The organism is Pseudomonas sp. G(2018) (assembly GCF_005502415.1).
GTDB lineage: Bacteria > Pseudomonadota > Gammaproteobacteria > Pseudomonadales > Pseudomonadaceae > Aquipseudomonas.
In genome coordinates, this window is sequence record NZ_SCOO01000011.1 from 1 (window position 1) to 54,335 (window position 54,335).

At 59.8% G+C, this 54,335-nt stretch carries 61 protein-coding genes and 1 pseudogene (1 of these 62 running past the window's edge); 37 read left to right on the forward strand and 25 right to left on the reverse strand.

The genetic code is table 11. The features are described 5' to 3' along the window. Positions 1-1,346, forward strand: a 1,346-nt coding sequence (locus FFS64_RS13340) for a phosphomannomutase/phosphoglucomutase (RefSeq protein ID WP_137805780.1), incomplete at its 5' end; no start/stop codon positions are given. Between the two features lie 17 nt (positions 1,347-1,363). Further along, a complete protein-coding gene (gene argB / locus FFS64_RS13345) occupies positions 1,364-2,269 on the forward strand; it encodes an acetylglutamate kinase (protein ID WP_095194424.1) in 906 nt (301 codons plus the stop codon). Positions 2,270-2,440: 171 nt separating this feature from the next. Here argB and pyrE read toward each other — a convergent pair whose 3' ends face one another. Next, the gene (pyrE, locus tag FFS64_RS13355) at positions 2,441-3,085 is read right to left on the reverse strand and encodes an orotate phosphoribosyltransferase (protein WP_137805781.1); all 645 of its coding nucleotides are present in this window, start codon (positions 3,083-3,085) and stop codon (positions 2,441-2,443) included. 82 nt (positions 3,086-3,167) lie between these two features. Here pyrE and FFS64_RS13360 point away from each other — a divergent pair, with 82 nt between their 5' ends. Next, complete coding sequence (locus tag FFS64_RS13360) at positions 3,168-3,947, forward strand: exodeoxyribonuclease III (RefSeq protein ID WP_053163881.1); 780 nt, start codon at positions 3,168-3,170, stop codon at positions 3,945-3,947. 110 nt (positions 3,948-4,057) lie between these two features. On the opposite strand, the gene FFS64_RS13365 is transcribed toward FFS64_RS13360, so the two are convergent. Further along, entirely contained in the window at positions 4,058-4,426 is a 369-nt protein-coding gene (locus tag FFS64_RS13365; RefSeq protein WP_137805782.1) for a DUF4870 domain-containing protein, read from the reverse strand. A gap of 28 nt (positions 4,427-4,454) precedes the next feature. Further along, complete coding sequence (gene rph / locus FFS64_RS13370) at positions 4,455-5,177, reverse strand: ribonuclease PH (protein WP_047535109.1); 723 nt, start codon at positions 5,175-5,177, stop codon at positions 4,455-4,457. A 267-nt stretch (positions 5,178-5,444) separates the two neighbouring features. Between rph and FFS64_RS13375 the strand changes: the two genes are divergently transcribed. From FFS64_RS13375 to FFS64_RS13400, 6 genes are all read left to right on the forward strand, one after another. Further along, a complete protein-coding gene (locus FFS64_RS13375; protein ID WP_137805783.1) occupies positions 5,445-6,308 on the forward strand; it encodes a YicC/YloC family endoribonuclease in 864 nt (287 codons plus the stop codon). A gap of 12 nt (positions 6,309-6,320) precedes the next feature. Then, the gene (gene gmk, locus FFS64_RS13380) at positions 6,321-6,941 is read left to right on the forward strand and encodes a guanylate kinase (RefSeq protein ID WP_095194427.1); all 621 of its coding nucleotides are present in this window, start codon (positions 6,321-6,323) and stop codon (positions 6,939-6,941) included. 167 nt (positions 6,942-7,108) lie between these two features. Continuing rightward, positions 7,109-7,372, forward strand: a complete 264-nt coding sequence (gene rpoZ, locus FFS64_RS13385; protein WP_007921129.1) for a DNA-directed RNA polymerase subunit omega — start codon at positions 7,109-7,111, stop codon at positions 7,370-7,372. A 57-nt stretch (positions 7,373-7,429) separates the two neighbouring features. Further along, the gene (gene spoT / locus FFS64_RS13390; protein WP_095194428.1) at positions 7,430-9,535 is read left to right on the forward strand and encodes a bifunctional GTP diphosphokinase/guanosine-3',5'-bis pyrophosphate 3'-pyrophosphohydrolase; all 2,106 of its coding nucleotides are present in this window, start codon (positions 7,430-7,432) and stop codon (positions 9,533-9,535) included. A 27-nt stretch (positions 9,536-9,562) separates the two neighbouring features. Next, the gene (locus FFS64_RS13395) at positions 9,563-9,943 is read left to right on the forward strand and encodes a RidA family protein (protein WP_003229509.1); all 381 of its coding nucleotides are present in this window, start codon (positions 9,563-9,565) and stop codon (positions 9,941-9,943) included. A gap of 67 nt (positions 9,944-10,010) precedes the next feature. Next, entirely contained in the window at positions 10,011-10,751 is a 741-nt protein-coding gene (locus FFS64_RS13400) for a hypothetical protein (RefSeq protein WP_137805784.1), read from the forward strand. A 140-nt stretch (positions 10,752-10,891) separates the two neighbouring features. Here the strand turns inward: FFS64_RS13400 and FFS64_RS13405 are convergent, their stop codons facing one another. Beyond that, positions 10,892-11,749, reverse strand: coding sequence for an SDR family oxidoreductase (locus FFS64_RS13405; protein ID WP_137805785.1), 858 nt, complete (start codon positions 11,747-11,749; stop codon positions 10,892-10,894). Positions 11,750-11,937: 188 nt separating this feature from the next. Here FFS64_RS13405 and exbB point away from each other — a divergent pair, with 188 nt between their 5' ends. The 6 genes from exbB (at position 11,938) to FFS64_RS13435 (ending at position 18,835) form a co-directional block, all read left to right on the forward strand. Next, entirely contained in the window at positions 11,938-12,894 is a 957-nt protein-coding gene (exbB, locus tag FFS64_RS13410; protein ID WP_137805786.1) for a tonB-system energizer ExbB, read from the forward strand. Between the two features lie 6 nt (positions 12,895-12,900). Continuing rightward, positions 12,901-13,329, forward strand: a complete 429-nt coding sequence (gene exbD, locus FFS64_RS13415) for a TonB system transport protein ExbD (RefSeq protein ID WP_102673741.1) — start codon at positions 12,901-12,903, stop codon at positions 13,327-13,329. Continuing rightward, entirely contained in the window at positions 13,326-14,075 is a 750-nt protein-coding gene (locus FFS64_RS13420) for an energy transducer TonB (RefSeq protein WP_095194433.1), read from the forward strand. The genes exbD and FFS64_RS13420 overlap by 4 nt, the downstream gene beginning before the upstream one ends. 266 nt (positions 14,076-14,341) lie before the next feature. Further along, a complete protein-coding gene (locus FFS64_RS13425) occupies positions 14,342-15,271 on the forward strand; it encodes a hydrogen peroxide-inducible genes activator (RefSeq protein ID WP_095194434.1) in 930 nt (309 codons plus the stop codon). A 9-nt stretch (positions 15,272-15,280) separates the two neighbouring features. Then, positions 15,281-17,356 carry an ATP-dependent DNA helicase RecG gene (recG, locus tag FFS64_RS13430; RefSeq protein ID WP_095194435.1) on the forward strand — a complete coding sequence of 692 codons (2,076 nt, stop codon included), beginning with the start codon at positions 15,281-15,283 and terminating at the stop codon, positions 17,354-17,356. A 78-nt stretch (positions 17,357-17,434) separates the two neighbouring features. After that, positions 17,435-18,835, forward strand: coding sequence for an aminoacyl-tRNA deacylase and HDOD domain-containing protein (locus FFS64_RS13435; RefSeq protein ID WP_137805787.1), 1,401 nt, complete (start codon positions 17,435-17,437; stop codon positions 18,833-18,835). Positions 18,836-18,932: 97 nt separating this feature from the next. Here FFS64_RS13435 and FFS64_RS13440 read toward each other — a convergent pair whose 3' ends face one another. From FFS64_RS13440 to trpB, 4 genes are all read right to left on the reverse strand, one after another. After that, positions 18,933-19,316, reverse strand: a complete 384-nt coding sequence (locus FFS64_RS13440; RefSeq protein ID WP_137805788.1) for a helicase — start codon at positions 19,314-19,316, stop codon at positions 18,933-18,935. Positions 19,317-19,508: 192 nt separating this feature from the next. Then, on the reverse strand, positions 19,509-19,955 hold the full coding sequence (locus tag FFS64_RS13445; protein ID WP_137805789.1) for an anti-virulence regulator CigR family protein: 447 nt from the start codon (positions 19,953-19,955) through the stop codon (positions 19,509-19,511). 121 nt (positions 19,956-20,076) lie between these two features. After that, the gene (gene trpA / locus FFS64_RS13450; RefSeq protein ID WP_137805790.1) at positions 20,077-20,889 is read right to left on the reverse strand and encodes a tryptophan synthase subunit alpha; all 813 of its coding nucleotides are present in this window, start codon (positions 20,887-20,889) and stop codon (positions 20,077-20,079) included. After that, on the reverse strand, positions 20,889-22,109 hold the full coding sequence (trpB, locus tag FFS64_RS13455; RefSeq protein ID WP_137805791.1) for a tryptophan synthase subunit beta: 1,221 nt from the start codon (positions 22,107-22,109) through the stop codon (positions 20,889-20,891). Before trpB ends, trpA begins: the two co-directional genes overlap by 1 nt. 112 nt (positions 22,110-22,221) lie before the next feature. Here trpB and FFS64_RS13460 point away from each other — a divergent pair, with 112 nt between their 5' ends. Next, the gene (locus FFS64_RS13460) at positions 22,222-23,115 is read left to right on the forward strand and encodes a LysR family transcriptional regulator (RefSeq protein ID WP_137805792.1); all 894 of its coding nucleotides are present in this window, start codon (positions 22,222-22,224) and stop codon (positions 23,113-23,115) included. On the opposite strand, the gene FFS64_RS13465 is transcribed toward FFS64_RS13460, so the two are convergent. Further along, positions 23,112-23,438, reverse strand: a complete 327-nt coding sequence (locus FFS64_RS13465) for a YqjD family protein (protein ID WP_095194441.1) — start codon at positions 23,436-23,438, stop codon at positions 23,112-23,114. The two genes, FFS64_RS13460 and FFS64_RS13465, sit on opposite strands and share 4 nt — an antisense overlap. Positions 23,439-23,595: 157 nt before the next feature. On the opposite strand from FFS64_RS13465, the gene FFS64_RS13470 reads away from it, so the two are divergent. Further along, entirely contained in the window at positions 23,596-23,811 is a 216-nt protein-coding gene (locus tag FFS64_RS13470; protein ID WP_008027736.1) for a dodecin, read from the forward strand. Positions 23,812-23,934: 123 nt separating this feature from the next. Beyond that, positions 23,935-24,156, forward strand: a complete 222-nt coding sequence (locus FFS64_RS13475; RefSeq protein ID WP_137805793.1) for a DUF1161 domain-containing protein — start codon at positions 23,935-23,937, stop codon at positions 24,154-24,156. A 130-nt stretch (positions 24,157-24,286) separates the two neighbouring features. On the opposite strand, the gene FFS64_RS13480 is transcribed toward FFS64_RS13475, so the two are convergent. After that, the gene (locus tag FFS64_RS13480; RefSeq protein WP_137805794.1) at positions 24,287-25,288 is read right to left on the reverse strand and encodes an LLM class flavin-dependent oxidoreductase; all 1,002 of its coding nucleotides are present in this window, start codon (positions 25,286-25,288) and stop codon (positions 24,287-24,289) included. Positions 25,289-25,526: 238 nt separating this feature from the next. Here FFS64_RS13480 and FFS64_RS13485 point away from each other — a divergent pair, with 238 nt between their 5' ends. Beyond that, complete coding sequence (locus tag FFS64_RS13485; protein ID WP_137805795.1) at positions 25,527-25,958, forward strand: OsmC family protein; 432 nt, start codon at positions 25,527-25,529, stop codon at positions 25,956-25,958. A 184-nt stretch (positions 25,959-26,142) separates the two neighbouring features. Next, positions 26,143-26,376, forward strand: coding sequence for a DUF1161 domain-containing protein (locus FFS64_RS13490; RefSeq protein ID WP_137805796.1), 234 nt, complete (start codon positions 26,143-26,145; stop codon positions 26,374-26,376). Between the two features lie 6 nt (positions 26,377-26,382). On the opposite strand, the gene FFS64_RS13495 is transcribed toward FFS64_RS13490, so the two are convergent. Further along, entirely contained in the window at positions 26,383-26,802 is a 420-nt protein-coding gene (locus FFS64_RS13495; protein ID WP_137805797.1) for a hypothetical protein, read from the reverse strand. Between the two features lie 40 nt (positions 26,803-26,842). Continuing rightward, positions 26,843-27,265 (reverse strand): hypothetical protein, encoded by a 423-nt coding sequence (locus FFS64_RS13500; protein WP_137805798.1) that lies wholly within the window; start codon positions 27,263-27,265, stop codon positions 26,843-26,845. Between the two features lie 59 nt (positions 27,266-27,324). Here FFS64_RS13500 and FFS64_RS13505 point away from each other — a divergent pair, with 59 nt between their 5' ends. Next, positions 27,325-28,416, forward strand: a complete 1,092-nt coding sequence (locus FFS64_RS13505) for an aminopeptidase (protein ID WP_137805799.1) — start codon at positions 27,325-27,327, stop codon at positions 28,414-28,416. Positions 28,417-28,507: 91 nt separating this feature from the next. Here FFS64_RS13505 and FFS64_RS13510 read toward each other — a convergent pair whose 3' ends face one another. Beyond that, positions 28,508-29,158, reverse strand: a complete 651-nt coding sequence (locus FFS64_RS13510) for an HAD family hydrolase (RefSeq protein WP_137805800.1) — start codon at positions 29,156-29,158, stop codon at positions 28,508-28,510. A 28-nt stretch (positions 29,159-29,186) separates the two neighbouring features. Then, on the reverse strand, positions 29,187-29,732 hold the full coding sequence (locus FFS64_RS13515) for a gamma carbonic anhydrase family protein (RefSeq protein ID WP_137805801.1): 546 nt from the start codon (positions 29,730-29,732) through the stop codon (positions 29,187-29,189). Positions 29,733-29,794: 62 nt separating this feature from the next. Between FFS64_RS13515 and prlC the strand changes: the two genes are divergently transcribed. Further along, the gene (gene prlC / locus FFS64_RS13520; RefSeq protein WP_171017085.1) at positions 29,795-31,873 is read left to right on the forward strand and encodes an oligopeptidase A; all 2,079 of its coding nucleotides are present in this window, start codon (positions 29,795-29,797) and stop codon (positions 31,871-31,873) included. After that, a complete protein-coding gene (locus FFS64_RS13525) occupies positions 31,870-32,157 on the forward strand; it encodes a YheV family putative zinc ribbon protein (RefSeq protein ID WP_137805803.1) in 288 nt (95 codons plus the stop codon). Before prlC ends, FFS64_RS13525 begins: the two co-directional genes overlap by 4 nt. A gap of 45 nt (positions 32,158-32,202) precedes the next feature. Here FFS64_RS13525 and FFS64_RS13530 read toward each other — a convergent pair whose 3' ends face one another. Together FFS64_RS13530 and FFS64_RS13535 are read right to left on the reverse strand one after the other, a co-directional pair. Next, entirely contained in the window at positions 32,203-32,844 is a 642-nt protein-coding gene (locus FFS64_RS13530) for a tyrosine-protein phosphatase (RefSeq protein ID WP_137805804.1), read from the reverse strand. Positions 32,845-33,065: 221 nt separating this feature from the next. Next, positions 33,066-33,368 (reverse strand): hypothetical protein, encoded by a 303-nt coding sequence (locus FFS64_RS13535; RefSeq protein WP_137805805.1) that lies wholly within the window; start codon positions 33,366-33,368, stop codon positions 33,066-33,068. A gap of 207 nt (positions 33,369-33,575) precedes the next feature. On the opposite strand from FFS64_RS13535, the gene FFS64_RS13540 reads away from it, so the two are divergent. The 3 genes from FFS64_RS13540 (at position 33,576) to FFS64_RS13550 (ending at position 37,226) form a co-directional block, all read left to right on the forward strand. Next, positions 33,576-34,634, forward strand: coding sequence for a PA0069 family radical SAM protein (locus FFS64_RS13540; RefSeq protein ID WP_137805806.1), 1,059 nt, complete (start codon positions 33,576-33,578; stop codon positions 34,632-34,634). 243 nt (positions 34,635-34,877) lie between these two features. Then, positions 34,878-35,609, forward strand: a complete 732-nt coding sequence (locus tag FFS64_RS13545; protein WP_137805807.1) for a carbonic anhydrase — start codon at positions 34,878-34,880, stop codon at positions 35,607-35,609. A gap of 90 nt (positions 35,610-35,699) precedes the next feature. Continuing rightward, positions 35,700-37,226, forward strand: a complete 1,527-nt coding sequence (locus FFS64_RS13550) for a SulP family inorganic anion transporter (protein WP_137805808.1) — start codon at positions 35,700-35,702, stop codon at positions 37,224-37,226. Between the two features lie 127 nt (positions 37,227-37,353). Here FFS64_RS13550 and FFS64_RS13555 read toward each other — a convergent pair whose 3' ends face one another. After that, entirely contained in the window at positions 37,354-38,004 is a 651-nt protein-coding gene (locus FFS64_RS13555; RefSeq protein ID WP_137805809.1) for a hypothetical protein, read from the reverse strand. 370 nt (positions 38,005-38,374) lie between these two features. Between FFS64_RS13555 and coxB the strand changes: the two genes are divergently transcribed. The 4 genes from coxB to FFS64_RS13575 all read left to right on the forward strand — a co-directional run bounded on the left by coxB (position 38,375) and on the right by FFS64_RS13575 (position 42,786). Continuing rightward, the gene (gene coxB, locus FFS64_RS13560; RefSeq protein ID WP_095194458.1) at positions 38,375-39,502 is read left to right on the forward strand and encodes a cytochrome c oxidase subunit II; all 1,128 of its coding nucleotides are present in this window, start codon (positions 38,375-38,377) and stop codon (positions 39,500-39,502) included. 82 nt (positions 39,503-39,584) lie between these two features. Beyond that, positions 39,585-41,177, forward strand: a complete 1,593-nt coding sequence (gene ctaD, locus FFS64_RS13565) for a cytochrome c oxidase subunit I (RefSeq protein WP_137805810.1) — start codon at positions 39,585-39,587, stop codon at positions 41,175-41,177. Positions 41,178-41,321: 144 nt separating this feature from the next. Further along, the gene (locus tag FFS64_RS13570; RefSeq protein WP_137805811.1) at positions 41,322-41,873 is read left to right on the forward strand and encodes a cytochrome c oxidase assembly protein; all 552 of its coding nucleotides are present in this window, start codon (positions 41,322-41,324) and stop codon (positions 41,871-41,873) included. Between the two features lie 25 nt (positions 41,874-41,898). Next, positions 41,899-42,786, forward strand: coding sequence for a cytochrome c oxidase subunit 3 (locus FFS64_RS13575; protein WP_137805812.1), 888 nt, complete (start codon positions 41,899-41,901; stop codon positions 42,784-42,786). Positions 42,787-42,882: 96 nt separating this feature from the next. On the opposite strand, the gene FFS64_RS13580 is transcribed toward FFS64_RS13575, so the two are convergent. After that, positions 42,883-43,086: a twin transmembrane helix small protein gene (locus FFS64_RS13580; RefSeq protein WP_137805813.1), complete on the reverse strand. Its 204-nt coding sequence runs from the start codon at positions 43,084-43,086 to the stop codon at positions 42,883-42,885. 71 nt (positions 43,087-43,157) lie between these two features. On the opposite strand from FFS64_RS13580, the gene FFS64_RS13585 reads away from it, so the two are divergent. The 5 genes from FFS64_RS13585 to FFS64_RS13605 are packed head-to-tail and all read left to right on the forward strand — an operon-like array spanning position 43,158 to position 47,060. Continuing rightward, positions 43,158-43,898 (forward strand): SURF1 family protein, encoded by a 741-nt coding sequence (locus FFS64_RS13585; protein ID WP_137805814.1) that lies wholly within the window; start codon positions 43,158-43,160, stop codon positions 43,896-43,898. Continuing rightward, positions 43,864-44,457, forward strand: coding sequence for a hypothetical protein (locus FFS64_RS13590; protein WP_095194650.1), 594 nt, complete (start codon positions 43,864-43,866; stop codon positions 44,455-44,457). The genes FFS64_RS13585 and FFS64_RS13590 overlap by 35 nt, the downstream gene beginning before the upstream one ends. A gap of 10 nt (positions 44,458-44,467) precedes the next feature. Further along, positions 44,468-45,541 carry a heme A synthase gene (locus FFS64_RS13595; protein WP_137805815.1) on the forward strand — a complete coding sequence of 358 codons (1,074 nt, stop codon included), beginning with the start codon at positions 44,468-44,470 and terminating at the stop codon, positions 45,539-45,541. Beyond that, positions 45,529-46,428: a heme o synthase gene (gene cyoE / locus FFS64_RS13600; RefSeq protein ID WP_137805816.1), complete on the forward strand. Its 900-nt coding sequence runs from the start codon at positions 45,529-45,531 to the stop codon at positions 46,426-46,428. Before FFS64_RS13595 ends, cyoE begins: the two co-directional genes overlap by 13 nt. Next, positions 46,425-47,060 (forward strand): SCO family protein, encoded by a 636-nt coding sequence (locus FFS64_RS13605; RefSeq protein ID WP_137805817.1) that lies wholly within the window; start codon positions 46,425-46,427, stop codon positions 47,058-47,060. Before cyoE ends, FFS64_RS13605 begins: the two co-directional genes overlap by 4 nt. Before the next feature lie 83 nt (positions 47,061-47,143). Here FFS64_RS13605 and FFS64_RS13610 read toward each other — a convergent pair whose 3' ends face one another. The 3 genes from FFS64_RS13610 to FFS64_RS13620 form a co-directional block, all read right to left on the reverse strand. Beyond that, a complete protein-coding gene (locus tag FFS64_RS13610; RefSeq protein ID WP_137805818.1) occupies positions 47,144-47,917 on the reverse strand; it encodes a MetQ/NlpA family ABC transporter substrate-binding protein in 774 nt (257 codons plus the stop codon). A gap of 62 nt (positions 47,918-47,979) precedes the next feature. Further along, positions 47,980-48,654, reverse strand: coding sequence for a methionine ABC transporter permease (locus tag FFS64_RS13615; protein WP_137805819.1), 675 nt, complete (start codon positions 48,652-48,654; stop codon positions 47,980-47,982). Further along, positions 48,654-49,661, reverse strand: a complete 1,008-nt coding sequence (locus FFS64_RS13620; RefSeq protein WP_137805820.1) for a methionine ABC transporter ATP-binding protein — start codon at positions 49,659-49,661, stop codon at positions 48,654-48,656. Before FFS64_RS13620 ends, FFS64_RS13615 begins: the two co-directional genes overlap by 1 nt. A gap of 219 nt (positions 49,662-49,880) precedes the next feature. Here FFS64_RS13620 and FFS64_RS13625 point away from each other — a divergent pair. Beyond that, positions 49,881-50,930, forward strand: a pseudogene (locus FFS64_RS13625) (catalase-related domain-containing protein); the annotation flags it as partial. Between the two features lie 109 nt (positions 50,931-51,039). On the opposite strand, the gene FFS64_RS13630 reads toward FFS64_RS13625, so the two are convergent. Genes FFS64_RS13630 through zur form a run of 4 tightly spaced genes read right to left on the reverse strand, consistent with a single transcriptional unit; the run spans position 51,040 to position 53,845 of the window. Further along, on the reverse strand, positions 51,040-51,759 hold the full coding sequence (locus FFS64_RS13630) for a PA5502 family lipoprotein (protein ID WP_137805821.1): 720 nt from the start codon (positions 51,757-51,759) through the stop codon (positions 51,040-51,042). Positions 51,760-51,796: 37 nt separating this feature from the next. Further along, positions 51,797-52,585 (reverse strand): zinc ABC transporter permease subunit ZnuB, encoded by a 789-nt coding sequence (gene znuB, locus FFS64_RS13635; RefSeq protein WP_095194472.1) that lies wholly within the window; start codon positions 52,583-52,585, stop codon positions 51,797-51,799. Next, positions 52,578-53,363 (reverse strand): zinc ABC transporter ATP-binding protein ZnuC, encoded by a 786-nt coding sequence (gene znuC, locus FFS64_RS13640; protein WP_095194473.1) that lies wholly within the window; start codon positions 53,361-53,363, stop codon positions 52,578-52,580. The genes znuB and znuC overlap by 8 nt, the downstream gene beginning before the upstream one ends. Then, on the reverse strand, positions 53,363-53,845 hold the full coding sequence (gene zur, locus FFS64_RS13645; protein WP_095194474.1) for a zinc uptake transcriptional repressor Zur: 483 nt from the start codon (positions 53,843-53,845) through the stop codon (positions 53,363-53,365). The genes znuC and zur overlap by 1 nt, the downstream gene beginning before the upstream one ends. 66 nt (positions 53,846-53,911) lie before the next feature. Here zur and FFS64_RS13650 point away from each other — a divergent pair, with 66 nt between their 5' ends. Further along, positions 53,912-54,335: the beginning of a zinc ABC transporter substrate-binding protein gene (locus FFS64_RS13650; RefSeq protein ID WP_137805822.1), read on the forward strand. Its footprint extends 497 nt past the window's final position; only the first 424 of its 921 coding nucleotides appear in the window; its start codon is at positions 53,912-53,914; its stop codon lies off the right edge, out of view.

Here is a 54,335-nt window from a genome sequence, read left to right on the forward strand (position 1 = left end):
CCTACGATATTCGCGGCACTGTCCCGGAATTTCTGAACGCCGAAACGGCTTACTGGCTCGGTCGTGCCATCGGTGCCCAAAGCTTGGCCCAGAATGAACCGAATGTTTCCGTCGGCCGTGACGGGCGTCTCTCCGGCCCGGAACTGGTGGAGCAACTGATCCAGGGCCTGGCCGACAGCGGCTGCCACGTCAGCGATGTCGGCCTGGTACCAACCCCTGCGCTGTACTACGCCGCCAACGTACTGGCTGGCAAATCCGGCGTGATGCTGACCGGCAGCCACAACCCATCGAACTACAACGGCTTCAAGATCGTCATCGCTGGCGACACCCTCGCCAACGAGCAGATTCAGGCCCTGCATGACCGCCTCAAGAGCAACAACCTGAGCAGCGGCCAGGGCAGCATTACCAAGGTCGAGATCCTCGACCGCTACACCACCGAAATCGTCCAGGACATAAAACTGGCCCGACGCCTGAAGGTCGTGGTGGACTGCGGCAACGGCGCTGCCGGCGTGATTGCCCCACAACTGATCGAAGCACTGAACTGCGAAGTCATCCCGCTGTTCTGTGAAGTCGACGGCAATTTCCCGAACCATCACCCGGACCCGGGCAAGCTGGAAAACCTGGTAGACCTGATCGCCAAGGTCAAGGAAACCAACGCTGACCTAGGCCTGGCCTTCGACGGCGATGGCGACCGCGTGGGCGTGGTCACCAACACCGGCAGCGTCGTGTTCCCGGACCGCCTGCTGATGCTGTTCGCCAAGGACGTGGTAGCACGCAACCCCGACGCGGAAATCATCTTCGACGTCAAATGCACCCGCCGCCTGATCCCGTTGATCAAGGAATATGGCGGTCGTCCGCTCATGTGGAAGACCGGTCATTCGTTGATCAAAAAGAAAATGAAACAATCCGGTGCCCTGTTGGCCGGCGAAATGAGCGGCCACATCTTCTTCAAGGAGCGCTGGTTCGGTTTCGACGACGGCATCTACAGCGCCGCACGGTTGCTGGAAATCCTCAGCAAGGAAAAATCGTCGGCTGAAGAATTGTTCGCAACCTTCCCGAACGATATTTCTACGCCAGAAATCAATATCCATGTGACCGAAGAGAGCAAATTCAGCATCATTGATGCACTGCACGATGCACAGTGGGGCGAAGGCGCTGACCTGACCACCATTGACGGCGTGCGAGTCGACTATGCCAAAGGCTGGGGCCTGGTTCGCGCCTCCAACACCACACCGGTGCTGGTACTGCGCTTCGAGGCCGATGACGAGGCTGAATTGCAGCGCATCAAGGACGTCTTCCATGTCCAGTTGAAGCGTGTTGCACCTGATCTCCAACTACCGTTCTGATTCACCCGGAGCCCTGAATGACCCTCGAACGCGAAGCCGCCGCCAACACCGCCAAGGTCCTGTCCGAAGCGCTGCCTTACATTCGCCGCTATGTCGGCAAGACACTGGTGATCAAATACGGCGGCAACGCGATGGAAAGCGAGGAGCTGAAAACCGGCTTCGCCCGCGACATCGTGCTGATGAAAGCCGTCGGCATCAACCCTGTGGTCGTTCATGGTGGCGGTCCGCAAATCGGTGACTTGCTCAAGCGCCTGTCGATCGAGAGCCACTTTGTCGATGGCATGCGCGTCACCGACGCAGCAACCATGGACGTGGTGGAAATGGTCCTCGGCGGCCAGGTCAACAAGGACATCGTCAACCTGATCAACCGTCATGGCGGCAGCGCCATTGGCCTGACCGGTAAAGACGCCGAGCTGATTCGCGCGAAGAAACTCACCGTCACCCGCCAGACCCCGGAGATGACCCAGCCGGAAATCATCGACATCGGCCACGTCGGCGAAGTGGTCGGGATCAATACCGACCTGTTGAACCTGCTGGTCAAAGGCGATTTTATCCCGGTGATCGCGCCAATCGGCGTCGGCGCCAACGGCGAGTCGTACAACATCAACGCTGACCTGGTGGCCGGCAAGGTTGCCGAAGCACTGAAGGCCGAGAAACTGATGCTGCTCACCAACATCGCCGGCCTGATGGACAAGTCTGGCAAGGTGCTGACCGGCCTGAGTACGCAGCAGGTCGACGATCTGATCGCCGATGGCACCATCTACGGCGGCATGCTGCCGAAGATCCGTTGCGCGCTGGAAGCGGTCCAGGGTGGCGTGGGTAGCTCGCTGATCATCGACGGCCGCGTGCCGAATGCGATTCTGCTGGAAATCTTCACCGATACCGGCGTGGGCACCTTGATCAGCAATCGCAAGCGCCACTAAGCGATAGCGGATGCAAAAAGACCCCGCTCAGCCTGGCTGAGCGGGGTCTTTTTTTCACCTCGACCTCTGTGGGAGCGGGCTTGCCCGCGATAGCTATCTGTCAGCCAACATCACCGTCGACTGACATTCCGTCATCGCGGGCAAGCCCGCTCCCACAAAAGGCGGTATGCGTTAAACGCCGAACTGGGCGCGGTACGCTTCCACGGCCGGCAAGTGCTGCTTGAGCTGCGGATCGTCAGCCAGGAACTCCAGCACCTGGTTCAGCGAAACAATGCTGATCACCGGAATGCCGAAATCGCGCTCCACTTCCTGGATGGCCGACAACTCACCGTTGCCACGTTCCTGACGATTCAGGGCTATCAGCACACCAGCAGCCTTGGCACCCTCCTGGGAAGCGATGATCTGCATCACTTCACGGATAGCGGTACCGGCCGTGATCACGTCGTCGATGATCAGCACATCGCCGGTCAGCGGTGCGCCAACCAGGCTGCCGCCTTCGCCGTGAGCCTTGGCTTCCTTGCGGTTGAAGCACCATGGCAGGTCACGGTTGTGATGCTCGGCCAGTGCCACGGCAGTGGTCGCCGCCAAAGGGATGCCCTTATAGGCCGGACCAAACAGAACATCGAAGGCAATGCCGCTTTCAGCAATGGCTGCGGCGTAGAAACGACCCAGCTGCGCCAGGGCCGAACCCGAATTGAACAGGCCCGCGTTGAAGAAGTAAGGACTCGTGCGCCCGGACTTCAGGGTGAACTCACCGAAGCGCAAAACGCCGCGATCGATGGCAAAACGAATGAAATCGCGCTGATACGCTTGCATGAAAAAAACCCCAAATACCACGGATTTAGCTAATTAGCTTGACGCCGTGTATCATACACGCACGCGATTTTTGGGGCCATTTATGCGGATCATCAGTGTGAACGTCAATGGTATTCAGGCTGCAGTCGAGCGAGGTTTGCTCAGTTGGCTGCAAGCACAGAATGCCGACGTCATCTGCCTGCAGGACACCCGTGCCTCCGCCTTTGAACTGGACGATCCAGCCTTCCAACTGGATGGATACTTCCTTTATGCCTGCGATGCCGAAGTTCCCGCCCAAGGTGGCGTGGCTTTGTATTCGCGGTTGCAACCGAAGGCTGTCATCAGCGGTCTCGGTTTCGAGACGGCCGACCGCTACGGGCGCTACCTGCAAGCCGATTTCGACAAAGTCAGTATTGCAACGTTGCTGCTGCCGTCGGGTATGAACGGCGATGAGGACTTGAATCAGAAGTTCAAGCTCATGGACGACTTCGCCAAGTACCTGGACAAGCAACGGCGCAAACGCCGCGAGTACATTTATTGTGGCTCGCTGTACGTGGCGCAACAGAAGCTGGACATCAAGAACTGGCGCGACAGCCAGCAATCCCCGGGCTTCCTGGCGCCTGAACGCGCCTGGATGGACGAGATTGTCGGCAACATGGGTTATGTCGATGCCCTGCGCGAAGTCAGCCGCGAAGGCGACCAGTACAGCTGGTGGCCGGATAACGAACAGGCCGAAATGCTCAACCTCGGCTGGCGCTTCGACTATCAGCTGCTGACCCCGGGCCTGCGCCGCTTCGTGCGTAGCGCACGCCTGCCACGTCAGCCGCGGTTCTCGCAACACGCGCCGCTGATCGTGGACTACGACTGGACGCTGACCATCTAAACGTCAGATGCAAAAAAAGCCGACAGCAATGTCGGCTTTTTTGTGGGTACTGATTTTGTGCTTTTTGTGGGAGCGAGCAAGCCCGCTCCCACAGGGGATCTGCGTGACCGTTATTTGATCAGCCGCCAGGTGAACGGATACCGATACGGGAACCCTTCGTTGGCCTTCACGCCTGCGATGATGGTCAAGACCAGCGCACCGATCGCCACCAACCCGAACAGAAAGAACCCGATAATCACCACCATCAGCAGGAAGCAAATGGCCGAGGCAATGGCGACGGTGATCTGAAAGTTCAGCGCCTCCTTGCCTTGAGCATCGATGAACGGGTCCATCTCACGCTTCATCTGCCACAGAATCAACGGGCCGATCAGCGTGCCGAACGGAATCCAGATTCCCAGCAAGGCGGACAAGTGACAAAACATCGCCCACTGCCGAACCTCTTTGCTCGGGGTGGGAAGCAGCTGTTGCTCATCACTCATGACGCCCTCCTTGCCTGCGGTATTCCGATCAGTCAGCCAATGCAGCCTTTTGCAGATCGAAAATTTCGTTCATGCCTTTCTTGGCCAGTTCCAGCATGGCGTTCAGCTCTTCAGGCTGGAACGGCGCGCCTTCGGCAGTGCCCTGGACTTCAATGAAGCCACCAGTGCTGGTCATCACGACGTTCAGGTCGGTCTCGGCAGCCGAGTCTTCCAGATAATCGAGGTCGAGTACTGGCTCGCCCTGGTACATGCCGACGGAAACGGCACCGATCATTTGCTTGAGTGGGTCGCCGCCTTTCAGGCCGCCGCGCTTCTTGATCACTTTCAAGGCATCAACCAGAGCAACCATGGCACCGGTGATGGAAGCGGTACGAGTACCGCCGTCGGCCTGGATCACGTCGCAATCGACGTACAGGGTCACGTCGCCCAGCTTGGACATGTCCAGCGCAGCGCGCAGGGAACGACCGATCAGACGCTGGATCTCCAGGGTACGGCCGCCTTGCTTGCCGCGGCTCGCTTCACGCTGGTTACGCTCGCCGGTGGCGCGCGGCAGCATGCCGTACTCGGCGGTCAACCAACCCTGGCCCTGCCCCTTGAGGAACCGCGGCACGCCGTTTTCGACACTGACGGTGCAGATGACTTTGGTATCACCGAACTCGACCAGTACGGATCCCTCGGCGTGTTTGGTGTAGTTGCGGGTAATGCGGATCGAGCGGAGCTGATCGGCAGCGCGACCACTTGGACGTTTCATAAGGGATACCTGTACGGGGACGGAAAACTGCGGAGCATTATAGAGCTGCCAGCCACGACTGGGCACTTCTAAAAAAATCCTCCGACGACTGAAGGCTCTGGATAGCCCGTCGCCGAGGGCCTGCAGTCCTTTGTGACACCGTGTGTTTGGGCGCATCCGCCGCACTGCGCTACAATCCTGCGCCTTTGCTGCCAGTCGGCTTAAATTCATTGATATCGGGTTGCCGGAACGTCAGTTCCGGGCCGATCTGCATTGCGAGGTACCTCCATGGTGCACAGCATGACCGCCTTCGCCCGCGTCGAGAAAGCCGGCGTCCAGGGCACCCTGAGCTGGGAACTGCGCTCGGTCAACAGTCGCTACCTGGAACCCCACCTGCGTTTGCCGGAGTCCTTTCGCGACCTCGAAAGCGCCGTCCGCGAGGCGCTGCGCCAGGGCGTGTCCAGGGGCAAGCTCGAATGCACCCTGCGCTTCACCGAAGAAAACACCGGCAAACCACTGCAAGTGGACCAGGCACGCGCCGCACAACTGGTTGCGGCCGCCGAGACCGTCGCCAGCCTGATCAAAAATCCGGCAGCGCTGAACCCACTCGAAGTGCTGGCCTGGCCCGGCGTATTGGTGGGCGACGCGACCGACCCGCAAGCGCTGAACGCCGAAGCACTGGCACTGTTTAACCAGGGCCTGAAAGAGCTCAAGGCCGGCCGCGAGCGCGAAGGCGCGGAGCTGGCGCGGTTGATCAATGATCGCCTGACGTCCATTGAAGAAGACGTGGTGATCCTGCGCGAACTGGTTCCGCAGATGCTCGCCACCCAGCGCCAGAAAGTGCTCGACCGCTTTGCCGACATGAAGGCCGAGATGGACCCGCAGCGCCTGGAGCAGGAAATGGTCATGCTCGCGCAAAAAAGCGACGTCGCCGAAGAACTGGATCGCCTGAGCACTCACATCATCGAAGTTCGCCGGGTCCTCAAATCCGGCGGCGCTGCCGGACGGCGCCTGGACTTCCTGATGCAGGAGCTCAACCGCGAAGCCAATACATTGGGCTCCAAAGCCTTCGACCCGCGCAGCACCCAAGCGGCGGTCAACCTCAAGGTGTTGATCGAGCAGATGCGCGAACAAGTGCAGAATATTGAGTAAGGCATACCCGACATGACCCACAGCACCGGCACCCTGTACATCATTTCCGCCCCATCGGGCGCGGGCAAGAGCAGCCTGGTCAAGGCCCTGACCGACGCCGATCCGGAGATCCGCGTTTCCGTTTCCCACACCACCCGCGCCATGCGCCCCGGTGAAGTGGACGGCGTGAACTATCACTTCGTCGAACGCAGCGAGTTCGTGAAGATGATCGAACACGGGGATTTCCTTGAGCGCGCCGAAGTGTTCGGCAATCTCTACGGCACCTCGCAAAGCCACCTGCAACAAACGCTGGATGAAGGTCACGACCTGATTCTGGAAATCGACTGGCAGGGCGCCGAGCAAGTGCGCAAGCTGATGCCTCAGGCCCGCTCGATCTTTATCCTGCCGCCGTCACTTCAAGCCCTGCACCAACGCCTGACCAATCGCGGCCAGGACAGCGACGAGATCATCGACGGCCGCATGCGCGAAGCCGTCAGTGAAATGAGCCACTACGTCGACTACGACTACCTGATCATCAATGACGATTTCGCCCACGCCCTGCACGATCTGAAGGCGATTTTCCGCGCCAATCAGCTGCAACAGAAACGCCAACAGCAACGTTTCGGCAAACTGCTGGCTGAATTGCTGGGCTAATCCACTCTTCCCAAAACCGCTGCAAGGGCTTTACATTGGCACTTGCAGCGCGTTGAAGAGCTTGATCAAAAAATCAGCGCTTCCCTAATCGCTGGTGATTTTTTAAACTGTTGAGTCCGCTCGCCCATCCGGGCAGCGCGCATATTGCATTTGCTACGAGGAAGACCATGGCCCGCGTAACCGTTGAAGACTGCCTAGAACACGTGGATAACCGCTTTGAGCTGGTCATGCTCTCTACCAAGCGTGCCCGTCAACTGGCCACCGGCGGCAAAGAGCCGAAAGTAGCATGGGAAAACGACAAGCCTACCGTCGTAGCCCTGCGTGAAATCGCTGAAGGCCTGATCGACTACGCAGCTATCGCCGAAGCCGAAATCGTTGAAGATGAACCGCTTTTTGCTGCATTCGAGGACGAGTCCAACGAGGCCGTCTAAGCCTATGCCTGGTCGACGTAGCACGGCGCGGGAACAAAGCTTTCGGCAGGAGATATCATGCCGAGCATAGACGCCCTCGCCGATCGCTTATCGACCTACCTCGGCAATGACCAGGTCAACCTGGTCCGCCGAGCGTATTTCTACGCCGAACAAGCCCACGACGGCCAACGCCGCCGTAGCGGTGAGGCGTACGTCACGCACCCGCTCGCGGTGGCGAATATTCTTGCCGACATGCATATGGACCATCAGAGCCTGATGGCAGCCATGCTGCATGACGTGATCGAAGACACCGGTATTGCCAAGGAAGCGCTGCAAGCGCAGTTCGGCGAAACCGTGGCCGAACTGGTCGATGGGGTCAGCAAACTGACCCAGATGAACTTCGAGACCAAGGCCGAAGCCCAGGCCGAAAACTTCCAGAAAATGGCCATGGCCATGGCCCGCGACATTCGCGTGATCCTGGTCAAGCTGGCCGACCGGCTGCACAACATGCGCACGCTGGAAGTGTTGTCCGGCGAAAAACGTCGGCGCATCGCCAAGGAAACCCTGGAAATCTATGCGCCCATCGCCAATCGGCTGGGCATGCACGCCATCCGCATAGAATTCGAAGACCTCGGCTTCAAGGCCATGCACCCGATGCGTTCCGCGCGGATCTACCAGGCGGTCAAACGCGCCCGGGGCAACCGCAAGGAAATCGTCAACAAGATCGAAGAGTCCCTCAGTCACTGCCTGGCCATCGATGGCATTCAGGGCGAGGTCAGCGGTCGCCAGAAGCACCTCTACGGCATCTACAAGAAAATGCGCGGCAAGCGTCGGGCCTTCAACGAGATCATGGACGTCTATGCGTTCCGGATCATCGTCGACAAGGTCGATACCTGCTACCGCGTGCTGGGTGCTGTTCATAATTTGTACAAACCGTTGCCGGGCCGCTTCAAGGATTACATCGCGATACCCAAGGCCAACGGCTATCAATCGCTGCACACCACACTGTTCGGCATGCACGGTGTTCCGATCGAGATCCAGATCCGTACCCGTGAAATGGAAGAGATGGCCAACAACGGCATCGCCGCCCATTGGCTGTACAAATCCAGTGGCGACGAGCAGCCAAAAGGCACTCACGCCCGTGCCCGCCAGTGGGTCAAAGGCGTGCTGGAGATGCAGCAGCGCGCCGGCAACTCGCTGGAATTCATCGAAAGCGTGAAGATCGACCTGTTCCCGGACGAGGTCTATGTGTTCACGCCAAAGGGCCGGATCATGGAGTTGCCCAAGGGCTCCACGGCGGTCGACTTCGCTTACGCGGTACACACCGACGTGGGCAACAGCTGTATTGCCTGTCGGATCAATCGGCGTCTCGCGCCGCTGTCCGAACCGCTGCAAAGCGGCTCCACCGTGGAAATCGTCAGCGCCCCCGGTGCGCGGCCGAACCCGGCCTGGCTCAACTTCGTGGTCACCGGCAAGGCGCGCACGCACATCCGCCATGCGCTGAAACTGCAACGCCGTTCCGAGTCCATCAGCCTGGGTGAGCGCCTGCTGAACAAAGTCCTCAATGGCTTCGACAGTTCGCTGGAGAAAATCCAGGCTGAGCGCGTCAAGGCCATGCTCACCGAGTATCGCCTCGAACTGATCGAAGACCTGCTCGAAGACATCGGCTTAGGCAATCGCATGGCATATGTGGTGGCGCGCCGGTTACTCGGCGAGGGCGAACAGTTGCCAAGTCCGGAAGGTCCGCTGGCCATTCGCGGTACTGAAGGCCTGGTACTGAGCTACGCCAAGTGCTGTACACCGATCCCGGGTGACCCGATTGTCGGCCACCTGTCCGCCGGCAAAGGCATGGTCGTGCACCTGGACAACTGCCGCAACATCAGCGAAATCCGCCATAACCCGGAAAAATGCATCCAGCTCTCATGGGCCAAGGATGTCACCGGTGAATTCAATGTCGAACTGCGCGTTGAGCTGGAGCACCAGCGTGGCCTGATCGCCCTGCTGGCCAGCAGCGTCAACGCGGCCGACGGCAACATCGAAAAAATCAGCATGGACGAACGCGATGGTCGCATCAGCGTGGTCCAACTGGTGGTCAGCGTGCACGACCGCGTGCACCTGGCCCGTGTGATCAAGAAACTGCGCGCCCTGACCGGGGTGATCCGCATCACCCGCATGCGCGCGTAGCCATCCATCAATTACAAGGAGTCATTCATGACCAAGACTGTTATCACCAGCGACAAGGCCCCGGCCGCCATCGGCACTTACTCCCAGGCGATCAAGGCTGGCAACACCGTTTACATGTCGGGTCAAATTCCTCTGGACCCAAAAACCATGGAACTGGTTGAAGGCTTCGAAGCCCAGACCGTCCAGGTCTTCGAGAACCTCAAAGCCGTGGCTGAAGCCGCCGGTGGTTCGTTCAAGGACATCGTCAAACTGAACATTTTCCTCACCGACCTGAGCCACTTCGCCAAGGTCAACGAGATCATGGGCAAGTACTTCGACCAGCCTTACCCAGCCCGCGCCGCCATTGGCGTAGCGGCCCTGCCAAAGGGTTCGCAGGTTGAAATGGATGCCATCCTGGTCATCGAGTAATGTGTCCGGCGCAGCCTCAGGCTGCGCCGACTGCTCTGCTGTAAAGAAAGCTTGAAAGGATTCCACCATGCGCAAAGCGCTTGCTCTCTCGCTGCTCGCCCTGCTTCTGGGCGGTTGTGCCAGCGACCCTGCCGACCGAGATATCAGCGGCACCTGGATCAATCAGGTGGCGATCGATGCTGCATCCAAGGGTGTCCCCCTGCGTGAAGCGCTCCAGGCCTATGGCCCGAACCTGGAATGGGACGTCAACACCAAGGCCGGTCAGGCCCGTTACACCAATGGTTTTGAAAATGTCGACGGCAAGCTGCTGGGCGAAGAGTCCGGCGCCTGGAAAATCGACTTTTACGGCAGTTCCGGCAGTGAACTGAAGCGCGACGGCAAACAACTGAGCCAGGCCGCGACCGAGAACGAACCCGCACAGGTCTTCGACCGCGCATTGATCCCGGTGCCGGATGGCGCACCGATTGGCGCCAGCTTCGAACGCGCGTTGTATTCGGCCTACATGGGCGGGAGCTGGAAAGTCATCAGCGGCCCCGGCGAAGGCAACACCGTTCAGTTCCAGGCTGACGGCCAGGTGACCGGCCTCCAGGGCGCTGATCGTTATGCGTTGTGCCTGGCCGGTGATTGCGCCTCGATGAGTGGCGGCAACGACAACATGTGGCTACAACTCAATGGCCAGGGAAATCCATGGATCTTTGCGCGCAAAGGCAAGGAGCTGGAAATCTTCCAGGCCGTGAATACCGCGCTGGCGGACGAACAGCCTCAGTTCACGCCGGGTGATCGCAAGTGGTTGCTGGAAAAGCAGTAACCCGGGTCTAACTGCAAAGAAGGTCCCATGTGGGAGCGGGCTTGCTCGCGAAGACGGATTCACATCCAACGATGATGTTGGATGTAACGGCCTCTTCGCGAGCAAGCCCGCTCCCACAGTTGTTATGGGGTGACTGGAATTCAGCAGCGTCCTTCGAGGATCGCGGCATAGCCCTCGCGGAAGCTCGGGTACTTCGGCTCCCACCCCAACGCCTTCGCCCGCGCATTACTGCAGCGCTTGCTCCCGGTGCGGCGCACAGTGGCGTCGTCCGCCCATTCGGTCACGCCCAGATACTCACGCAACCATCCCACCACATCCGCCAGTGCTGCCGGTGCGTCATCGACACCGATGTACACATCATCCAGCGCCACGCCACGCCGATCCGCCTCAAGCAAGCACGCCATCAACCCGGCGGCGTCGTCGGCATGAATCCGATTGGCATACAACGGCGGATCGACCGCTACGCGGTAACCCCGGCGCACCTGGGTCAGCAACCACTCACGGCCCGGACCGTAAATGCCGGTCAAACGTACGATGCTCGCCGGGATGCCACTATTAAGGGCAATCTGCTCGGCTTCGAGCATCACCCGCCCTGAATAGCCAGCCGCTACCGTTGGCGACTTCTCGTCAACCCACTCGCCCTCTTGCTGACCGTAAACGCTGCTACTGGAAACGAACAGCAGACGATTGGGCACCTGCCCGTAGTCGTCCAGCCACTCGAGCACATGCTTCAAGCCTTGAACGTAAGCGGCGCGGTAACCGGCCTCATCGTGATCGGTGGCGGCCGCGCAGTACACCAGGTAATCCACCGCACCAATCGGCCAGGTCGCCGGACATTCCTTGTTGAACAAGTCGCCGGCAACGCCAACCACACCCTGGGGCAGGCGCGAGATGTCGCGCCGCAGGCCATGAACCTCCCAACCGGCGGTCAACAATTGCGTGGCCAGACGGCTGCCGACATCACCGCAACCGGCGATCAAAACAGAAGGCGCGGACATCAGAGAACTCCCCTTGGAAACGGACAGACTAGCGCCGGCAATGGACGAGCGGCTAGCAATACAGGAAAAAAAGATACTCTATTACTTTTGTTAACAAGAATTACTTGCAATAATACGCACCACTTTTGTTCTCGGCCTTACGAGGCCTGGAAGAGCATCATCGTTTTTCTATCTCAGGTCCGGCCAGCATGACACGCAATCAAATCCCCGCTTCGCCAACCAAACGACCTCGCGCCTGGAGCGCGGTGGCCGCCCTGCTGCTCAGCCTGATGCTGGCACCGACCGCGGCGTTCGCTGACGCACAAACACCCGCCATCCCGGCCGCTACTGCAGCGGCCCCGGCTGACCACGCGACCGCAACCGACCCGGCCCAGGCAGCAACCGCTCAAGAATCGCTCGGCGAAGACGTTCCTGAAGTCCTCGAAGCCAACAACAGCCTGGGCATGGCTCATGACCTGTCGCCGTGGGGCATGTACCAGAACGCCGACATCATCGTGAAGATCGTGATGATCGGCCTGGCGATCGCCTCGATCATCACCTGGACCATCTGGATTGCCAAAGGCTTCGAGCTGATGGGCGCCAAGCGTCGTCTACGCAACGAAATCGTACACCTGAAGAAAGCCGCCACGCTCAAGGAAGCCGCCGCATCGGCAACCAAACCAGGTACCTTGGCCAATCTCTTGGTGCATGACGCCCTGGAAGAGATGCATTTGTCTGTCAGCAGCCGCGAGAAAGAAGGCATCAAGGAACGCGTCAGCTTCCGCCTTGAGCGCCTGGTGGCCGCCTGCGGTCGTAACATGAGCAGCGGCACCGGCGTACTCGCCACCATCGGCTCCACCGCGCCGTTCGTCGGCCTGTTCGGTACCGTATGGGGCATCATGAACAGCTTCATCGGCATCGCAAAAACCCAGACCACCAACCTCGCCGTCGTGGCCCCCGGTATCGCCGAAGCCTTGCTGGCGACTGCCCTGGGCCTGGTCGCGGCGATTCCTGCGGTGGTGATCTACAACGTGTTTGCCCGCTCCATCGCCGGTTACAAGGCGCAGGTGTCCGACGCTTCGGCAGAAGTCCTGCTGCTGGTCAGCCGCGACCTCGATCACCAGCCTGAGCGCAGCTCGCATCCGCACATGGTGAAAGTGGGGTAATCGGCCATGGGCCTGCATTTGAAAGAAGGGGCAGACGACGATCTGTCCGAAAACCATGAAATCAACGTCACGCCGTTCATCGACGTGATGCTGGTGCTGTTGATCATTTTCATGGTGGCGGCCCCGCTGGCCACCGTGGACATCAAGGTCGACCTGCCCGCGTCCACCGCCAAACCGGCACCGCGGCCAGAGAAGCCGGTGTTCCTCAGCGTCAAGGCTGACCAACGCCTGTTCCTGGGCGAAGACGAAGTGAAGGCCGAAGCACTCGGCGCCACGCTCGACGCCAGGACCCAGGGCAAAAAAGACACGACGATCTTCTTCCAGGCCGATAAAGGCGTGGATTACGGCGACCTGATGAGCGTGATGGACAACCTGCGCTCGGCCGGTTACCTGAAGGTCGGTCTGGTCGGACTCGAGACGGCAGTCAAGAAATGATCACGACGCGCCATAAGCTGACGCGCTACAGCGGTAGCCTGGCTGTGGTGCTGGGCGTTCACGCGCTGGCCATTGCGCTGGCCGTGAACTGGACGGCCCGCCCGCCCATCGAATTGCCGCCCCAGGCAATGATGGTCGAGCTGGCACCGATTCCAGCCCCGCCACCGCCCGCACCGCCGAAGGTCGTCACACCACCGCAGCCACCGGCTCCGGTTGAAGAACTGCCGATACCGAAGCTCGCCGAGGCACCAAAGGCCGAGATTGCGGTACCGAAACCGGTCAAGCCCAAGCCGAAGCCTCAACCGCCCAAGCCTGTGGAGAAAAAGCCCGAGCCGCCGAAGGAAAAACCGTCCGAAGCCAAACCGAGCGAAGCACCACCGACTCCAGCGCCGACCGAGAAATCCGCTCAGCCCGCGCCAGGTCCATCGGCCGCTCAAGTGGCGGCCAAGGCCAGCTGGCAAGGCACCCTGCTCGCGCATTTGGCCAAGTACAAAAAGTACCCGGCCAGCGCACAGGCACGGGGCAAGCAAGGCATGAACCGTCTGCGTTTCGTCGTGGATGCCGAAGGCAACGTGTTGTCGTTTGAACTGGTGGGTAGCTCCGGCACTGCCGATCTGGACCGGGCAACTCTGGACATGATTCGCCGCGCCCAGCCCCTGCCAAAACCACCGGCCGACATGCTGAACAACGGCTCCATCGAAATTGTTGCACCCTTTGTTTACTCGCTGGAAAACCGCCGGCGTTAGAAGAACCACCAAACCATTGTGGGAGCGAGCCTGCTCGCGAAGAGGCCAGCACATTTAACATCTACTGGATGTCAAACCGCTTTCGCGAGCAGGCTCGCTCCCACATAGGTTCTCGCAACAACCAGGTAGGCACCGAAAGGTGCCTTTTGCATATCTGCCAGCGGCAAACCGACATTGCCCGGTGTCACTCGACACCTACCTTCTGATAACGTGCGTCTATCGATTGCAGGCGGTATGCTTGGCCCGCATCTTCATGGACGCTTGCTATGACTCTCACAGAATTACGCTACATCGTTACCCTCGCCCAAGAGCAGCACTTCGGCCACGCGGCCGAGCGTTGCCACGTCAGCCAGCCGACTCTGTCGGTGGGCGTGAAAAAGCTTGAAGACGAACTCGGTGTGCTGATTTTCGAGCGCAGTAAAAGTGCCGTGCGCCTGACTCCGGTGGGTGAAGGCATTGTGGCCCAGGCCCAAAAAGTTCTGGAACAGGCCCAAGGCATTCGCGAACTGGCCCAGGCCGGCAAGAACCAGCTGACCGCGCCGCTGAAAGTCGGCGCTATCTATACCGTCGGCCCGTACCTGTTTCCACACCTGATTCCGCAACTGCACCGGGTCGCTCCGCAGATGCCGTTGTACATCGAAGAAAACTTCACCCATGTGCTGCGCGATAAGCTGCGCAACGGTGAGCTCGATGCGATCATTATCGCCCTGCCGTTCAACGAAGCCGACGTGCTGACCCTGCAGCTATACGATGAGCCGTTCTACGTGCTGATGCCGGCCCAGCACCCGTGGACGCAAAAGGAATCCATCGACGCCGGCTTGCTCAACGACAAGAGCCTGCTGCTGCTCGGCGAAGGCCACTGCTTCCGCGACCAGGTACTGGAAGCCTGCCCGACCCTGACCAAAGGCAACGACGGCGCCAAGCACACCACGGTGGAGTCCAGCTCGCTGGAAACCATTCGCCACATGGTCGCATCCGGCCTCGGCGTTTCGATCCTGCCGCTGTCGGCGGTCGACAGCCATCACTACGCCCCCGGCGTGATCGAAGTTCGGCCGCTGTCCGCACCAACGCCCTATCGCACCGTGGCCATCGCCTGGCGCGCAAGTTTCCCGCGACCCAAGGCAATCGAAATCCTCGCCGACTCCATTCGCCTGTGCTCGGTGGCCAAGCCGTCCGCGCAGGTGGTGGCGGGCTAAGCAAGCGTCATGACCGAGTTGTCGCAAGTGTCGGTGACGGCACTCAAGGGTGTCGGTGAAGCCATGGCCGAGAAACTGGCCAAGGTTGGCCTGGAAAATCTCCAGGACGTGCTGTTTCACCTGCCGCTGCGATATCAGGACCGCACCCGTGTGGTCCCGATCGGCGCGCTGCGCCCCGGGCAAGATGCCGTGATCGAAGGCACCGTCAGCGGTGCCGATGTGGTCATGGGGCGTCGCCGCAGTCTGGTGGTGCGCCTGCAGGATGGCACCGGCGGACTCAGTCTGCGCTTCTACCATTTCAGCAACGCACAGAAAGAAGGCCTCAAGCGCGGCACACGGATTCGCTGCTACGGCGAAGCGCGGCCAGGCGCGTCGGGACTGGAAATCTACCACCCGGAATACCGCGCCCTTACTGGCGACGAACCGCCGCCGGTGGATGAAACCCTGACCCCGGTGTACCCGCTCACCGAAGGCCTGACGCAACAACGCCTGCGCCAACTGTGTATGCAAACCCTGACGTTGCTCGGTCCCACCAGCCTGCCCGACTGGCTGCCGACCGAACTGGCCCGTGATTACCAACTGGCGCCACTGGCCGATGCGATCCGCTATCTGCACCATCCGCCGGCCGATGCCGATGTCGACGAACTCGCCCTCGGTCATCACTGGGCGCAGCATCGCCTGGCCTTCGAGGAGCTGCTGACCCATCAGCTGTCCCAGCAGCGGCTGCGCGAAAGCATGCGCTCGCTGCGCGCGCCGGCCATGCCCAAGGCCACGCACCTACCGGCCCAATACCTGGCCAACCTCGGCTTCAACCCCACGGGCGCGCAACAACGGGTCGGTAACGAAATCGCCTACGACCTGAGTCAGCGCGAGCCCATGCTGCGGCTGATTCAGGGCGACGTCGGCGCGGGTAAAACCGTAGTCGCCGCCCTCGCCGCGCTGCAGGCCCTGGAAGCCGGTTATCAAGTGGCGCTGATGGCGCCAACTGAAATTCTCGCCGAGCAACACTTCATCACCTTCAAGCGCTGGCTCGAACCGCTGGGCATCGAGGTTGCGTGGCTGGCCGGCAAACTCAAGGGCAAGAACCGGGTGGCCGCGCTGGAGCAAATCGCCAACGGCACACCAATGGTGGTCGGCACCCATGCGCTGTTCCAGGACGAAGTACAGTTCAAGAACCTGGCGCTGGTGATTATCGACGAGCAGCACCGCTTCGGCGTGCAGCAGCGACTGGCCTTGCGGCAGAAAGGCGTCGGCGGGCGCATGTGTCCGCACCAGCTGATCATGACCGCCACCCCGATCCCGCGCACATTGGCCATGAGCGCCTACGCCGACCTCGACACCTCGATCCTCGACGAATTGCCGCCCGGCCGGACCCCGGTCAATACCGTGCTGATCACCGACACCCGACGCGTCGAAGTCATCGAACGGGTGCGCAGCGCCTGTGCCGAAGGGCGTCAGGCCTATTGGGTCTGCACGCTGATCGAAGAGTCGGAAGAACTGACCTGCCAGGCCGCCGAAACCACCTACGAAGACCTGACCGCCGCCCTAGGCGAGCTGAAAGTGGGGCTGATCCATGGCCGCATGAAGCCTGCCGAAAAAGCCGCGGTGATGGCCGAGTTCAAGGCCGGTAACCTGCAACTACTGGTGGCTACCACCGTGATCGAAGTCGGCGTGGACGTGCCCAACGCCAGCCTGATGATTATCGAAAACCCCGAACGCCTGGGCCTGGCACAACTGCACCAGTTGCGTGGCCGCGTCGGCCGGGGCAGCGCCGTCAGCCATTGCGTACTGCTCTACCATCCGCCGTTGTCGCAGATCGGTCGTCAGCGCCTGGGCATCATGCGCGAAACCAACGACGGCTTTGTCATCGCCGAAAAAGACCTCGAACTGCGTGGCCCCGGCGAAATGCTCGGCACACGGCAGACGGGCCTGCTCCAGTTCAAGGTCGCCGACCTGATGCGCGATGCCGATCTGTTACCCGCCGTGCGCGACGCCGCTCAGGCCTTGCTGGAGCGCTGGCCGGACCATGTCAGCCCGTTACTCGACCGCTGGCTCCGTCACGGGCAGCAATACGGCCAAGTGTGAGCAGCGTCGCAGTTTCTGGAGGATGGGTTTGAGCAAGCTGGTTATACTCCTGCAATTGTTTTAGTCCGGATACAGACCATGACCGAAGTTGCCCTCGCACCCGCCTCCCCGCACGCTCCGTCGGTTATTCGGCTGCTGCTGGGCAAACTGGGCATTGCCTACGAAGAAGTCCTCGATCATCACGGCTTGAACCCCGCCAGAAAAGTCCAGGCTGTACTGCTCGATGACGCCATTGGCGCGCTGATGGTGCTGTTTCCGCAGAGCCAGTTGCTCGATCTCAACCGCCTCACCGAACTCACTGGCCGCCGCCTCACCGCCGTACCGACCGAGCGCCTGGTAAAAATGCTGGGCAAACACAGCCTGAGCCTGCTGCCAGGCCTGCCGGCCCTCACCAGTTCGCCGTGCCTGTATGACGAAAGCCTGTTGCGCGAGCCGACGGTGCTGGTCAATTCGGGTGAGCCAGGCGTCCTGCTGGAAATCACCAGCGAAGCGTTCAAATCGATGCTCAACAAGGCCAGCGCCGCCAACTTCGGCGAAGCCCTGAGCAGCATTCGTCCGAACCTCGACCGCCCCGATGATGACCGCGCGGAAATCACCCAGGCGGTCCAGGCATTCACCGCGCGGCGCATCCAGCAACGCCTGGAAGCAACCATCGAAATTCCGCCGCTGGCCGAAACCGCGCAGAAGATCATCAAGCTGCGCGTCGACCCCAACGCCACCATCGACGACATCACCGGCGTGGTCGAAACCGACCCGGCCCTGGCCGCACAAGTGGTGAGTTGGGCTGCTTCGCCGTACTACGCTTCGCCAGGCAAGATTCGCTCGGTGGAAGATGCCATCGTGCGAGTGCTGGGTTTCGATCTGGTGATCAATCTGGCGCTGGGCCTGGCTCTTGGTAAAACCCTGAGCCTGCCTAAAGACCATCCGCAACAGAGCACACCGTACTGGCAGCAATCGATCTACACCGCGGCCGTCATCGAAGGCCTGACGCGCGCCATGCCACGCGCCCAGCGCCCGGAAGCCGGCCTGACCTACCTGGCGGGCCTGCTGCACAACTTCGGTTATCTGTTGCTGGCCCATGTGTTCCCGCCGCACTTTTCGCTGATCTGCCGCCACCTGGAGGTTAACCCGCACCTGTGCCACAGCTACATCGAGCAACACCTGCTGGGCATCAGCCGCGAACAGATCGGCGCGTGGTTGATGCGCTACTGGGACATGCCCGATGAATTGGCCACTGCGCTGCGCTTCCAGCACGACCCGGGCTACGACGGCGCCTACGCCGAGTACCCGAATCTGGTGTGCCTCGCCGTGCGCCTGCTGCGCAGCCGTGGCATCGGTTCCGGCCCGGACGAAGACATCCCCGACGCTCTGCTCGAACGCCTTGGCCTGAGCCGCGCCAAAGCCGAAGACGTCGTCAGCAAAGTCCTCGAAGCCGAAGTGCTGTTGCGCGAATTGGCTTCGCAGTTCAGCCAGGCCTAGACGCAGTTGCGAGCAAGCTTGTTCCCACGGAGGTCCGGTATTTCCTGTGGGAGCGAGCCTGCTCGCGAAGAATCCAACGCGGTCTGAATGGCAAACCTCAAACCTGGGCTTTTGCCTTCTTCGGCTTCAAATACTTGGTCAACCCCTGAAACCAGATCACCAGTGCCGGGTTGCCTTTGATCTGAATCGACTTGTCCTGAATTCCCGTCATGAACGCCAGTTGCTTGTTCTTCGCCTGCATCGTGGCGAAGCCATACCCGGCATCCTTGAAGGCAATGGCGAACGCCGGCTCGGCATACACCCCGGACTTGCTGGTGATGCGCTGGTCCTTCACCCGAAAATGCCGCGCCACTTTCCCGTCCAGGGTCTGCAGCTGAAACACCAGTTCCTTGTCACCCAACTGCTGCTGAAACGCCGGATTGCTCCGACTGGCCTTGCCCATCAACAAACCCAGCATCCACAGCAGAAAACGAAATTTCATGCGCAAGCCTCAAAAAGAAAATGAACGGCTGGCGCAGTGTAGCGACTTGGATAAAGAACGCCACTATCGAGTTGCGTTAGAAGAAGATCAACCCTGTTTCTCGCATGATGACCGCCAAGTCACAGTTTCGTCCTCCCACAGGTCACTACCATATTGGGACATGCGAACGCATCTTGTGAGCCATCTTCCTACCTAGTACAAAACCCCTTCCAACACTTCATAAACAATCCCGCTCCCCACCGCGATCAGCACAATATCGCCACCCGCCCGACGCCATTCGTATCCTGGGTAATACGGGAGTCGACCCAGTGCGCGGTTATCCAGTCGCTCACCATAGTAACCGTGAGGCAGAGGCCGGCCACGGACCAGATGGATGCCCGGTGGTGGCGGCGCACCGCGTACGAAATTGCCGTGGTTGTCGTGAATGGTTTGGCGCACCTGGCCGAAGTCCCGTGGTGGAGGTCCGCCGCGACGGTTGTCCTGTTCGCCACGGTGATCGTCACCGCGATTGTCGTAATGGCCCTGTTGCGGACCGCCGTGGTCGTGATCGTCGCGTTGATCGGCGCTGGCGTGCAGCAACGGGGTCGCGCTGAGCATCAGCACGCCCAGGCTGGCAATCAGACGTTTCGACATATTCATTAGGTCTTTCCTCACAACACATGCAGCAAAAAGGGCTTCAGAACGTAGTCCTGAAGCCCTCGGTCTTGCTGGTTAGTCTGTGTCGGGAGGCTCTAATTCCTCTGTATCAGGAACTTTACCTTCAGCTGACGCGAGCCTTACGCACGCCGTCGGCCAATGCCGAGCACAGGCTCAGTACGCCATCGATCGCCTGATCCGGCGTCGAGGCATTGGCGATGTGATCGATCAGCGCCGACCCCACCACCACACCGTCCGCCAGACGCGCGATAGACGCCGCTTGTTCCGGTGTGCGAATACCGAAACCGATGCTGATCGGCAGGTCGGTATGGCGACGCAGGCGAGCGACCGCTTCCTCGACGTGCTCCAGTGTCGCCGCGCCGGCACCGGTCACACCGGCAACGGACACGTAATACACAAACCCGGAGCTGCCGTTCAGAACCGTTGGCAGACGCATATCGTCGGTGGTTGGCGTGGTCAGACGAATGAAATCCAGACCGGCCGCCTGGGCCGGATCGCACAGTTCGCCGTTATGCTCGGGCGGCATGTCGACCACGATCAGGCCATCGACACCGGCCTCTTTTGCTTCGGCGATGAAGCGCGGTACGCCGTACTTGTGGATCGGGTTGAAGTAACCCATCAACACCAGCGGCGTTTCGTTGTTGTCCTTGCGGAACTCACGAACCATTTCCAGGGTTTTCGCCAGGTTCTGTTTGGCAGCCAGAGCGCGGATGTTGGCGAGCTGGATCGCCGGGCCGTCAGCCATCGGATCGGTGAAGGGCATGCCCAGTTCGATCACGTCGGCACCCGCTGCCGGCAACCCCTTGAGGATCGCCAGGGAAGTGTCGTAGCCCGGGTCGCCAGCGGTGACGAAGGTCACCAGGGCAGCACGGTTCTGTTCCTTGAGTTCGGCAAAGCGCGTTTGCAGGCGGCTCATCAGTGTTTCTCCTGCTTTGATTGTTCCATGTGGTGCATGACGGTCTGCATGTCTTTGTCCCCGCGACCCGACAGGTTGACCACCATCAGGTGGTCTTTCGGCAGCTTCGGTGCGCGCTTGAACACTTCGGCCAGGGCATGGGCGCTTTCCAGTGCAGGAATAATCCCTTCCAGGCGGCAGCATTGGTGGAAAGCGGCGAGTGCTTCGTCGTCGGTCACCGAGGTGTACTGAACACGGCCGATGTCATGCAACCAGGCGTGTTCCGGGCCGATGCCCGGGTAGTCCAGGCCTGCGGAGATCGAATGGGCGTCGATGATCTGGCCATCGTCATCCTGCAACAGGAAAGTACGGTTGCCGTGCAACACACCCGGTACGCCGCCATTCAGGCTGGCCGCATGTTTGCCGGTTTCGATGCCGTAACCGGCCGCTTCAACACCGATGATTTCGACGCTCTTGTCGTCGAGGAACGGGTGGAACAGGCCCATGGCGTTGGAGCCGCCACCGATGCACGCCACCAGGCTGTCCGGCAGGCGGCCTTCCTGGGCTTGCAGCTGGTCGCGGGTTTCTTTGCCGATAACGGCCTGAAAGTCGCGGACCATCGCTGGATAAGGGTGCGGACCGGCTACGGTACCGATCAGGTAGAAGGTGCTGTCAACGTTGGTCACCCAGTCACGCAGGGCTTCGTTCATCGCGTCCTTCAGGGTGCCGGTGCCAGCCACGACCGGGATCACCTCGGCGCCCAGCAACTTCATGCGGAAGACGTTGGCCTGCTGACGCTCGATGTCAGTGGTGCCCATGTAGATCACGCAGTCCAGGCCAAAACGCGCGGCCACGGTAGCGGTCGCCACCCCGTGCATGCCGGCGCCGGTCTCGGCGATGATGCGTTTCTTGCCCATGCGCCGCGCCAGCAGGATCTGACCGATGCAGTTGTTGATCTTGTGCGCGCCGGTGTGGTTCAGCTCTTCACGCTTGAGATAGATCTTGGCGCCACCGCAGAACTCGGTCAGGCGTTCGGCGAAGTAGAGTGGGCTCGGACGACCGACGTAGTCGCGCTGGAAGTAGGCCAATTCTTCCTTGAATGCAGGATCTTCCTTGGCCGCTTCGTATTCACGGGCCAGATCGAGGATCAGCGGCATCAGGGTTTCAGCGACATAACGGCCGCCGAACGCGCCGAACAGGCCGTTGGCGTCAGGGCCGTTGCGCAGATTAGTCTGGGTCATGGGGCGCTCCAGTTGAATGCGTGAAGAGACAGTGGGCTTCACTCTACCCCTGCCGCGAAGGCCTGAAAACCGATAAGATCGCCGCAACCTGTCAGGAAAACTCACACATACCATGAGCCACGACCTGCCCCCCTTAAATGCTTTGCGCGCCTTCGAAGCTACCGCCCGCCTCAACAGCGTCAGTCAGGCTGCGGAACAGTTGCACGTTACTCACGGCGCGGTCAGCCGCCAACTGAAAGTACTCGAAGAACACCTCGGGGTCAGCTTGTTCACCAAGGAAGGGCGCGGCCTGAAACTCACAGATGCCGGCATGCGTTTACGCGACGCCAGCGCTGAAGCCTTCGAGCGCCTGCGCACGGTGTGCGCCGAACTCACCCAAAGCACCGCCGATGCGCCATTTGTGCTCGGCTGCTCGGGCAGCCTGCTCGCACGCTGGTTTATTCCACGCCTGGGACGGTTGAATGCCGATCTGCCAGATCTGCGCTTGCACCTGTCGGCCGGTGAAGGGGATCTTGATCCTCGCCGTCCAGGCCTGGATGCCTTGCTGGTGTTTGCCGAGCCACCCTGGCCGGCGGATATGCAGGTGTTCGAGCTTGCCAGTGAACGGATCGGCCCGGTGATGAGCCCCCGGTTCGTCGGCTACGACAGGCTTAAAGACGCACCGGCCTCAGCCCTGCTCAGTGAATCAGTACTGCACACCACCTCGCGTCCACAAGCCTGGCCCAGTTGGGCGCAGCAAAGCGGCCTCGACGCCAAAGCGTTGAAGTACGGTCAGGGTTTCGAGCACTTGTATTACTTGCTGGAAGCGGCGGTGGCCGGACTGGGCGTGGCGATCGCTCCCGAACCGCTGGTCGTCGAGGACTTGAAGGCCGGTCGATTGGTCGCCCCCTGGGGTTTCAGTGAAACCCCGGCACAACTGGCGCTGTGGCTGCCCAAGCGCGCCGCGGACGGGCGCGCCCGGCAACTGGCGCAATGGCTCAAGAACGAGCTGCGCCAGACGAATTAGTCACCGCGTTTGAACAGCAGGTAGGCCGCCAGCAGGCCCAATGCGCCTACGGCAACACCGGCTGTCGTCCAAGGATGCTCCTGGGCGTAGTCCCGGGTGGCAATCCCGGTTTCCCGGGTTTTCACTTTGACCTCTTCATAAGCATCGGAGAGCAGATGGCGCGAATGTCTCAGCGCGTTCTCGGCGTTGCCCTTGAGTACCTTGAGGGTTTTACGCGACTCGTCCGAGGCGTCGTCCTTAAGGTTTTCCAAGGATTTGAGCAGACTCTCGATCTCCGCTTCCATGCTTTGCAATGAGGCTTTACGTAACGAGCTATTGGCCATGGTGGCTCTCCTGCATTGTTGATGAGTGGCGTGTGTTGGTTGGGACTTCAGGGGGTCGAGAAAGTGCAGTAAATGTGAACTTACATATCAGTCCGACCGACAGAAGTAAGACCGAAAATCACTGCTAGGCTGTATTTCACCCCCTAAGGAGAACGCCATGACTGACCATCACACCTACAAGAAAGTCGAACTGGTTGGCTCGTCCACAAGCAGCATCGAAGACGCGATCAACAACGCACTGGCCGAGGCCAGTAAAAGCCTCAAGTACATGGAATGGTTTGAAGTGACCGAAACCCGCGGGCATATCAAGGACGGCAAGGCTGCGCATTTCCAGGTGACGCTCAAGGTCGGGTTCAGGATTGCCAGCAGCTGACGTTGGTCTAACCTTCTGAACTTGCGCGCTGGCCGAGTGCCATAGGGAATGGCTAGGCGCTATATAACTAAATCTGGCCAAAGGCTGGGTGTTCCCTTTTGATACGACCAGAGAATGCGACTGATGAAGAAGTTTATTTTGGCGGCAGGTTTGTTGAGTCTGGCGGGGACAGCCTTGGCTGACGTCAAATCCTGCGAAGAACTGAAAGCGGAGATCGCGGCAAAACTTGATGCCAAGGGCGTTTCCGGTTATTCGCTGGAGATTGTCGATAAAGGCACCGCCTCTGGCGGAAAAGTCGTCGGTACCTGTGAAAAGGGCACCAAGGAAATCGTCTACAAGCGATAAGCCAGACTCACCCTTACAGGAGCGAGCTTGCTCGCGATGGATTCAAGAACGCCGCGTTTAACCGGTAAACACGCGTAATCGTTAACGACCATCGCGAGCAAGCTCGCTCCTACAGTCAATGTGCCAAGCCTCAGCCCTTCATGACCTGCGCCAGCAGCTCATAGGAATGCAAACGATCGGCATGTTCATACAGGTCGCAGGTAAAAATCAGCTCATCGGCCTGGGTCTGCTCGACCAACACGTCCAGTTTGGCGCGAATTTTCTGCGGGCTGCCAATCATTGCCAACCCCAGGAAATCCATAACCGCCTCCCGCTCATGGGGCAGCCACAGGCCATCCATGGTTTTCACCGGTGGGCGCTGCACCAGGCTCTGACCGCGCATCAGCGCGAGTATGCGCTGGAACACCGAGGTGGCCAGATAGTCGGCTTGTTCGTCGGTGTCAGCGGCCACCAATGGCACACCGAGCATCACATAGGGCTTGTCCAGCACCGCCGAAGGCTTGAAGTGATTGCGATAGACGCGAATCGCTTCATGCATCAAGCGCGGTGCGAAATGTGAAGCGAAGGCGTAGGGCAAACCGCGCTCGCCCGCCAGTTGTGCACTGAACAGGCTTGAACCCAGCAGCCAGATCGGCACATTCGTACCGGTACCCGGCATCGCGATGACACGCTGATCCGGCGTGCGCGGGCCAAGATAACGCACCAGTTCCGCTACATCTTCCGGGAAGTCGTCCGCGCTGCCGGAACGCTCGCGACGCAGGGCACGGGCCGTCATTTGATCGGAACCGGGGGCACGACCCAAACCCAGGTCGATGCGACCCGGATACAGACTTTCAAGGGTGCCGAACTGTTCGGCAATCACCAAAGGCGCATGGTTGGGCAGCATCACCCCACCGGAACCCACGCGAATGGTCGACGTGCCACCCGCCAGGTAGCCCAGCAGCACCGAAGTCGCGGAACTGGCAATGCCGTCCATGTTGTGGTGTTCGGCGACCCAGAACCGGTGGTAGCCGAATTTTTCGACGTGCTGTGCCAGGTCCAGCGAATTGCGCAGCGACTGGGCCGCGCTGCCGTTTTCCCGCACGGGCACCAGATCGAGGGTCGAAAACTTGATATCGGACAGTCGTTTCATGAACCTGCTTCTCCAATTGAGGACGCAGGTTTTTTCTCGAGAACGAAAACCTGCCGAATCCAAAGCGTGTTTCATGCAATGAGGGCATATACCCGAGTTTCAATAGCGCCCGAGCAAATTCCTACAAATGAGACGGATTGATCCGATACGTGAACTTTGACCTGCGGACTATCCTCAGAACCTTAACGAACGTAAGCCCTTAGGTGCGGGCCTCGCACCGAAACTTGAGGAGACAGGCATGGCTATCATTAAAAAAGCATCGGCCCATTGGGAAGGTGATCTGAAAACCGGCATCGGCTCGATTTCCACCGAAACCGGCGTACTCAGGGAAGCGCCCTACGGCTTCAAGGCACGTTTCGAAGGCGGTAAAGGCACCAATCCGGAAGAGCTGATCGGCGCGGCCCACGCCGGGTGCTTCTCCATGGCTTTCTCGATGATTCTCGGCGATGCCGGCCTCAAGGCCGACAGCATTGATACCCATGCTGAAGTGACCCTGGACCAGGTGGAGGGCGGTTTTGCGATCACGGCAGTGAAACTGATCCTCAAAGCTAAAATCCCCGGCGCCAGCCAGGCGCAATTCGAGGAGCTGAGCAACAAGGCCAAAGAGGGCTGCCCGGTTTCCAAAGTGCTGAACGCGAAAATCAGCCTGGACGCGACGTTGATCAACTAAGCGTTGAAATGAAAAGATCGCAGCCTGCGGCAGCACCTACAGGTTCACTCAACGCCAGTAGGAGCTGCCGAAGGCTGCGATCTTTTTTGCCTTGAAACAAAACAAGGCTCATAAAACTGTGGTCGAATAAATGACAGCAGCCAAAACGCAGAATCCTGCGTGCTGCTTCAAGGGAGCTTCAACCATGAAACGTTTTGCCTTGACGGTTATCTGTTGCGCACTGGCCACTTCGGTCGTGGCGGCGCCGAAACCCTGTGAAGAGCTCAAGGCCGAAATCGAAGCCAAGATCCAGGCCCGTGGAGTGACGTCCTATACCCTGGAGATTGTCACCAACGACGAAGTACACGATCAGAACATGGTCGTGGGCTCGTGCGAATACGGCACCAAAAAAATCATCTACCAGAAGAACGACCGCTGATGAGCCTCATGGCACACAGTTGGTCTGGCGATCCTCGGCAACGATCTCGTGCCTGGCGTTATACAAGCGGGCTTCGGGGGTGAACGCCATGGAGCGGGCTTGCAGCAGATAACGCTGGCCGGCTTCGAAATGATCGTACTTGATGATCATGTAGCACAGCCGTTCCGTGCCTCCGTCGAACAAGTCCGAACCTCCGCTGGGCACTTCAAAGTCGAAGCGCACGGTCAATTCGTGGCTACCGGGCGTCACCTGGAAAAAACGCCCGTCGCGCAATCGCTGACCGTCCAGTCGCTCGGCCATCAGCAATTTATCGTTGGGAAATGGCGTAGAAAAGTCGACCCACGCCATTTGCGGGTTGGCCGCCGGCATCGGGGTCGAACAGCCGGCAATGGCGCTCGCAGCGAGCAATAGCATCAACCTGCGCATGATGAATGTCCTGGATACTGGATATTCAGAATAGCGCCGATCAGGTGCGTTGACAGCCTGCCGGTGTACCTTGGCCAATCACTTTTCGCTGCTGGTCGTAAAGCTTGGCCCACGGCCGAAATCCGATATTCCCCGCTCGCAACTGATAGCGCTCCCCGGCGTTGAAACCGCTGTATTTCAAATTCATCTGGCAATCGCGCCACAGCGGCTCGGCGTCGGGACCGATGTTGGTGGGCTGGACCGGAAACAGGTAGCGCACCGTCAGTTCATGACTGCCGGGCTGCACCTCGAAATAGCGTTTGTCGGTAGCGGCCTTGTTATCCACTTCCAGCGCTTGCAGGGCAGTGTCCTCCTGATGCGATTCGAGCTCGATCCATGCTTGGCTCGGGTCATGGCGAGGTAATCCGAATCCAGCACAACCGGCCAGCATCAGCAGGCCTCCCGTCAGCATCAATTTGCGCATAGCGGAGCTCCAGTCAAGCGGGATAGTCTTGCGAGCAGACTCTCCAGGAATTTTTTATTTTGATCAGGCCGCGTCCAAGCCTTGGATTACTTGATCGCGTTTTACGCATTTTGTTTCCGGGTGTGTTGCTTTTGTTGCTCAACGGTTGCTCCAGCGTCAGCTACTACAGCCAATTGGCCAGTGGCCAATGGCAACTGCTGCGGGCACGGGAACCGGTTTCCAGCGTGATTGCCGATCCTCATCGAGATCAGAAACTGCGTGCGCATTTGGTCGAATCTCAAAAAGCCCGGACTTTCGCCAGCCAACAGCTGCACCTGCCTGACAACCAAAGCTACCGCTTGTACGCGGACATTGGCCGTCCCTTCGTCGTCTGGAACCTGTTTGTCACGCCGGAATTCTCCCTGAAGCCGCAGAACCATTGCTTCCCTGTCGCCGGTTGCGTGGCCTATCGCGGTTACTACAGCCAGAGCGCGGCCCGTGGCGAGGCGGCGCTGCAACGCTTGCAGGGCATGGACGTGTCGATCGGTGGCGTCGAAGCCTATTCGACCCTGGGCTGGTTCAACGATCCAATCATGAGTTCGATGATGGGGTGGGGCGACGAGCGCCTGGCCACACTGATTTTTCACGAACTGGCGCATCAGCGTATTTATGTGAAGGATGACACTGAGTTCAACGAATCATTCGCCACCTTCGTCGAGCAGGAAGGCACCCGCCAATGGCGTGCCTACCGAAGCCTGCCGCCAGACACCGGGACACAAGCACAACGACGGGATCAGTTCATTCAACTGGTGCTGAACGCCCGCACCCGGCTTGAAAAGCTCTACACCCTGCCACTGCCACCCGAACAAATGCGCCAGCGCAAAGCGGCGGAGTTCGAGCGTATGCGCGGTGAGTATCGACAACTACGTGATGGCCAATGGGCGGGAGATAAGCGTTACGACGCGTGGATTTATGCACCGATGAACAATGCACGGCTGTTGCCGTTCGGCCTGTATGACCAATGGGTGCCGGCGTTTGCGGCGTTGTTCAAGCAGGTGGGTGGGGATTGGGTGAAGTTTTATACGCAGGTCGAGAAGCTGGGGGCGCTGCCGGTTGAACAGCGTAAGTTGGCGCTGAAGGCCCTGACGGAATTCGGAATTTCCGGTGCCTGAGCGGGCCTCTTCGCGGGCAAGCCCGCTCCCACAGGGATCGAGTGCGCCCGGATACCTGCAGGAGCGAGGCTTGCCCGCGAAGGCTATCTGGCTAACCCCGCAAAAACGCCTGATGCATCTCGTCCAGCGTTTCAAAATGATAGGCCGGGGTCTCGGCGCTCAATTCTTCGCGACTGCCAAACCCGTAACCCACCGCCGCCGCGCGCAGCCCGTTGCTGCGCGCACCGATCAGGTCGTGTTTGCGGTCACCGATCATCAGGGTGTTGGTCGGGTCGAGACCTTCTTCGGCCATCAAGTGGGCGATCAATTCGACTTTATTGGTACGGGTACCGTCCAGTTCGCTGCCATAGATCACCTTGAAGTGTTTGGCGAAGTCGAAATGGCGGGCGATTTCCCGGGCAAAGACCCAGGGCTTGGAGGTCGCGATGTACAGCTGTCGTCCCTGTCCGCCAAGCGTTTCCAGCAGCGGCATGACGCCATCGAACACGCGGTTTTCATACAGACCGGTGACCTTGAAGCGTTCGCGGTAGAAGTTCACCGCCTCCCACGCCTTGGCCTCATCGAAGTCATAAAACTGCATGAACGCCTGCAACAACGGCGGGCCGATGAAATGTTCGAGTTTGGTCAGGTCGGGCTCATCGATACCGAGCTTGCTCAAGGCGAACTGAATCGAACGGGTGATGCCTTCGCGCGGGTCGGTCAGGGTGCCATCGAGGTCGAACAAAACGGTTTGGTAATGCATGAAAATTCCTGGGCAATAGCGAGACGTTTCAGATCTGGTCGTAGCCTTCGGCCAGATGCAGATCCTTGAGCTTCACGTAGTTCGCCGCGCTGTAGGTGAAAAAGGCTTGTTCCTTGTCAGTCAGGGGCCGGATCTGTTTCACCGGACTGCCCACATACAGGAAACCGCTCTCCAGGCGTTTGCCCGGTGGCACCAGGCTGCCGGCGCCGATGATGACATCATCGGCGACCACCGCGCCGTCCATCACGATGCTGCCCATGCCGATCAACACCCGACTGCCGACGGTGCATCCATGCAGCATCACTTTATGAGCGATGGTCACATCATCGCCGATCAGCAACGGGAAACCGTCGGGGTTGAACGGTCCGGCGTGGGTGATGTGCAGCACGCAGCCATCCTGCACGCTGGTGCGCGCACCGATGCGGATGCGGTGCATGTCGCCGCGGATCACCGTCAATGGCCATACCGAGCTATCTTCGCCGACCTTGACGTCGCCGATCACCACCGCCGAGCGGTCGACAAAAGCGCCTTTTGCGAGCAATGGCGTGTGGTTCTGATACTTGCGAAGGGACACGATAGGTTCTCTCTCTGTCGCTGATAGCTGCGGTGAGTGTCGATTGTAATTAAGATGGCTGCATGTTTCTTCCAGCCAAGGTGCCAACCGTGAGCGTGAACAACCCTCTTTTGCAGTCCTACGACCTGCCGCCGTTCTCCACGATCCGTGCCGAACACGTGCAACCGGCCATTGAACAGATCCTGGCTGACAACCGCGCCGCCATTATCGAGATCCTCAAGACCCAGGGCAAACAACCGACCTGGGCCGGCCTGGTATTGGCGATGGACGAGCTCAATGATCGACTGGGTGCGGCCTGGAGCCCGGTCAGCCACTTGAATGCCGTGTGCAACAGCGCCGAGTTGCGCGAAGCCTATGAATCCTGCCTGCCGGCCTTGAGCGCCTACTCCACCGAACTGGGCCAGAACCGTGAACTGTTCCAGGCCTATGAAGCCCTGGCCAACAGCCCGGAAGCCGCCGGTTTCGACGTGGCGCAAAAAACCATACTGGAACACGCCCTGCGCGATTTCCGCCTGTCAGGTATCGATTTGCCTGAGGCCGAGCAAAAGCGTTACGCCGAAGTACAAAGCAAGTTGTCCGAACTGGGCAGCCGCTTCTCCAACCAGTTGCTGGATGCGACCCAGGCCTGGACCAAGCACATCACCGATGAAGCCGCCCTCGCCGGCCTGACCGATTCGGCCAAGGCGCAAATGGCCGCTGCCGCCAAGGCCAAAGACCTTGAAGGCTGGCTGATCACCCTGGAATTCCCGAGCTACTACGCGGTAATGACCTACGCCCAGGACCGTGCGCTGCGCGAAGAAGTCTACGCTGCCTACTGCACCCGGGCGTCGGACCAGGGTCCGAATGCCGGTCAGAACGATAACGGCCCGGTCATGGGAGAAATTCTCGACCTGCGTCAGGAGCTGGCGAAACTCTTGGGCTTCGCCAGTTTCTCGGAGTTGAGCCTGGCGACCAAAATGGCCGAATCCAGCGATCAGGTATTGAGTTTCCTGCGTGACCTGGCCAAGCGTAGCAAGCCGTTCGCCGCTCAGGATCTGCAACAGCTCAAGGCTTATGCCGCCGAACAAGGCTGCCCGGACCTGCAAAGCTGGGACAGCGGTTTCTACGGTGAAAAACTTCGCGAGCAGCGTTACAGCGTTGCCCAGGAAGCCCTGCGTGCCTACTTCCCGATCGATAAAGTACTGAGCGGCCTGTTCGCCATCGTGCAACGTTTGTACGGCATCCAGATCGCCGAGCAAACAGGTTTCGACACCTGGCACCCGGATGTCCGCCTGTTCGAAATCAAGGAAAACGGTCAGCACGTCGGCCGCTTCTTCTTCGACCTGTACGCCCGCGCCAACAAACGTGGAGGTGCCTGGATGGACGGTGCACGCGATCGTCGCCGCACCGCCGAGGGTGCGCTGCAAAGCCCGGTGGCCAATCTGGTGTGCAACTTCACCCCGGCCGACAGCGGCAAGCCTGCGCTGCTGACCCACGATGAAGTGACCACCCTGTTCCACGAATTCGGTCATGGCCTGCATCACCTGCTGACCCGTGTCGAGCATGCGGGCGTCTCCGGCATCAACGGCGTGGCCTGGGATGCGGTCGAGTTGCCGAGCCAGTTCATGGAGAACTGGTGCTGGGAGCCGGAAGGCCTGGCCCTGATTTCCGGTCATTACGAAACCGGCGAGCCTCTACCTCAGGACCTGCTGCAAAAAATGCTCGCGGCGAAGAATTTCCAGTCCGGCCTGATGATGGTGCGCCAGCTGGAATTCTCGCTGTTCGACTTCGAACTGCACGCCACCCACGGTGACGGTCGCAGTGTGCTGCAAGTACTCGAAGGCGTACGTGACGAGGTTTCGGTGATGCGTCCTCCGGCCTATAACCGCTTCCCGAACAGCTTCGCCCACATCTTCGCCGGCGGTTACGCCGCGGGTTACTACAGCTACAAATGGGCAGAAGTGCTGTCAGCCGATGCCTTCTCGAAGTTTGAAGAAGAAGGCGTACTCAACGCCGAGACCGGTCGTGCGTTCCGCGAAGCCATCCTTGCGCGCGGCGGCTCTCAGGAACCGATGGTGTTGTTCGTCGACTTCCGTGGCCGTGAGCCATCGATTGACGCACTGTTGCGCCACAGCGGCCTGACCGAGGGCGCGGCAGCATGAGCGAGGGTCCCGTGATTACCAAACGACGCTTTATCGCCGGCGCGGTTTGCCCGGCCTGCAGCGAGCCGGACAAGTTGATGATGTGGAACGAAGACAGCGTGCCACATCGCGAATGCGTGTCCTGCGGTTATTCCGACACGCTGAATGAACAAGGTCTGTCCGTGCCCAAGGAATTGGGCACGCGGGTCAATACGCCCGTGGTGAAAACACCGGATACCAAAGTGCAAGCCGTGCAGTTTTTTCCGAACCCAAAACTGAAGAAAAAGCCTGACGAGCAGCATTGAGTTGCAAAGATGCCCTTCCACCGCGCAAGGCGGTGGAAGGTACTGCTACTGCAGGTGGGCTGACTGGAACCAATTCTTCATCGAACACGCCGCGAACGGGCTCGTGCTGCAATCGCCATTGGCCAACGCCGTGCGAAGCTTCTCGACATCAGCTCGCATCATGTAACGCACACCGTCCTTGAAGTGGGTGCTGTCGCCAAAGCCACCCTCGGTCATTTCGCTCAGTGCATCTTCCTTGCTCCAACCCTGCACCACCACGCGGTACATGGCCGCCATCAGGCCGGTCCGGTCAGAACCATGCTTGCAGTGCATCAGCACCGGACCTTTGGCTTCGGCGGCTTGAATGGCACTCAGCGCCTTGAGTACATCGGCGTCATCGACATGATTGGTTCGATAGGGCAGTTGCACCTGGGCGATAGCGGGTCTCATCAACCAGCGTGAGTCCGGCTCGGGCAGAAAATTGATCACCGTTGCGACCTTGAGTTTTTCCAGCAACGGCACCGCGCCACTGTCGGGCAGCGCGCTGCGGTAAAGCGTCGGCGACATCTGAAACAGGTTGTATTGCGCCTCGACCGGTTGCGCCCATTCTGCTGGGCGGGACACCGTGGAGTCGTCGGCGTGGACGAAAGTGAACAATGCGGACAGTGATAACAGTATCGTCGCGATTGAAAGACGCGGTAAGGACATACCTGGACGACCATGGGAAAGTGTGAGTTGGCGCAGTGTCGCGGCTTGCTGGTTAAAGGCCTGTGAGGTGCCTGTCAAAGAATTGTGAATTGGAGGCTCTAATTTATTTCTGTTTAGAAACATGCAGTTCAAAAAATACAAAACGGCACAAAACCAAAGTGCCGTTTTATATCGCCGGCTATACAGCGCTACGTACTTGAAGAGCCCGATACATCTGCGGGTCAGGGGTTGATGATCTTCGAATAAGCTTTTGCCAGTCCTACCAATACCACCTTGTCCTGCGCGTCGATGTCGCCATCACCGTCAACGTCAGTCGGGCTTTTCATCGTAAAGGTGGCACCGCCATCATTCGATACAGCCTCGCGAATGGTCGAGTCGAGCAAGGAACAGGTGACATCACCGACGACCGGGTCGTAGCCTTCTTCCTTGAGCGCAAATTGCATGGAAACCCGCATTTCTTTTGGGTTCATGGCAGAAGGGCGTAGTAACTGCAGAAATACACCACGTTGATTGTAATGCGACATGAATAAATCCTTTTATTAATGAATACACGATCATTTCGTGTGAAGTAGAGGGTACTGATGAAATAGCGAAACACTACGGGCGATATGTTTCCCGTCATGAACATCGGCGATTTGGAAACGCTCAAAAACCCTTTGGATGCCGAACGGCACTGGTCTGCCAGTCGAACCTCGGATACTGTATGCACATACAGCTAAAGGATCGCACTGATGGCTACCCCCCTGCCTCCTCGCGGACGCGGCACCGCGACCAACCCGCACAACCGCTTCGCCCCCAACCGTTCGGTGGCCGAGGACGACGGTTGGTTTCAGGAAGTGCCGATGACCCAGGGCACTGAGGTGCGGATTGAGACGGCGAAGACCATCATCACCCGCAACAACTCGCCGGATCTGCCGTTCGATCGCTCGATCAACCCCTACCGTGGCTGCGAACACGGCTGCATCTATTGTTATGCGCGCCCCAGCCATGCCTACTGGGACCTGTCGCCAGGTCTGGATTTCGAAACCAAACTGATCGCCAAGACCAACGCCGTGGACGTGCTGGAGGAACAGCTGTCCAAACGTGGTTATCAGTGCGCGCCGATCAACCTCGGCTCCAACACCGATCCTTATCAACCGATCGAGCGTGACTACAAGCTCACCCGGCAAACCCTCGAAGTGCTGCTGCGTTACCGCCATCCGGTGACCATCGTCACCAAGGGCTCGCTGATTCTTCGCGATCTGGACCTGCTGACCGAACTGGCCCGGCAAAGGCTGGTGGCGGTGATGATCAGCCTGACCAGCCTGGACGACGAACTCAAGCGCATCCTCGAACCCCGCGCTGCGGCGCCAAAGGCCCGGTTGCGGGCGATCAGGGTCATGCGCGACGCGGGGATACCGGTGGGCGTACTGTGTTCACCGATGATTCCGATGATCAACGACAGCGAACTCGAAAACCTGCTCTCTGAAGCCCATGCGGCCGGGGCACAAAGTGCTGCTTACATGATGTTGCGCCTGCCGCTGGAGGTGGCTCCGCTGTTCGAAGAATGGCTGGCCGCCCACTACCCGCAACGGGCTTCGCATGTGCTGAGCCTGGTTCGCCAGACCCGTGGCGGTGAGTTGTACGACAGTCGCTTCGGGGCGCGGATGCGTGGCGAAGGACCCTTTGCCGACCTGCTGGCGCAGCGCTTCGCCAAAACCATCAAGCGCCTGGGGCTCAATAGTCGGGAAGGCTTCAATCTGGATTGCGAAGCCTTTTGTCCGCCGGGTCGCCAAATGTCACTGATTTGAGGACAATTGGCCTATGGTTGAGTACTGGGAAACCCGTGCAAACTTTAGGCTGGTCACGTTTTTTGTGACCTGGAACACACGTTCTAGAGCCTTTGATTCAGTTTGAGTTAAGATTCGGCCGCTACCTTGTTCATCGAGTGACTGACGGGTCGAGCTTCATGACCTGGATGTTTTTTAAACAGCCACTGGCTTCACACCGGACAATACGGGACAACTCCCTGAGCCCGCCAAAGAGGATGAATCATGAGTGACAAGGATAAACAGCCGCTGGCTGCGTCGGCTTCAGCCCAACCCGGGGTGGAAAGCGCGGATGCAGCGTTGAAGCACATCGTTGACGGCTTTTTGCATTTTCATCATGAGGTCTTTCCACAGCAGGAAGAACTCTTCAAAAAACTCGCCACGGCCCAGCAGCCACGGGCGATGTTCATTACCTGCGCCGACTCGCGCATCGTGCCCGAGCTCATCACCCACAGCTCGCCTGGCGACCTGTTCGTCACCCGCAACGTCGGCAACGTCGTTCCACCCTACGGCCAGATGAACGGTGGTGTTTCCACCGCCATCGAGTACGCGGTGCTGGCACTGGGCGTACAGCACATCATCATCTGCGGCCACTCCGATTGTGGCGCGATGCGTGCGGTACTCAATCCCGACAGTCTGGAAAAAATGCCTACGGTCAAAGCCTGGCTGCGGCACGCGGAAGTCGCGAAAACCATGGTGCACGACAACTGCAACTGCGCCGACGAAAACGAGCGCATGCATGTCCTCACCGATGAAAATGTCATCGCCCAGTTGCAGCACTTGCGGACCCATCCCTCGGTAGCCTCGCGCATGGCGAACGGGCAACTGTTCATCCATGGCTGGGTCTACGACATCGAAACCAGCGAAATAAAAGCTTACGACGCGGATCAGGGTCGTTTCCTGCCGCTCGACGGCAGCCATCCGATTCCGGTGGCGACGCCCAAAGCGCGCTTCTAAATCCTCCTAACCATCTGTGTGGTTTGACGCCGGCCGCTGTATCAGCGGCCCGGCCTTGCCATGCCTGAAGAAATCTTCGGGAGAATCACCATGCGTGCTGCTCAACTCAAAGCTGTTCTGCCACGGGAGCTGCTGGCTTCGGTGGTTGTGTTTTTGGTCGCCCTGCCCTTGTGCATGGGCATTGCCATCGCTTCAGGGCTGCCCCCTGCCAAAGGCCTGATCACCGGGATTGTCGGCGGTCTGGTCGTGGGCTGGCTGGCGGGTTCTCCGCTGCAAGTCAGCGGTCCTGCGGCAGGTCTGGCTGTGTTGGTGTTCGAACTGGTGCGCCAGCACGGCGTGGCCATGCTCGGGCCGATCCTGCTATTGGCAGGTTTTCTGCAACTGGTGGCCGGGCGCTTGAAGCTGGGTTGCTGGTTCCGGGTCACCGCGCCTGCGGTGGTGTACGGCATGCTCGCCGGGATTGGCGTGCTGATCGTGCTTTCGCAGGTGCATGTGATGCTCGACGCAGCCCCGAAACCCTCCGGTCTGGATAACCTCACAGCATTCCCCGGCGCGGTGGCCCAGGCACTGCCGTCGTTCGGCTGGCAGGCCGGTCTGCTCGGACTTTCGACCATCGCCGTGATGTGGCTGTGGGAAAAACTGCGCCCGCACTCACTGCGCTTCATTCCCGGGGCGTTGCTCGGGGTCGGTCTGGCAACAATCGCCAGTCTGATGCTGGCATTGCCCGTCAAACGGGTCGAAGTACCAGCCAATCTGGCCGAAGCCATCGACTGGCTCAAACCTGCGGACCTGCTCAATCTGGCTGATCCCACATTACTGATCGCCGCATTTGCCGTGGCCTTCATCGCCAGTGCCGAAACCCTGCTGTCCGCCGCCGCCGTGGATCGCATGCACAGTGGCCAGCGTTCGGACTTCGACCGTGAACTGTCGGCTCAAGGTGTGGGCAACATGCTCTGCGGATTGCTCGGTGCGTTGCCGATGACCGGGGTGATCGTGCGCAGTTCAGCCAACGTCCAGGCCGGCGCCACTACCCGTTACTCGACGATTTTCCACGGGCTGTGGTTGCTGGCGTTCGTGTTGCTATTGTCGAGCGTGCTGCAAAGCATTCCGGTGGCGAGCCTGGCCGGTGTGTTGGTCTATACCGGCTTCAAACTGGTGGACCTCAAGGCCTTCCGCGGCCTGGGTCGCTATGGCCGAATGCCCATGTTCACCTACGCCGCGACGGCATTGGCGATCATCTTCACCGACTTGCTGACCGGCGTACTGATCGGTTTCGGCCTGACTCTGGTGAAACTGGCGCTGAAGGCTTCACGGCTGAAAATCAGCCTAATCGACCTGCCTCGGGACGGCGAAATGGAGCTGCGACTTGTAGGTGCGGCGACCTTTCTCAAAGTGCCGGCGCTGACTCGAGTGCTGAGCAGCATTCCCCCAGGCGCAACGGTGCATGTGCCACTCAACAACCTGAGCTACATCGATCATTCGTGTCTGGAATTGTTGGAGGAGTGGGGTCGGGCGAATGCGGCCAAGGGCTCGAAATTGTTGATCGAATCCCGAGGGTTGAAGCGCAGGCTTGAAGGACGGGTTCGGACCAATACCGGTATCGGCGCGGCTGGCTAAGTAACCCATCTGTAGGAGCGAGCTTGCTCGCGATGGACGAAAGAACACCGCGGGGTGTCAGGATACCCGCGTAATCGTTGTCGACCATCGCGAGCAAGCTCGCTCCTACAGTGAAGACCGGGGTGGATCACGCCACAGTCTGATCCAGCTCCAGACCCACACCCAGGCGGCGGGACATGCACGGCCAGCGTTTCCACGCGGCGCCGGTGTCCGGGCTGCTGAGCTTCTCGCGGTAGGTTTCCACCGACTCCAGCGCAAAGCTTTCGTCGTCGAGCATCTCGTCCACCGTGTGATGCACGGCCTCGTCCAGTTGGTTGGCAAATTCCTCACCGATCAGCTGGTGAGCAATCAGATTGGCGACCGTCATGTCCAAGGGGATCAGTGGCTGGCCAAAATGCTTGATGTACAGGTCGTTGACCTCTTCGACGAACCGATGCGCCAGGTAAGCTTCGTCCAGCAGGCTGTCGAGCCCGACGTGCCCGGCCATGATTGCCGGCGGCTGGAGGAAGTACTGTTCGGCGATTTGCAGCACCGGTTTGATCTGTGACTCGATGCCCGCTTCCCTGGCGACTTCATTGGCTGCTTCCAGCAGATCAGGAACTTCGTCGATATAGGCGGAGACAAAACGCGTCAGCACGCCATTGGCGTCCGCTTCCGGCAATTGGATCGCCGGGTGTAGATGAGGCAGCTTGCTTTCCAGCTGACGGGTCAGCAGGCCGGTTTCGGCTTCGTGTTGTTGGGCTTTTTGGATCTGCTCGCGCAATGCGGCGGTGTTCATGAAAACTCCAGGAAACAAAGGCAATGAAATAGGGAAGACATAACTTAGCTGGCTTACGAAAAATGCTAAGACGCATTTGTCATAATTGTTTCATCCTTGAGACACCTCCGTTATATCGGTTTGCCACCACTCGTCTGCATCCTTCTCCATTCGTGACCTGCAAAGCAAGTTAATGCTGTTTCAGATGATTTACGCCTTCACATTGCCAGCTGAGAGTCGCTGTCTATACTCGCTCATGAATGGAGTTAGCTGATGACGCCCGACTGCACTGCAGCAAGGCCCGGCGATTCAAGTTCGTAGTCTGATGCAGCCGCTCCCTTGCCGCAGGTGAAAGCCGGCGGGATAACAAGAACGATAAGGGGAACCCGCAATGATGCGACATCCACATGTCTGGATGGGCCTCCTGTTGTGGTCGATTTTCAGTCAGGCGCAAGCGGCCTGGACTGTGAATATGGCGCCTGGAGCGACTGAAATCAGTCACGCTGTATTTGACCTGCACATGACCATTTTCTGGATCTGTGTAGTGATCGGCATCATCGTCTTTGGCGCCATGTTCTGGTCGATGATTCTGCATCGCCGCTCGACCGGGCAGGTCGCCGCAAAATTTCATGAAAGCACCACCGTCGAAATCCTCTGGACCATCGTGCCCTTCATCATTCTGGTGGCCATGGCGGTTCCGGCGACCGCGACCCTGATCAAGATGTACGACGCCAGTGAGCCGGATATCGATATCCAGGTCACCGGCTATCAGTGGAAGTGGCACTACAAATACCTGGGCCAGGACGTCGAATTCTTCAGCAACCTGGCCACACCCGCCGACCAGATCAACAACAAGGAAACCAAGGGCGAGCACTACTTGCTCGAGGTCGACAAGCCTCTGGTGCTGCCGATCGGCGCCAAGGTGCGTTTCCTCGTGACCTCCGCCGACGTCATCCACTCCTGGTGGGTGCCGGCCTTCGCGGTCAAGCGCGATGCGATCCCGGGGTTCGTCAACGAAGCCTGGACCCGCGTTGAAAAACCCGGCCTCTACCGTGGTCAATGCGCCGAGCTGTGCGGCAAGGACCACGGATTCATGCCGATCGTGGTCGAGGTCAAGGAAAAGGCCGATTACGAGAAATGGCTGGGCGAGCGCAAGGCTGAAGCCGCGCAACTCAAGGAGCTGACCAGCAAGGAATGGACCCTCGACGAACTCAAGGAGCGCGGCGACAAGGTCTATCACACCACTTGCGTAGCCTGTCACCAGGCCGAAGGCCAGGGCTTGCCGCCGATGTTCCCGGCGCTCAAGGGCTCGAAAATCGCCACCGGACCAAAAGACGCTCACTTGGGCATTGTCTTCCACGGCAAGCCAGGCACTTCGATGGCGGCGTTCGGCAAGCAACTCTCGGAAGTCGATATCGCAGCGGTCGTGACCTACGAACGTAACGCCTGGGGCAACAACAAGGGCGACATGGTCACGCCTAAAGAAGTGCTGGAGCTGAAACAGGCGGAAAGCAAATGACCCGGTCTATTGCGTACATCAGGAACCGGTCGGGGCAACGCGCCCCGGCCCGCCCAGCCCATCTGTTTGCAGGAGACAGGACATGACTGCTGTAATTGATGACCCTGTTCATACCCACACCGACCACGCCCACGGCCCTGCCAAAGGCCTGATGCGCTGGGTGCTGACCACCAACCACAAGGATATCGGCACGCTGTACCTGTGGTTTGCCTTCGCCATGTTCCTCCTGGGCGGCACGTTCGCGATGGTGATTCGCGCCGAACTGTTCCAGCCGGGGTTGCAGATCGTCCAGCCGGAGTTCTTCAACCAGATGACCACCATGCACGGTCTGGTGATGGTGTTCGGTGCGGTGATGCCGGCCTTCGTCGGTCTCGCCAACTGGATGGTCCCGCTGATGATCGGCGCGCCGGACATGGCCCTGCCGCGAATGAACAACTTCAGCTTCTGGCTGCTGCCGGCGGCGTTCATTTTGCTGGTCTCGACCCTGTTCACCCCCAGTGGCGGGCCGAATTTCGGCTGGACGTTCTACGCGCCGCTATCAACGACCTATGCGCCGGAAAGCGTGACCTTCTTCATCTTCGCCATCCACTTGATGGGGATCAGTTCGATCATGGGCGCGATCAACGTGATCGCCACCATCCTCAACCTGCGCGCCCCCGGCATGACGTTGATGAAAATGCCGCTGTTCGTCTGGACCTGGCTGATCACCGCGTTCCTGCTGATTGCGGTAATGCCGGTGCTGGCCGGTTGCGTGACGATGATGCTGATGGACATCCACTTCGGCACCAGCTTCTTCAGTGCCGCCGGCGGCGGTGACCCGGTGCTGTTCCAGCATGTGTTCTGGTTCTTCGGCCACCCCGAGGTGTACATCATGATCCTGCCGGCCTTCGGTGCCGTCAGCTCGATCATTCCGGCGTTCTCGCGCAAGCCGCTGTTCGGCTACACCTCGATGGTTTACGCCACGGCGAGTATCGCGTTCCTGTCGTTCATCGTCTGGGCGCACCACATGTTCGTGGTGGGCATTCCGCTGGTGGGCGAGCTGTTCTTCATGTACGCCACGCTGCTGATCGCGGTGCCGACCGGGGTGAAGGTGTTCAACTGGGCCAGCACCATGTGGCAGGGCTCACTGACCTTCGAGACGCCGATGCTGTTCGCGGTGGCGTTCGTGATCCTGTTCTCCATCGGCGGTTTCTCCGGGTTGATGCTGGCCATTGCCCCGGCGGACTTCCAGTACCAGGACACCTACTTCGTGGTCGCGCACTTCCACTACGTACTGGTGCCGGGGGCGATCTTCGGGATCTTCGCTTCGGCCTACTACTGGTTGCCGAAATGGACCGGCCACATGTACGACGAAACCCTCGGCAAGCTGCACTTCTGGCTGTCGTTCATCGGCATGAACATGGCCTTCTTCCCGATGCACTTCGTGGGGCTGGCGGGCATGCCGCGGCGGATTCCGGACTACAACCTGCAATTCGCCGACTTCAACATGGTGTCGTCGATCGGTGCGTTCATGTTCGGTGCCACACAGATCTTCTTCCTGTTCATCGTGATCAAGACCATCCGCGGCGGCCCGCCTGCACCGGCCAAACCATGGGATGGGGCTGAAGGCCTGGAGTGGAGCATTCCGTCACCGGCGCCGTATCACACGTTCACCACGCCGCCGGAAGTGAAATGAACAATCTCGGCCTTGTGGGAATCCTTGTGGGAGCTGGCTTGCCTGCGATGAACCGGGGTCGCGCTCGACCGATGCGGTGTGTCAGACATACCGCCATCGCGGGCAAGCCCGCTCCCACAGGAATATGTGTTGAGGGATTGAATCATGGCTGACTCGATTTCAATGAAGAAACTGGTCACCCGTCTATTGCTGGTGGTGGTAGCGATGTTTGTCTTCGGGTTTGCCCTGGTGCCGATCTACGACGTGATGTGCAAGGCCTTCGGCATCAACGGCAAGACCGCCGGGCAGTACGAGGGCGAGCAGACGGTCGATACGTCGCGACAGGTTCGCGTGCAGTTTCTGTCGACCAATTCCGCCGACATGTCCTGGGATTTCTATCCCAAGAGCGATGAATTGACGGCCAACCCCGGGGCGGTGAACGAGATGATCTTCATTGCGCACAACCCCACTGATCGCCCGATGAGTGCCCAGGCCGTGCCGAGCATCGCGCCGAGCGCCGCGGCGGCGTATTTCCACAAGACCGAATGTTTTTGCTTTACCCAGCAAGTGCTGCAGCCCGGTCAACGGATCGAGATGCCGGTACGTTTCATCGTTGACCGAGACATGCCCAAGGATGTGAAGCACCTGACGCTGTCCTACACGCTGTTCGATATCACCGCCCGACATCCACCGGTAGCTGTAAACACTGGCGGTTGAGCGTGCCCGATAAGGAGAACAATAAATGGCAACTCATGAACATTATTACGTCCCGGCCCAGAGCAAATGGCCGATCATCGCCACGGTCGGGATGTTCGTCACAGTGTTTGGCCTGGGCACCTGGTTCAATGATCTGAAAGCCGCGCGGCCGGAATCCCACGGCCCGCTGATCTTCTTCGTTGGCAGCCTGCTGCTGGCCTACATGCTGTTCGGCTGGTTCGGCACGGTGATCAAGGAAAGCCGCGGCGGCTTGTACAGCGCACAAATGGATCGCTCGTTCCGCTGGGGCATGAGCTGGTTCATTTTCTCGGAGGTGATGTTCTTCATCGCCTTCTTTGGTGCACTGTTTTACGTGCGCCACGTTTCCGGTCCGGCGCTCGGCGGTGAAGGCACAAAAGGCCTCGCGCATCTGCTATGGCCTGGCTTCGAGTGGACCTGGCCGCTGCTGAACAACCCGGACTCCAAACTCTTCGTGCCCCCGAAGGACGTCATCAGCCCCTGGGGCCTGCCGTTGCTCAATACCGTGTTGCTGGTGAGTTCCAGCGTCACGATAACCATCGCCCACCATGCCTTGAAAAAGGGCCATCGCGGCGCGTTGAAACTCTGGCTGGCGATCACCGTATTGCTGGGCTGCGCGTTCCTCGGGTTCCAGGCCGAAGAATACATTCATGCCTACAAGGAGCTGGGCCTCACCCTGGGTTCGGGCATCTACGGTGCCACCTTCTTCATGCTCACCGGTTTCCACGGCGCCCACGTGACCATCGGCACCATCATTCTGTTCGTGATGCTGATGCGCATCCTGCGCGGGCACTTCGACAACGAGCATCAGTTCGGCTTCGAGGCGGCGAGCTGGTATTGGCACTTCGTGGACGTGGTGTGGATCGGGCTGTTCATTTTTGTCTACGTGCTGTAGGAGCGAGCTTGCTCGCGATGGGCGTTAGCGATAACGCGGGCTATCTGAATTAACGCGTTGTCATGAAGTTTTTCGCGAGCAAGCTTGCTCCTACAGTTACCAGGGCGCTTGAGATACAAGCTGGCCGCTGAAGAAACCCCAGGCGATCAACCCAAGGGTAATGGCGGCCAGGGCAACACGAACACTCAAGGCAATGACGAGGCGGTTCGAGCTGCTGTCGTCCTTGACCAGAAAAAACAGGCCGCTGAACAGGCTGACAACCGTGGCAATCAGCATCAGGACGATAGCTGCTTTGAGCATGGTGGAACTCCGGGGGGACAAGCGATGCATATGAGTATAGCTATCGCGTTGACCGACTGGCTGGCGACGCCATGAAGCGTTTCCGGCCGGGCGTTGTGCCGACGCTGGTGGTCGCAGTCCTGCTGCCACTGCTGGTGTCCCTGGGGTTCTGGCAATTGAGCCGGGGCGCGGAGAAAAGCGCGCTGCTGCAAACCTGGACCGAGCGCCGGGCCGCCGAACCGATGTCCAGCTCCGAGCTGCGACACACCGCCGACCCGGCCTTTCGCCGGGTGCGCCTGCACGGCCAGTTCGATGCCGCCCATAGCCTGCTGCTGGATAACCGTCAGCGTGGCGGCAAGGTCGGGGTCGAGTTGCTGCAACCGTTTCAGGACCAGGCGACCGGGCTGTGGCTGCTGGTCAATCGCGGCTGGCTGCCGTGGCCGGATCGCCGTACACCGCCGCAATTCACCACCCCCGACGCCCCTCTGAGTCTTGACGCCTGGGTCTACGTTTCCCCCGGCGCGGTCTTCCAGCTTCACGCCGACCCAAGCACCAGCACCTGGCCAAAACTGCTGACGGCCATTGACCCGAACGCACTCTGGACAGCCCTGGACCGCGAAGGCTTTGCCTACGAATTACGCGCAGAAACCGGACCCGCGACTTACCAGGCCGATTGGCCGGTGGTTGCCACAGGTCCGGAAAAACACATCGCTTATGCCGTGCAGTGGTTCGCCATGTCGATCGCCCTGCTCGGCCTTTATCTCTACCTCGGTTGGCACAACGCAAAGGAGAAACACCATGGGAGCGGCCATGAATCCACCCAGCATGTCTGAGGCAAAAACGCCGGTGAACCGGCGCAAGGGACGCTTGCAGCTGCTGCTGATTGTGCTCGGAGTGGTCGGTCCGATGATCCTCGCCACCGGCATGTACAAATGGCAGTTCTGGGTGCCGGAAGGTCGCAGTTATCACGGCGAACTGATCGGCAACGGCCAGACCCGCGCCGACCTGGGCGTGCAGGCGCAAGAAGATCGCTGGCAGTTGCTGGTCACGGCACCGAAGGCGTGTTCGGTGGACTGTCAGCAACTGGTTTACCTGGCGCGACAAATCCAGATCGGCCTCGGTCGTGATGCCGGTCGCGCCAGTCACGCACTGGCGGTGACCCAACCGCTGAGCAGTGATTACGAGGCTAAACTTCAACGCGAGTACCCGCAGTTGCAACGCTATCCCCTGGACTCGCAGATCTACACCAAAGGTGCTCAGAGCAATGAAGCTGCACACCTGTGGATCATCGACCCCCACGGCAATCTGGTGCTGCGCTACGACCCGTCGGTCAAAGGCAAGGACCTGCTCAACGACCTGCGACACCTGCTGAAACTGTCGAACATCGGATAAGGGCATCGTCATGGCCAAACCTGGATTTCGCCTCGCGCTGTTTGCCACCTTCCTGGCACTGATTGTGGTGTTGCTCGGCGCCTATACACGCCTGACTCACGCCGGCCTCGGCTGCCCGGACTGGCCTGGTTGCTATGGCTTTATCAGCGTGCCGAAGAGCGAAGCCCAACTGGCCCATGCCGAATTGCATTTCCCGGACGCCCCGGTGGAGGCCCACAAGGGCTGGAACGAGATGGTCCATCGCTACTTCGCCGGCACCCTCGGCTTGCTGATTTCGGTGTTGGCCGGTCGGGCCTGGGTTCATCGTCGGGACCCGGGGCAACCAGTGAAGCTGCCGTTGTTCCTGCTGGCGGTGGTGTTCGCCCAAGCCGCCTTCGGCATGTGGACGGTCACGCTCAAGCTCTGGCCGCAAGTGGTGACCGGGCATTTGCTTGGCGGGTTCGCCACCTTGAGCCTGCTGTTTTTACTGACCTTGCGCCTGTCCGGCGTACTGCCGGCGCTGACGGTGCCACGTCGCTTGCAGCACTGGGCGACCGCCGCGCTGCTGCTGGTGATCGGGCAGATCGCCCTCGGTGGCTGGGTCAGCTCCAACTATGCCGCCGTGGCGTGCATCGATTTCCCGACCTGCCACGGCCAATGGCTACCCCCTGCCGACTTCGCCAACGGCTTCCACCTGACCCAGCACATAGGCCCGAACTACCTCGGCGGGCAACTGGACAGCGATGCCCGCACCGCGATTCACCTGACGCATCGCATCGGCGCGCTGCTGGTGACCCTGGTGTTGCTCGGCCTGGCCTGGCAACTGAAAGTCGTCGGCATGACACGGCTGGCCGGGTTGGTGTTGATCGCCCTCGCCGCGCAAATCACCCTGGGCATCAGCAACGTGCTGTTTCATCTGCCGCTGCCGGTGGCCGTGGCGCACAACGCCGGGGGCGCGGCGCTGCTGCTGACGATGGTACTGGTCAACTATCACGCGCGAACCAGCCTGGTTCGGATCAAGCAGCCGAATCGCTGGCGCTTCAGCCCGCGTAAACATTCAGCCGGGCCCATAACAATAAAAGGAGAAATGCCATGGCGATTCTGATCGGCGAGCGTCACAGCCAGGCAATCTGGCGTGACTACCTGGAACTGACCAAACCCAAGGTGGTGGTGCTGATGCTCATCACCTCGCTGGTCGGGATGTTCCTGGCCACTCGCGCCGGGGTGCCATGGACCGTGCTGGTGTTCGGCAATCTGGGCATTGCCTTGTGTGCCGGCGGAGCAGCGGCAGTGAACCATGTGGTGGACCGGCGGATCGATGCGGTGATGGCGCGCACCCACAAACGTCCCTTGGTCGAAGGTCGCGTCTCGCCTGCCGCCGCGCTGACCTTCGCCCTGGTGCTGGCATTGCTCGGCCAGGCGTTGTTGCTGGCCTTCACCAATCCGCTGACCGCGTGGCTGACCCTCGCCTCGCTGCTCGGCTATGCGGTGGTCTACACCGGCTTCCTCAAACGTGCGACACCACAAAATATTGTGATTGGCGGGCTGGCCGGTGCCGCTCCGCCCCTGCTTGGCTGGACGGCCGCCACCGGTCACATCAGCGCCGAACCGCTGTTGCTGGTGCTGATCATCTTCGCCTGGACCCCGCCGCATTTCTGGGCGCTGGCCATCCACCGCAAAGAGGAATACGCCAAGGCCGATATCCCGATGCTGCCGGTGACCCACGGCGAGCACTACACCAAAATCCACATCCTGCTTTACACCTGTGCCTTGCTGGCCGTCAGCTTGATGCCCTACGTGATCCACATGAGCGGCCTGCTCTACCTGATTTGCGCCATCGGCCTGGGCGCGAGGTTTCTGCAATGGGCCGTGGTGCTGTACCGTGGCACTCGGCCGCACGCGGCGATCAACACCTTCAAGTACTCTATCTACTACTTGTTCCTGCTGTTCATCGCGCTGCTCGTAGACCACTACCTATTGTTGAACCTATGACCCGAACCCAGAAAACCGTCTTCATCCTTGTCGCCCTGATCGCGCTGGTCCTGGGCCTGACCATCAACAAAGTACTCACCGGCAAAGGCCAGGGCGATCCGACGGCCCTGATCGACGCCGGCATCATCCTGCTGCCGCAAAGCCGCAATCTGCCGGATGTGAAGATGACCGACCAGGACGGTAAACCGGTGGCGGTCAACGAGCTCAAAGGCAAGTGGAGCCTGTTGTTCTTCGGCTACACCTTCTGCCCGGACATCTGCCCGACCACCCTCGCCCAACTGCGCCAGATCAAGAGCGAATTGCCACCTGAAGCGGTGGACAAGTTGCAGATCGTGCTGGTCAGCGTCGACCCGAACCGCGATACACCCAAGCAGCTCAAGCAGTATCTGGGTTACTTCGATCCGCAGTTCATCGGCCTGACGCCGACCTCGATCGAGGAGCTGCAGAAAGTCGCCAACGCGGTGAGCATTCCGTTCATTCCGGCGGACACCAGCAAACCGAACTACACCGTCGACCACAGCGGCAACCTCGCGGTGATCGGGCCGGATGGCACGCAGCGTGGGTTTATTCGCGCGCCGCTGAACAACACGAAGCTGGTGGCGCAGTTGCCGGTGATGCTTAACCGACCGTAAAAATGCCGCTCCCACAGGATCCGTTTTTCAGGCAAAAAAAATGGGGCGCATTCAATGCGCCCCATTTTCGTTACCGCTCCAGATCAGAACGCCGGCACGACCGCGCCTTTGTACTTCTCGATAATGAACGCTTTCACTTCCGGGCTGTGCAAGGCAGCCACCAGCTTCTTCATCGCTTCGCTGTCCTTGTCGTCCGGACGGGCAACGAGGATGTTCACGTATGGCGAGTCGCTGCCTTCGATGACCAGTGCGTCCTTGGCCGGATCGAGCTTGGCTTCCAGCGCGTAGTTGGTGTTGATCAGCGCCAGGTCGACCTGGGTCAGCACGCGCGGGATGGTCGCAGCTTCCAGTTCACGGAATTTCAGGTCTTTGCTGTTCTCGGTGATGTCCTTGACGGTCGACAGGATGTTGTTCGAATCCTTCAACTTGATCAGTCCGGACTTGGCCAGCAGCAACAGCGCACGGCCGCCATTGGTGGCGTCGTTCGGGATCACCACGTTGGCACCGCCCGGCAGTTCGGTCAGCGCTTTGTACTTGCTGGAGTAAGCGCCCAGAGGTTCCAGGTGCACACCGGCCACCGACACCAGGTTGGTGCCCTTGGCCTTGTTGAATTCATCGAGGTACGGCTGGTGCTGGAAGAAGTTGGCGTCCAGGCGTTTTTCCGCCACCTGCACGTTCGGCTGGATGTAGTCGGTGAAGACCTTGACCTTCAGATCCACGCCTTCTTTTGCCAGCGCCGGTTTAACGAACTCGAGGATTTCCGCGTGCGGCACTGGCGTGGCGGCGACTGTCAGGGTGTCGGCGGCATGGGCGGAAAAGGCTGCGACGGCAGCGAACGCGACGAGTAGTTTTTTCATTCAGCGAACTCCTTGTGAGGCGCCTGGATTCGGCGCCTGCCAGCGAATGGCCGGCTAATGTCTTACTTACGGGAAAAATGGACGACCAATTTGTCGCCGACGGTTTGCAGGACCTGTACCAGCACCAGCAGCAACACCACCGTGACCACCATCACATCGGTCTGGAAACGCTGGTAACCGAAACGGATCGCCAGGTCGCCCAATCCACCGGCACCCACCACACCGGCCATCGCCGTGTAGGAAACCAGCGTAATGGCCGTCACCGTAATCGCCGCGAAGATGCCCGGGCGGGCTTCTGGCAACAGTGCATTGGTGATGATCTGCCGCGTGGTCGCGCCCATGGACTGGGTCGCTTCAATGATGCCGCGGTCGACTTCACGCAACGCAGTTTCCACCAATCGCGCGAAGAACGGCGTGGCGCCCACCACCAGCGGCGGGATCGCGCCGGCGACACCCAGCGAAGTGCCGGTGATCAAGACGGTGAACGGAATCATCACGATCAGCAGAATAATGAACGGCAGCGAACGCAGAATGTTCACCATCAACGACAACATCGCGTAGACGCCTTTGGCCTCCAGCAATTGACGCGGGCTGCAGAGGAACAGCAATACACCCAGCGGCAGGCCTAGCAATACGGTGAACAGCAGCGAACCGCCGAGCATCAGCAGGGTGTCGCCGGTGGCCAGCCAGATTTCGAACCAGTCGATATTGGCGAAGAAACTTGTCAGGGCTTCCATTAACGCAGCACCTCCATATGGACGTCTGCGGCGGTGAAGCGGGCGAAGGCCGCTTCCATGTCACCGCCGGTCACGGCCAGGGTCAGTTGCCCGTAAGGGACGTCTTTGATGCGATCGATACGACCGGCGAGGATGCTGTAGTCCACACCCGTTTCCCGGGCGACGGTACCCAGCAACGGCGCGTAGGTCGCTTCGCCCTGGAAGGTCAGGCGCACGATGCGGCCCGGCACGTGCGCGAAGTCGTCGCGCTGTTCGCTTTCGTCGATATGCTCGTCTTCTTGCACGAAGCGCTTGGTGGTCGGGTGTTTCGGGTGCAGGAACACCTCGGCCACCGAGCCTTGCTCGACGATCACGCCAGCGTCCATCACCCCGACCTGGTCGCAGACCCGGCGGATCACGTCCATTTCATGGGTGATCAACACGATGGTCAGCTTCAACTCGCGATTAATCTCGGCCAGCAATTGCAGGACCGACGCGGTGGTCTGCGGGTCCAGCGCACTGGTGGCTTCGTCGCACAGCAGGATTTTTGGCTTGGTGGCCAGGGCGCGGGCAATGCCGACGCGCTGCTTTTGACCGCCGGACAGCTGCGCCGGGTACTTGTTGGCGTGGTCGGACAAACCGACCCGGGCCAGCAACTCGGCAACGCGCTGATCGATATCGCTGCGGGACAGTTCACCGGCCAGCGTCAGCGGCAACGCGACGTTGTCGGCCACGGTTTTGGACGCCAGCAGGTTGAAGTGCTGGAAAATCATCCCGACCTGTTGACGGAAACGGCGCAGGCCGTTGGCATCGAGCGCGGTGACTTCTTCGCCATCGACAATGATCTTGCCGCCAGTGGAGTTTTCCAGGCGATTGATCAGACGCAGCAGGGTACTTTTCCCTGCACCGGAATGTCCGATCAGGCCGAAGACCTGACCGTTCTCAATCGTCAGATTGGTCGGGTGCAGGGCGGGGATATCCCTACCGGCGACGCGGTAGGTTTTATGGACGTTTTGAAACTCGATCACGTAGCGAACCTTGTGGGGCGCGTTGGAAAAGGATCAGCGGTTAGCCGGGCGCGCATTTTAGCCTGTCCGTATAGAGGTTCTTAGCATTTATTTCGTATTCAACCAGCCATTTGGCAATAACGCGATCAAAGGTCAGATAAAAGGAACGGCTAAAAACGTCACCAGTCACTACTTAGGCATCTCCAAAAAGCCTGAGGAGTCTCGCCTGATGAGTACTACGACTTCTCCAACGATCCACTGCTGCAGGGTCGGCTGTTTTCCTACACCGACACACAGATCAGCCGACTCGGTGGCCCGAACTTTCACGAGATTCCAATCAACCGAACGATTTCACCCCTGCACAATGGCCAGCGGGACGCGTTGCACCGCACCACCATCGACAAAGGACGTGCGGCCTACGAACCGAACTCCATCGATGGCGGCTGGCCGATAGAAACCCCGCCCGCAGCGCAAGACGGCGGCTTCGAGAGCTACGCGGAGCGCTTCGACGCCAACAAGATCCGTCAACGTAGCGAGTCGTTCAGCGACCACTTCTCCCAGGCGCGCCTGTTTTTCCACAGCATGAGCAAGCACGAGCAGGAACACATCATCTCGGCGTACAGCTTTGAGCTGGGCAAGGTGGAACGTGAGTTCATTCGGGCAAGGGAAGTGAATGAGATCCTGGCCAACATTGATCTGGAACTTGCCAAACCGGTGGCACAGAACCTTGGCCTGCCGGTGCCGAAAGCCGGAACGGTCCAAGTACCGAAAGCGTCCTTGGAACGCTCGCCGGCTCTGAGTCAGGCCAATCTGCTGCCGGGCGATATCAAAACCCGGAAAGTGGCGATTCTGGCGGCCGATGGCGTAGACGGAGTAGCAATCGAAGCCATGAAGAAAGCGCTGGAAGCCGAGGGGCGCATGCCAAATTGCTCGGCCCGACCTCGGCACCGGTGAAAACTGCCGATGGCAAGTCGATGCCGGTGGACGCTTCGATCGAAGGCTTGCCTTCAGTGGCGTTCGATGCGGTGTTCGTGCCTGGAGGCGCGGCGTCGATCAAGGCGCTGAGCACTGACGGCGTGGCGTTGCATTACGTGCTGGAGGCTTACAAGCATTTGAAATGCGATTGCGTTGCATGGCGAGGCGAAGCAGTTGCTGGATGTGTTGAAGCTGGAGGTTGATGCGGGGTTGGTCGTAGGGGTGAATGGCAAGTTGGCCAAGCCGTTCTTCGCCGCGATTGAGCAGCATCGGGTTTGGGAGAGGGAGGCGAAGGCCAAAGCAATTCCGGCCTAGAAATCTGCATCGTCAGAGAGGACGCCATCGCGGGCAAGTCGAATCGTCGCACCGCCGCTCCCACAGGTTTTACGCTATCCCTGTGGGAGCGGGCTTGCCCGCGAAGCTTTTAAGGGGCTTTGCGAGGACTCAGAACAACTTGCGCCGGAACACTGCGCAGAATCTGCCGCTCCAGCTTCAAATCAAACTGCGGATCCAGCTTATTCACCCGCTTGGTCAGCAGGTTAGCCAACCATGGATAATCATCAGTACGTGGCACCTGAAGGCTCACATCGCACTGAAAATTCACCACATCGGCGGCAATGGCATCCAGTTGACGGCGCATTTTGCCCATATCGGTGATTTTCAGTTTCACCGTGGTGCTTTCAGCTTCCGGGTCAATGACCTTGGCTTTGCGCTTGGCTTCGGCGGACTTGAGATCCGCTTCGGTTTTTTCCAGTTCAGCCTTGCGGGCTTGAGCGAGCGCACCATTGACCCCGCCGGTGAGCGCAGGAGCCTTGGGCATCAAGGCGCGGGCCCGAGCCAGGGCGGTGGCGGCCGCGTTTACATCACCTTTTTGCAGCACGATCTGGCTGCGCATCAGATAGGCTTCGGCCAACTGCCGCTGGTATTGCTCCAGGGATTGATCGTTGGGCGATTCAGCCTGCAAGGCGGCCAGTTGCCCTTCGGCAGTGGCCAGTTCGCTGCTGGCCAGGCTTTGTTCCAGCTGTGCAATGGCCGTGGCCCGCGCATCCGGGACCTCGGTGGCCGCTGGTGGCGTGCTTTGGCAAGCGCCCAGCAGCAAGGAAAATGCGACAAGGAGCAGATAACGGGAGGGGAACGACTTCATTCCTGCGACTCTCTATTTGCGCAAAAAACGAGCAAGTCTACACCCCTCGACGGGGCAGAACAAAACTCAGCAGAAACAGCGCGGCGGCCGTCACTACAATCGACGGGCCGGCCGGTGTGTCCTTGAACCAGGACAGCGCCAGCCCGCCACACACGGCGAGTATGCCCAGCAGGCTCGCGCCCAGTGCCATCTGTTCCGGCGAGCGGGCGTGACGTTGTGCCGCAGCCGCCGGAATGATCAACAACGAAGTGATCAGCAACACGCCGACGATTTTCATCGCCACGGCAATCACCACGGCGATCAGCAACATCAGCGCCATGCGCAACCCCGCCACCGGCAGGCCTTCGACCCTGGCCAACTCCTCATGCACGGTGATTGCCAGCAATGGCCGCCACAGCGTCACCAGCAACGCCAGCACTGCCGCGCTACCGCCGAGAATCCACGCCAGATCGGTCGGACTGATCGCCAGCAGGTCGCCAAACAGATAGGCCATCAGGTCGATCCGCACTTCGTGCATGAAGCTTAGTACCACCAGGCCTAAAGAGAGGGTGCTGGGTGCGAGAATTCCCAAAAGCGTGTCGGATGCCAGCGGCTGACGCTGCTGCAACGTCACCAGCATCACTGCCAACAGCAAACAGCCCACGGTGACCGCAACGGTCGGGCTGACATCCAGCAGGAAGCCCAGCGCCACACCCAGCAGCGCCGCGTGGGACAGGGTGTCGCCAAAATACGCCATGCGCCGCCACACCACGAAAGAACCCAACGGCCCCGCGACGACCGCCAAAGCCAAGCCTGCAAGCAGGGCGTAGAGCAGAAAATCAGCCATGCTTGCAGCTATCTCCGTGAACATGGTTATGGCCCGACGCGGGCGCCTTGACCACCGAGCCATGCAAATCGTGGGCGTGGTCGTGATGGTGGTGATAAATCGCAAGGCTTTGTGCGTTTTTTCCGAACAGCTCGACGAAGGCCGGATCGCCGCTGACCTGCTCGGGGTGGCCGGAGCAGCAAACGTGGCGATTCAGGCACACCACCTGGTCGGTGGTGCTCATCACCAGATGCAGATCGTGAGAAACCATCAGCACACCGCAGCCGTGACGGTCACGCAGGCGGGTGATCAAGCTGTAGAGTTCGGCCTGCCCGGCCACGTCGACGCCTTGCACCGGCTCATCCAGCACCAGCAATTCCGGTTCGCGCAACAGGGCGCGGGCGAGCAAGACACGCTGCATCTCACCGCCGGAAACACTTTGTACGGGGCTGTCGATCACCTGTTCGGCACCGACTTCCTTGAGCGCGGCCAAGGCCATCGCTCGGTCCACGCCCGGCACCAGACGCAAGAAGCGCAGGACCGAGAGCGGCAGGGTCGGATCGACATGCAGTTTTTGAGGCATGTAGCCGACCCGCAGTTTCGGCTTGCGCCAGACACTGCCGCTGTCGGGTTTCAACAATCCCAGTACAGCGCGCACCAGGGTGGTCTTGCCGGCACCGTTGGGGCCGATCAGGGTGACGATCTGCCCTGGCTCGACGCTCAGCTCGATATTATCCAGCACACTTTGCCCGGCAAACGTGACGGCAACCTGCTCGAGGCGGATCAGCGCGTTGCTCATCAAGCCCCCTGACAACCCGAGCAGAGGCCGATCACTTCGACCGTCTGGGCTTCGACGACGAACCCGACATCCTGGGCGCTGGCGATGATCGCGTCGCTGATGGATTTCTGCTCGAGCTCAATGGCTGCGTGGCAATCACGGCAGATCAGGAACTGGCCCTGGTGTGCGTGTTCCGGGTGATTGCAGCCAATGAAGGCGTTGAGCGAAGAGATGCGGTGTACGAGGCCGTTTTCCAGCAGGAAATCCAGCGCGCGGTACACGGTCGGTGGCGCCGCGCGGCGGCCATCCTGCTCACTGAGTACCGCGAGAATGTCATAGGCGCCCAACGGCTTGTGGCTTTGCCATACCAGCTCCAGCACCCGCCGACGCAACGCGGTCAGACGCAGACCTTGGCGTTCGCACAGGGCATCGGCCTCAGACAGAGCGCTGTGCACGCAATGAGAGTGGTCGTGGGGACGGCTGGCAATCGGTGTTTTAGGCATGAGCGGCGACGAGTTTTGTGAGAGACGTTATTATGTTACCCGTTCTCGCCTCTTCGAGTGGTCATCGTGTCCCGACTTTTTTCTATCTTTGTCGCATTTGTCGCAAGTTTTCTGCTGATTGGTCCGGCGCAAGCCGAGGTCAAGGTCCTCACCAGCATCAAGCCGCTACAGCTGATTGCCGCTGCCGTACAGGATGGCGTGGCGATCCCGGAAGTCTTGCTACCGCCCGGCGCTTCGCCGCATAACTATGCCCTGCGCCCTTCCGACGTACGGAAGGTGCAATCGGTGGATCTGCTGTACTGGATCGGGCCGGACATGGAAGGCTTCCTGCCTCGGGTACTGAATGGCCGTACGCTGCCCAGCGTCGCTGTACAGGATCTGCCCGGTCTAAAACTTCGCCATTTCGCCGAAGATAACCACTCCCACGCCGAAGAATCCGACGAACATGACCACGATCACCGCCCAGGCAGCCTGGACGCGCATTTGTGGC

Coding starts and splice junctions, on each gene's coding strand:
- argB (WP_095194424.1), top strand. CDS start 1,364: ATGACCCTCGAACGCGAAGCCGCCGCCAACACCGCCAAGGTCCTGTCC.
- pyrE (WP_137805781.1), bottom strand. CDS start 3,085: ATGCAAGCGTATCAGCGCGATTTCATTCGTTTTGCCATCGATCGCGGC.
- FFS64_RS13360 (WP_053163881.1), top strand. CDS start 3,168: ATGCGGATCATCAGTGTGAACGTCAATGGTATTCAGGCTGCAGTCGAG.
- FFS64_RS13365 (WP_137805782.1), bottom strand. CDS start 4,426: ATGAGTGATGAGCAACAGCTGCTTCCCACCCCGAGCAAAGAGGTTCGG.
- rph (WP_047535109.1), bottom strand. CDS start 5,177: ATGAAACGTCCAAGTGGTCGCGCTGCCGATCAGCTCCGCTCGATCCGC.
- FFS64_RS13375 (WP_137805783.1), top strand. CDS start 5,445: ATGGTGCACAGCATGACCGCCTTCGCCCGCGTCGAGAAAGCCGGCGTC.
- gmk (WP_095194427.1), top strand. CDS start 6,321: ATGACCCACAGCACCGGCACCCTGTACATCATTTCCGCCCCATCGGGC.
- rpoZ (WP_007921129.1), top strand. CDS start 7,109: ATGGCCCGCGTAACCGTTGAAGACTGCCTAGAACACGTGGATAACCGC.
- spoT (WP_095194428.1), top strand. CDS start 7,430: ATGCCGAGCATAGACGCCCTCGCCGATCGCTTATCGACCTACCTCGGC.
- FFS64_RS13395 (WP_003229509.1), top strand. CDS start 9,563: ATGACCAAGACTGTTATCACCAGCGACAAGGCCCCGGCCGCCATCGGC.
- FFS64_RS13400 (WP_137805784.1), top strand. CDS start 10,011: ATGCGCAAAGCGCTTGCTCTCTCGCTGCTCGCCCTGCTTCTGGGCGGT.
- FFS64_RS13405 (WP_137805785.1), bottom strand. CDS start 11,749: ATGTCCGCGCCTTCTGTTTTGATCGCCGGTTGCGGTGATGTCGGCAGC.
- exbB (WP_137805786.1), top strand. CDS start 11,938: ATGACACGCAATCAAATCCCCGCTTCGCCAACCAAACGACCTCGCGCC.
- exbD (WP_102673741.1), top strand. CDS start 12,901: ATGGGCCTGCATTTGAAAGAAGGGGCAGACGACGATCTGTCCGAAAAC.
- FFS64_RS13420 (WP_095194433.1), top strand. CDS start 13,326: ATGATCACGACGCGCCATAAGCTGACGCGCTACAGCGGTAGCCTGGCT.
- FFS64_RS13425 (WP_095194434.1), top strand. CDS start 14,342: ATGACTCTCACAGAATTACGCTACATCGTTACCCTCGCCCAAGAGCAG.
- recG (WP_095194435.1), top strand. CDS start 15,281: ATGACCGAGTTGTCGCAAGTGTCGGTGACGGCACTCAAGGGTGTCGGT.
- FFS64_RS13435 (WP_137805787.1), top strand. CDS start 17,435: ATGACCGAAGTTGCCCTCGCACCCGCCTCCCCGCACGCTCCGTCGGTT.
- FFS64_RS13440 (WP_137805788.1), bottom strand. CDS start 19,316: ATGAAATTTCGTTTTCTGCTGTGGATGCTGGGTTTGTTGATGGGCAAG.
- FFS64_RS13445 (WP_137805789.1), bottom strand. CDS start 19,955: ATGAATATGTCGAAACGTCTGATTGCCAGCCTGGGCGTGCTGATGCTC.
- trpA (WP_137805790.1), bottom strand. CDS start 20,889: ATGAGCCGCCTGCAAACGCGCTTTGCCGAACTCAAGGAACAGAACCGT.
- trpB (WP_137805791.1), bottom strand. CDS start 22,109: ATGACCCAGACTAATCTGCGCAACGGCCCTGACGCCAACGGCCTGTTC.
- FFS64_RS13460 (WP_137805792.1), top strand. CDS start 22,222: ATGAGCCACGACCTGCCCCCCTTAAATGCTTTGCGCGCCTTCGAAGCT.
- FFS64_RS13465 (WP_095194441.1), bottom strand. CDS start 23,438: ATGGCCAATAGCTCGTTACGTAAAGCCTCATTGCAAAGCATGGAAGCG.
- FFS64_RS13470 (WP_008027736.1), top strand. CDS start 23,596: ATGACTGACCATCACACCTACAAGAAAGTCGAACTGGTTGGCTCGTCC.
- FFS64_RS13475 (WP_137805793.1), top strand. CDS start 23,935: ATGAAGAAGTTTATTTTGGCGGCAGGTTTGTTGAGTCTGGCGGGGACA.
- FFS64_RS13480 (WP_137805794.1), bottom strand. CDS start 25,288: ATGAAACGACTGTCCGATATCAAGTTTTCGACCCTCGATCTGGTGCCC.
- FFS64_RS13485 (WP_137805795.1), top strand. CDS start 25,527: ATGGCTATCATTAAAAAAGCATCGGCCCATTGGGAAGGTGATCTGAAA.
- FFS64_RS13490 (WP_137805796.1), top strand. CDS start 26,143: ATGAAACGTTTTGCCTTGACGGTTATCTGTTGCGCACTGGCCACTTCG.
- FFS64_RS13495 (WP_137805797.1), bottom strand. CDS start 26,802: ATGCGCAGGTTGATGCTATTGCTCGCTGCGAGCGCCATTGCCGGCTGT.
- FFS64_RS13500 (WP_137805798.1), bottom strand. CDS start 27,265: ATGCGCAAATTGATGCTGACGGGAGGCCTGCTGATGCTGGCCGGTTGT.
- FFS64_RS13510 (WP_137805800.1), bottom strand. CDS start 29,158: ATGCATTACCAAACCGTTTTGTTCGACCTCGATGGCACCCTGACCGAC.
- prlC (WP_171017085.1), top strand. CDS start 29,795: ATGTTTCTTCCAGCCAAGGTGCCAACCGTGAGCGTGAACAACCCTCTT.
- FFS64_RS13525 (WP_137805803.1), top strand. CDS start 31,870: ATGAGCGAGGGTCCCGTGATTACCAAACGACGCTTTATCGCCGGCGCG.
- FFS64_RS13530 (WP_137805804.1), bottom strand. CDS start 32,844: ATGTCCTTACCGCGTCTTTCAATCGCGACGATACTGTTATCACTGTCC.
- FFS64_RS13535 (WP_137805805.1), bottom strand. CDS start 33,368: ATGTCGCATTACAATCAACGTGGTGTATTTCTGCAGTTACTACGCCCT.
- FFS64_RS13540 (WP_137805806.1), top strand. CDS start 33,576: ATGGCTACCCCCCTGCCTCCTCGCGGACGCGGCACCGCGACCAACCCG.
- FFS64_RS13545 (WP_137805807.1), top strand. CDS start 34,878: ATGAGTGACAAGGATAAACAGCCGCTGGCTGCGTCGGCTTCAGCCCAA.
- FFS64_RS13550 (WP_137805808.1), top strand. CDS start 35,700: ATGCGTGCTGCTCAACTCAAAGCTGTTCTGCCACGGGAGCTGCTGGCT.
- FFS64_RS13555 (WP_137805809.1), bottom strand. CDS start 38,004: ATGAACACCGCCGCATTGCGCGAGCAGATCCAAAAAGCCCAACAACAC.
- coxB (WP_095194458.1), top strand. CDS start 38,375: ATGATGCGACATCCACATGTCTGGATGGGCCTCCTGTTGTGGTCGATT.
- ctaD (WP_137805810.1), top strand. CDS start 39,585: ATGACTGCTGTAATTGATGACCCTGTTCATACCCACACCGACCACGCC.
- FFS64_RS13570 (WP_137805811.1), top strand. CDS start 41,322: ATGGCTGACTCGATTTCAATGAAGAAACTGGTCACCCGTCTATTGCTG.
- FFS64_RS13575 (WP_137805812.1), top strand. CDS start 41,899: ATGGCAACTCATGAACATTATTACGTCCCGGCCCAGAGCAAATGGCCG.
- FFS64_RS13580 (WP_137805813.1), bottom strand. CDS start 43,086: ATGCTCAAAGCAGCTATCGTCCTGATGCTGATTGCCACGGTTGTCAGC.
- FFS64_RS13585 (WP_137805814.1), top strand. CDS start 43,158: ATGAAGCGTTTCCGGCCGGGCGTTGTGCCGACGCTGGTGGTCGCAGTC.
- FFS64_RS13590 (WP_095194650.1), top strand. CDS start 43,864: ATGGGAGCGGCCATGAATCCACCCAGCATGTCTGAGGCAAAAACGCCG.
- FFS64_RS13595 (WP_137805815.1), top strand. CDS start 44,468: ATGGCCAAACCTGGATTTCGCCTCGCGCTGTTTGCCACCTTCCTGGCA.
- cyoE (WP_137805816.1), top strand. CDS start 45,529: ATGGCGATTCTGATCGGCGAGCGTCACAGCCAGGCAATCTGGCGTGAC.
- FFS64_RS13605 (WP_137805817.1), top strand. CDS start 46,425: ATGACCCGAACCCAGAAAACCGTCTTCATCCTTGTCGCCCTGATCGCG.
- FFS64_RS13610 (WP_137805818.1), bottom strand. CDS start 47,917: ATGAAAAAACTACTCGTCGCGTTCGCTGCCGTCGCAGCCTTTTCCGCC.
- FFS64_RS13615 (WP_137805819.1), bottom strand. CDS start 48,654: ATGGAAGCCCTGACAAGTTTCTTCGCCAATATCGACTGGTTCGAAATC.
- FFS64_RS13630 (WP_137805821.1), bottom strand. CDS start 51,759: ATGAAGTCGTTCCCCTCCCGTTATCTGCTCCTTGTCGCATTTTCCTTG.
- znuB (WP_095194472.1), bottom strand. CDS start 52,585: ATGGCTGATTTTCTGCTCTACGCCCTGCTTGCAGGCTTGGCTTTGGCG.
- znuC (WP_095194473.1), bottom strand. CDS start 53,363: ATGAGCAACGCGCTGATCCGCCTCGAGCAGGTTGCCGTCACGTTTGCC.
- zur (WP_095194474.1), bottom strand. CDS start 53,845: ATGCCTAAAACACCGATTGCCAGCCGTCCCCACGACCACTCTCATTGC.